Source organism: Paractinoplanes tereljensis (assembly GCF_016862435.1).
In the GTDB taxonomy this organism is placed as follows: domain Bacteria; phylum Actinomycetota; class Actinomycetes; order Mycobacteriales; family Micromonosporaceae; genus Actinoplanes; species Actinoplanes tereljensis.
The window spans coordinates 169,888-227,032 of record NZ_BOMY01000033.1 but is presented as its reverse complement, the minus strand read 5'-3'; the positions used below and the strand labels follow the sequence as shown (position 1 = coordinate 227,032).

The 57,145-nt window shown below is 70.4% G+C and carries 49 protein-coding genes (2 of these 49 running past the window's edge); 21 read left to right on the top strand and 28 right to left on the bottom strand.

The features are described from left to right. A protein-coding gene (locus Ate02nite_RS23790) for an SRPBCC family protein (protein WP_239147634.1) crosses the window boundary here: on the bottom strand, positions 1-550 show its 5' portion. 89 nt of this gene lie to the left of the window's left edge; 550 of the gene's 639 nt are visible here — the first part of the coding sequence; it begins with the start codon at positions 548-550; its stop codon lies beyond the left edge, outside the window. Between the two features lie 3 nt (positions 551-553). After that, positions 554-898, bottom strand: a complete 345-nt coding sequence (locus tag Ate02nite_RS23785) for an ArsR/SmtB family transcription factor (RefSeq protein ID WP_203809172.1) — start codon at positions 896-898, stop codon at positions 554-556. A gap of 106 nt (positions 899-1,004) precedes the next feature. Here Ate02nite_RS23785 and Ate02nite_RS23780 point away from each other — a divergent pair, with 106 nt between their 5' ends. Continuing rightward, positions 1,005-1,571: an NADPH-dependent FMN reductase gene (locus Ate02nite_RS23780; protein ID WP_203809170.1), complete on the top strand. Its 567-nt coding sequence runs from the start codon at positions 1,005-1,007 to the stop codon at positions 1,569-1,571. Positions 1,572-1,595: 24 nt separating this feature from the next. Here the strand turns inward: Ate02nite_RS23780 and Ate02nite_RS23775 are convergent, their stop codons facing one another. Continuing rightward, complete coding sequence (locus Ate02nite_RS23775; RefSeq protein ID WP_203809168.1) at positions 1,596-2,465, bottom strand: alpha/beta fold hydrolase; 870 nt, start codon at positions 2,463-2,465, stop codon at positions 1,596-1,598. 64 nt (positions 2,466-2,529) lie between these two features. Continuing rightward, a complete protein-coding gene (locus Ate02nite_RS23770) occupies positions 2,530-2,928 on the bottom strand; it encodes a winged helix-turn-helix transcriptional regulator (RefSeq protein WP_203809166.1) in 399 nt (132 codons plus the stop codon). A gap of 74 nt (positions 2,929-3,002) precedes the next feature. Between Ate02nite_RS23770 and Ate02nite_RS23765 the strand changes: the two genes are divergently transcribed. Continuing rightward, positions 3,003-3,599: a dihydrofolate reductase family protein gene (locus Ate02nite_RS23765; RefSeq protein WP_203809164.1), complete on the top strand. Its 597-nt coding sequence runs from the start codon at positions 3,003-3,005 to the stop codon at positions 3,597-3,599. Continuing rightward, a complete protein-coding gene (locus Ate02nite_RS23760; protein ID WP_203809162.1) occupies positions 3,593-4,390 on the top strand; it encodes an MBL fold metallo-hydrolase in 798 nt (265 codons plus the stop codon). Before Ate02nite_RS23765 ends, Ate02nite_RS23760 begins: the two co-directional genes overlap by 7 nt. On the opposite strand, the gene Ate02nite_RS23755 is transcribed toward Ate02nite_RS23760, so the two are convergent. Genes Ate02nite_RS23755 through Ate02nite_RS48910 form a run of 4 tightly spaced genes read right to left on the bottom strand, consistent with a single transcriptional unit; the run spans position 4,380 to position 11,916 of the window. Further along, a complete protein-coding gene (locus tag Ate02nite_RS23755) occupies positions 4,380-7,376 on the bottom strand; it encodes an FtsX-like permease family protein (protein WP_203809160.1) in 2,997 nt (998 codons plus the stop codon). The two genes, Ate02nite_RS23760 and Ate02nite_RS23755, sit on opposite strands and share 11 nt — an antisense overlap. Continuing rightward, complete coding sequence (locus Ate02nite_RS23750) at positions 7,373-10,330, bottom strand: ABC transporter permease (RefSeq protein WP_203809158.1); 2,958 nt, start codon at positions 10,328-10,330, stop codon at positions 7,373-7,375. Before Ate02nite_RS23750 ends, Ate02nite_RS23755 begins: the two co-directional genes overlap by 4 nt. Before the next feature lie 18 nt (positions 10,331-10,348). After that, the gene (locus tag Ate02nite_RS23745; RefSeq protein WP_239147633.1) at positions 10,349-11,506 is read right to left on the bottom strand and encodes an RNA polymerase sigma factor; all 1,158 of its coding nucleotides are present in this window, start codon (positions 11,504-11,506) and stop codon (positions 10,349-10,351) included. Beyond that, entirely contained in the window at positions 11,503-11,916 is a 414-nt protein-coding gene (locus Ate02nite_RS48910) for a YciI family protein (RefSeq protein WP_239147632.1), read from the bottom strand. Before Ate02nite_RS48910 ends, Ate02nite_RS23745 begins: the two co-directional genes overlap by 4 nt. 177 nt (positions 11,917-12,093) lie before the next feature. Between Ate02nite_RS48910 and Ate02nite_RS23740 the strand changes: the two genes are divergently transcribed. After that, positions 12,094-12,831, top strand: a complete 738-nt coding sequence (locus Ate02nite_RS23740; protein ID WP_239147631.1) for a hypothetical protein — start codon at positions 12,094-12,096, stop codon at positions 12,829-12,831. A gap of 149 nt (positions 12,832-12,980) precedes the next feature. After that, a complete protein-coding gene (locus Ate02nite_RS23735; RefSeq protein ID WP_203809154.1) occupies positions 12,981-13,868 on the top strand; it encodes a TIGR03560 family F420-dependent LLM class oxidoreductase in 888 nt (295 codons plus the stop codon). Here the strand turns inward: Ate02nite_RS23735 and Ate02nite_RS23730 are convergent. Further along, positions 13,843-16,764 (bottom strand): ATP-binding protein, encoded by a 2,922-nt coding sequence (locus tag Ate02nite_RS23730; RefSeq protein WP_203809152.1) that lies wholly within the window; start codon positions 16,762-16,764, stop codon positions 13,843-13,845. The two genes, Ate02nite_RS23735 and Ate02nite_RS23730, sit on opposite strands and share 26 nt — an antisense overlap. A 79-nt stretch (positions 16,765-16,843) precedes the next feature. Between Ate02nite_RS23730 and Ate02nite_RS23725 the strand changes: the two genes are divergently transcribed. After that, entirely contained in the window at positions 16,844-18,316 is a 1,473-nt protein-coding gene (locus tag Ate02nite_RS23725; RefSeq protein WP_438871244.1) for a gamma-aminobutyraldehyde dehydrogenase, read from the top strand. A 52-nt stretch (positions 18,317-18,368) separates the two neighbouring features. Here Ate02nite_RS23725 and Ate02nite_RS23720 read toward each other — a convergent pair whose 3' ends face one another. Both Ate02nite_RS23720 and Ate02nite_RS23715 read right to left on the bottom strand, forming a co-directional pair. Then, the gene (locus Ate02nite_RS23720; RefSeq protein ID WP_203809148.1) at positions 18,369-22,826 is read right to left on the bottom strand and encodes a WD40 repeat domain-containing protein; all 4,458 of its coding nucleotides are present in this window, start codon (positions 22,824-22,826) and stop codon (positions 18,369-18,371) included. Between the two features lie 40 nt (positions 22,827-22,866). After that, positions 22,867-23,295, bottom strand: coding sequence for an effector-associated constant component EACC1 (locus tag Ate02nite_RS23715; protein WP_203809146.1), 429 nt, complete (start codon positions 23,293-23,295; stop codon positions 22,867-22,869). Between the two features lie 67 nt (positions 23,296-23,362). On the opposite strand from Ate02nite_RS23715, the gene Ate02nite_RS23710 reads away from it, so the two are divergent. Beyond that, positions 23,363-24,196, top strand: a complete 834-nt coding sequence (locus tag Ate02nite_RS23710; protein WP_203809144.1) for a GNAT family N-acetyltransferase — start codon at positions 23,363-23,365, stop codon at positions 24,194-24,196. Here Ate02nite_RS23710 and Ate02nite_RS23705 read toward each other — a convergent pair. Further along, complete coding sequence (locus Ate02nite_RS23705) at positions 24,181-24,723, bottom strand: TetR family transcriptional regulator (protein ID WP_203809142.1); 543 nt, start codon at positions 24,721-24,723, stop codon at positions 24,181-24,183. The genes Ate02nite_RS23710 and Ate02nite_RS23705 overlap by 16 nt on opposite strands. A gap of 23 nt (positions 24,724-24,746) precedes the next feature. Between Ate02nite_RS23705 and Ate02nite_RS23700 the strand changes: the two genes are divergently transcribed. Further along, positions 24,747-25,160: an SRPBCC family protein gene (locus tag Ate02nite_RS23700; protein WP_203809140.1), complete on the top strand. Its 414-nt coding sequence runs from the start codon at positions 24,747-24,749 to the stop codon at positions 25,158-25,160. 3 nt (positions 25,161-25,163) lie between these two features. Here the strand turns inward: Ate02nite_RS23700 and Ate02nite_RS23695 are convergent, their stop codons facing one another. Then, complete coding sequence (locus tag Ate02nite_RS23695) at positions 25,164-26,369, bottom strand: saccharopine dehydrogenase family protein (protein ID WP_203809138.1); 1,206 nt, start codon at positions 26,367-26,369, stop codon at positions 25,164-25,166. Between the two features lie 231 nt (positions 26,370-26,600). Here Ate02nite_RS23695 and Ate02nite_RS23690 point away from each other — a divergent pair, with 231 nt between their 5' ends. From Ate02nite_RS23690 to Ate02nite_RS23660, 6 genes are all read left to right on the top strand, one after another. Next, complete coding sequence (locus Ate02nite_RS23690) at positions 26,601-27,059, top strand: Lrp/AsnC family transcriptional regulator (RefSeq protein WP_203809136.1); 459 nt, start codon at positions 26,601-26,603, stop codon at positions 27,057-27,059. Then, complete coding sequence (locus Ate02nite_RS23685; protein WP_203809134.1) at positions 27,056-28,327, top strand: NAD(P)/FAD-dependent oxidoreductase; 1,272 nt, start codon at positions 27,056-27,058, stop codon at positions 28,325-28,327. The genes Ate02nite_RS23690 and Ate02nite_RS23685 overlap by 4 nt, the downstream gene beginning before the upstream one ends. A gap of 19 nt (positions 28,328-28,346) precedes the next feature. Next, complete coding sequence (locus Ate02nite_RS23680; RefSeq protein WP_203809132.1) at positions 28,347-28,697, top strand: SAM-dependent methyltransferase; 351 nt, start codon at positions 28,347-28,349, stop codon at positions 28,695-28,697. Positions 28,698-28,870: 173 nt separating this feature from the next. After that, a complete protein-coding gene (locus Ate02nite_RS49500; RefSeq protein WP_275422957.1) occupies positions 28,871-30,331 on the top strand; it encodes a tRNA ligase subunit PheS family protein in 1,461 nt (486 codons plus the stop codon). Between the two features lie 54 nt (positions 30,332-30,385). Beyond that, a complete protein-coding gene (locus Ate02nite_RS23665; RefSeq protein WP_203809130.1) occupies positions 30,386-31,237 on the top strand; it encodes an alpha/beta fold hydrolase in 852 nt (283 codons plus the stop codon). Positions 31,238-31,573: 336 nt separating this feature from the next. Beyond that, a complete protein-coding gene (locus Ate02nite_RS23660; protein WP_203809128.1) occupies positions 31,574-32,137 on the top strand; it encodes a hypothetical protein in 564 nt (187 codons plus the stop codon). Positions 32,138-32,271: 134 nt separating this feature from the next. Here the strand turns inward: Ate02nite_RS23660 and Ate02nite_RS23655 are convergent, their stop codons facing one another. Beyond that, on the bottom strand, positions 32,272-32,475 hold the full coding sequence (locus Ate02nite_RS23655) for a cold-shock protein (RefSeq protein WP_203809126.1): 204 nt from the start codon (positions 32,473-32,475) through the stop codon (positions 32,272-32,274). Positions 32,476-32,723: 248 nt separating this feature from the next. Continuing rightward, positions 32,724-34,784, bottom strand: a complete 2,061-nt coding sequence (locus Ate02nite_RS23650) for a glycoside hydrolase family 3 protein (RefSeq protein ID WP_203809660.1) — start codon at positions 34,782-34,784, stop codon at positions 32,724-32,726. Positions 34,785-35,067: 283 nt separating this feature from the next. Between Ate02nite_RS23650 and Ate02nite_RS23645 the strand changes: the two genes are divergently transcribed. Beyond that, positions 35,068-35,595 (top strand): GNAT family N-acetyltransferase, encoded by a 528-nt coding sequence (locus Ate02nite_RS23645; RefSeq protein ID WP_203809124.1) that lies wholly within the window; start codon positions 35,068-35,070, stop codon positions 35,593-35,595. 206 nt (positions 35,596-35,801) lie between these two features. Here the strand turns inward: Ate02nite_RS23645 and Ate02nite_RS23640 are convergent, their stop codons facing one another. Beyond that, positions 35,802-37,184, bottom strand: coding sequence for an aspartate aminotransferase family protein (locus tag Ate02nite_RS23640; RefSeq protein WP_203809122.1), 1,383 nt, complete (start codon positions 37,182-37,184; stop codon positions 35,802-35,804). Between the two features lie 16 nt (positions 37,185-37,200). Next, positions 37,201-38,478 carry a 4-aminobutyrate--2-oxoglutarate transaminase gene (gabT, locus tag Ate02nite_RS23635; RefSeq protein WP_203809121.1) on the bottom strand — a complete coding sequence of 426 codons (1,278 nt, stop codon included), beginning with the start codon at positions 38,476-38,478 and terminating at the stop codon, positions 37,201-37,203. Positions 38,479-38,583: 105 nt separating this feature from the next. Between gabT and Ate02nite_RS23630 the strand changes: the two genes are divergently transcribed. After that, the gene (locus Ate02nite_RS23630; RefSeq protein ID WP_203809119.1) at positions 38,584-40,008 is read left to right on the top strand and encodes an aldehyde dehydrogenase family protein; all 1,425 of its coding nucleotides are present in this window, start codon (positions 38,584-38,586) and stop codon (positions 40,006-40,008) included. A gap of 52 nt (positions 40,009-40,060) precedes the next feature. Here Ate02nite_RS23630 and Ate02nite_RS23625 read toward each other — a convergent pair whose 3' ends face one another. The 8 genes from Ate02nite_RS23625 to Ate02nite_RS23590 form a co-directional block, all read right to left on the bottom strand. Next, on the bottom strand, positions 40,061-41,458 hold the full coding sequence (locus Ate02nite_RS23625; protein WP_203809117.1) for an NAD(P)/FAD-dependent oxidoreductase: 1,398 nt from the start codon (positions 41,456-41,458) through the stop codon (positions 40,061-40,063). A 6-nt stretch (positions 41,459-41,464) separates the two neighbouring features. Next, a complete protein-coding gene (locus Ate02nite_RS23620) occupies positions 41,465-42,310 on the bottom strand; it encodes an ABC transporter permease (protein WP_203809115.1) in 846 nt (281 codons plus the stop codon). Continuing rightward, positions 42,307-43,170, bottom strand: a complete 864-nt coding sequence (locus Ate02nite_RS23615) for an ABC transporter permease (RefSeq protein ID WP_203809113.1) — start codon at positions 43,168-43,170, stop codon at positions 42,307-42,309. The genes Ate02nite_RS23620 and Ate02nite_RS23615 overlap by 4 nt, the downstream gene beginning before the upstream one ends. A gap of 1 nt (position 43,171) precedes the next feature. Continuing rightward, the gene (locus Ate02nite_RS23610; RefSeq protein ID WP_203809111.1) at positions 43,172-44,419 is read right to left on the bottom strand and encodes a polyamine ABC transporter substrate-binding protein; all 1,248 of its coding nucleotides are present in this window, start codon (positions 44,417-44,419) and stop codon (positions 43,172-43,174) included. A 4-nt stretch (positions 44,420-44,423) separates the two neighbouring features. Then, positions 44,424-45,536 (bottom strand): ABC transporter ATP-binding protein, encoded by a 1,113-nt coding sequence (locus Ate02nite_RS23605; RefSeq protein WP_203809109.1) that lies wholly within the window; start codon positions 45,534-45,536, stop codon positions 44,424-44,426. A 46-nt stretch (positions 45,537-45,582) separates the two neighbouring features. Then, positions 45,583-47,019, bottom strand: a complete 1,437-nt coding sequence (locus tag Ate02nite_RS23600) for a gamma-aminobutyraldehyde dehydrogenase (protein ID WP_239147629.1) — start codon at positions 47,017-47,019, stop codon at positions 45,583-45,585. A 159-nt stretch (positions 47,020-47,178) separates the two neighbouring features. Next, the gene (locus Ate02nite_RS23595; protein WP_203809107.1) at positions 47,179-48,522 is read right to left on the bottom strand and encodes an aspartate aminotransferase family protein; all 1,344 of its coding nucleotides are present in this window, start codon (positions 48,520-48,522) and stop codon (positions 47,179-47,181) included. A 13-nt stretch (positions 48,523-48,535) separates the two neighbouring features. Next, positions 48,536-50,023 (bottom strand): CoA-acylating methylmalonate-semialdehyde dehydrogenase, encoded by a 1,488-nt coding sequence (locus Ate02nite_RS23590; protein ID WP_203809105.1) that lies wholly within the window; start codon positions 50,021-50,023, stop codon positions 48,536-48,538. 59 nt (positions 50,024-50,082) lie between these two features. Here Ate02nite_RS23590 and Ate02nite_RS23585 point away from each other — a divergent pair, with 59 nt between their 5' ends. The 4 genes from Ate02nite_RS23585 to Ate02nite_RS23570 all read left to right on the top strand — a co-directional run bounded on the left by Ate02nite_RS23585 (position 50,083) and on the right by Ate02nite_RS23570 (position 53,203). Next, on the top strand, positions 50,083-51,411 hold the full coding sequence (locus Ate02nite_RS23585) for a GntR family transcriptional regulator (protein WP_203809103.1): 1,329 nt from the start codon (positions 50,083-50,085) through the stop codon (positions 51,409-51,411). Positions 51,412-51,443: 32 nt separating this feature from the next. Beyond that, on the top strand, positions 51,444-52,016 hold the full coding sequence (locus Ate02nite_RS23580) for a Uma2 family endonuclease (RefSeq protein ID WP_203809101.1): 573 nt from the start codon (positions 51,444-51,446) through the stop codon (positions 52,014-52,016). A 69-nt stretch (positions 52,017-52,085) separates the two neighbouring features. Then, the gene (locus Ate02nite_RS23575) at positions 52,086-52,649 is read left to right on the top strand and encodes a Uma2 family endonuclease (RefSeq protein ID WP_203809099.1); all 564 of its coding nucleotides are present in this window, start codon (positions 52,086-52,088) and stop codon (positions 52,647-52,649) included. Between the two features lie 152 nt (positions 52,650-52,801). Continuing rightward, positions 52,802-53,203: a DUF6855 family protein gene (locus Ate02nite_RS23570; RefSeq protein ID WP_239147628.1), complete on the top strand. Its 402-nt coding sequence runs from the start codon at positions 52,802-52,804 to the stop codon at positions 53,201-53,203. A 1-nt stretch (position 53,204) separates the two neighbouring features. Here the strand turns inward: Ate02nite_RS23570 and Ate02nite_RS23565 are convergent, their stop codons facing one another. Then, the gene (locus Ate02nite_RS23565; protein WP_239147627.1) at positions 53,205-54,188 is read right to left on the bottom strand and encodes a protein kinase family protein; all 984 of its coding nucleotides are present in this window, start codon (positions 54,186-54,188) and stop codon (positions 53,205-53,207) included. A gap of 632 nt (positions 54,189-54,820) precedes the next feature. On the opposite strand from Ate02nite_RS23565, the gene Ate02nite_RS23560 reads away from it, so the two are divergent. After that, the gene (locus tag Ate02nite_RS23560) at positions 54,821-55,858 is read left to right on the top strand and encodes a LacI family DNA-binding transcriptional regulator (protein WP_203809097.1); all 1,038 of its coding nucleotides are present in this window, start codon (positions 54,821-54,823) and stop codon (positions 55,856-55,858) included. Here the strand turns inward: Ate02nite_RS23560 and Ate02nite_RS23555 are convergent. Together Ate02nite_RS23555 and Ate02nite_RS23550 are read right to left on the bottom strand one after the other, a co-directional pair. Then, on the bottom strand, positions 55,823-56,704 hold the full coding sequence (locus Ate02nite_RS23555; protein ID WP_203809095.1) for a carbohydrate ABC transporter permease: 882 nt from the start codon (positions 56,702-56,704) through the stop codon (positions 55,823-55,825). The genes Ate02nite_RS23560 and Ate02nite_RS23555 overlap by 36 nt on opposite strands. Before the next feature lies 1 nt (position 56,705). Continuing rightward, positions 56,706-57,145: the 3' portion of a carbohydrate ABC transporter permease gene (locus Ate02nite_RS23550; RefSeq protein WP_239147626.1), read on the bottom strand. 403 nt of this gene lie beyond the right edge of the window; the window shows 440 of its 843 coding nt (coding positions 404-843); its start codon lies beyond the right edge, outside the window; its stop codon occupies positions 56,706-56,708.

Sequence of the window (57,145 nt, the reverse complement as noted above, 5' to 3'; positions counted from 1 at the left end):
ACGCGTCGGCGCTGAGCCGCATGAACAGCTTGCCGTCGCCGCCGGCCACCCAGGCCATGATCTCGTCCATGGTCAGCCGGGTGAAGTCGCGGTCGGGGACGTAGCCGGCCAGGCCGAGCAGGCCCGAGTCCCAGCCGATGCCGGTGGCGCCGGGGCCGAACTGCTCCCACCACTCGTCCTTGACGTGGGCCACGTGCTCCAGCTCGAAACGAGTGCCGCCGTCGGTCTCGGCCAGGGTCACCGTGATCCAGCTGACCTCGTCGCCGTACTCCCAGGTGGCGGTGAAGCCGCGGGGTTTGTCGCAGGACGTGATGGTGCCGCCGGCGTTGCCCTCCAGCTGGTAGCTGCCGCCCTCCTTGAGCTCGCCGGCGATCGGCATGAACCAGCGCTCGATCCGCTCGGCGGAGGTCACCACCGTCCACAGATCGTCGATGTCGGTGTCGTAGACCTGGCTGATCGTGGAGACGCGGGCCTCCCCCGCCTCCAGGGTGCGGCGGCCGAGCGTGCGCCGCACGCTCGCGATCTGCTGTCGGACGTCGGGCAGGGCCATGGGTCAGTTCCCCTCGTCGGCGAGGCGTCGTTGGCGTTTGCCGCGGGCCACCTCGGTGGCCATCGCGGCGAGGTGCGGCGTCCAGAACCGGCGGAATCGGCCCAGCCAGGCGTCGGCCTCGCGCAGTGCGGTGTCGTCGACCGCGTAGAGGCGGCGGGCGCCGTCGGGGCGCACGGTGGCGAAGCCGTTCTCGCGCAGCACCTTGAGGTGTTGCGAGACGGCCGGCTGGGAGATGCCGAACTCGGCCCGGATGACCTCGGTGACCCCGCCGGAGGACTGCTCGCCGTCGGCGAGCAGTTCCAGGATGCGCCGGCGAACCGGGTCGCCGAGGACGTCGAACGCGTGCACGGGCCGTACGCTATCAGACATTGCTTATATAAGTCACTGCCTAGATGCGGGGGATGTAGAGTAGTTGCTTGCGTCAGCAACTTTCTTCGAGGAACGGAACCGCCCGGTGAGTGATCTGAATCTGCTGGTAGTCGTCGCGAGCACCCGGCCCGGCCGCAACGGCCTGCCGGTGTCGCAGTGGTTCGTCGATGCTGCCAAGGCGCACGGCGGTTTCCAGGTGTCGGTGGCCGACCTGGCCGAGGAGAACCTTCCGCTGATGGACGAGCCGCACCACCCGCGCCTGTCGAAGTACCAGCACGACCACACCAAGCGCTGGGCCGAGAAGGTCGCCGCCGCCGACGCGTTCGTGTTCGTGATCCCGGAGTACAACTACGGGCTGAGCGCGCCGCTGAAGAACGCGATCGACTACCTGCACAACGAGTGGCGCTACAAGGCCGCCAGCGTGGTCAGCTACGGCGGCGTCTCGGCCGGCACCCGCTCCGCGGTGGCCGTGCACGGCGTCACCTACGCGCTGAACGTCTTCATGATCGCCCAGGCGGTGAACATCCCGTTCGTGATGAACCAGATCGTGGACGGCAAGTTCGACCCGAGCGAGACCACCGAGCAGGCCGCCCAGATCATGCTCACCGAGTTGGCCAAGGTGGCCGAGGCCCTCAGGCCGCTGCGCGCCTGAGACGCCGCCGACCCCCGCCGCGTGTCAGGCGCGGCGGGCGTTGGCCACGATCGCGTCGACGATCTGCGCCCAGAGCTGCACCGGCAGGTCGTGGCCCATCCCGGGAATCACCAGAAGCTCGGCGCCGGGAAGCGCTGCCGCGGTCGCCTGCCCGCCGTCCGGCGGGATCAGCGGGTCGTCGGCGCCGTGGATCACCACGGCCGGCACGGTGACCTCGCGCAGTCCCGGCGTGCGGTCCGGCGAGGCGATGATCGCCGCGTACTGCCGGAGGGTGCCCTGCGGGCGGTAACCCCGGTCGTACTTGGCGGAGGCCCGGCGTTCCACTTCGGCCTGCGGCGCCGGATAGCCTGGCGACCCGACGACCCGGGCGCCGGCCACCGCGTTGGCGACCGCCTCGGCCCGGTCGGCGGCGGGCGGCCGGATCAGCACCGCGGCCGCCGCCTCGGTGGGCCGCCCGACGCCACGCGCCCCGGTGGTCGACATGATGGACGCGAGGCTGGCGACCAGCTCGGGGTGATCGAGGGCGAGCTGCTGGGCGACCATCCCGCCCATCGAGGCCCCGACGACGTGGGCTCGCTCGATGCCGAGTTCCTTGAGCAGACCGGCGGCGTCGGCGGCGAGATCGGACAGCAGGTAGGCCACGGTGGACCGGTCCCCGGACAGGATCGCCGGCACGTCCGGCAGGCCGACCTCGTCGAATCCGGAGGACAGGCCGGCGTCCCGGTTGTCGAAGAGCACGACGTGGAATCCGCGGCCGGCGAGCTGCTCGACGAAACCGGCGGGCCAGTCGATCAGCTGCGCGCCGAGCCCCATGACGAGGAGCAGGGCCGGATCTGCGGGATTGCCGACCGTCTCGTACCAGATGTCGACCCCGTTGGCGCGAACCTCAGCCACGGCCACTCCCCTCTCGTCACGTTACGCGAGCCCATCCTTCCGTACGGCGTTCACGTTTCCCAGGCTACGAGGTGGCGTTTAGATGGCGAGCGCGGAGATCGTCCATCAGTTCCGCCAGAAACGCCGGGCCTCCCTCGCGGATTTCCTGCTGCCGAAGTTCCTCGTCGCCGGGTCGCCAGTCCAGGCCCCAGTTGCCCAGGGCGACCAGGATCGGCAGGGTCTGGATGCCGGCCTCGGTGAGGCTGTAGCGGGCGCGCTGGCCGCGCGCCGCGGTGCCGCGGGTCAGTAGGCCGGCCTCGACCAGCCGCACCAGGCGGTCGGCCAGGATGTTCGACGCGATGCCCTCGGCCGAGCCGGTGAGCAGAGCCCGGAAGTAGCGGCGGTCGCCCAGGATGACGTCGCGCAGCACCAGCAGCGCCCAGCGGTCGCCGAGCACCTCGACGGCGGCGCCGATCGGTTCCACCGGTTCCTCCTTGACAGGTCGTTCGCCGTCACTGTAGTAGTTGCAAAACGCAACCACTAGGGGGTGGGGCGAGGATGGGCCGCTTCGTCTATTCGATGAACGTGTCCCTCGATCTGCGGATCGAACAGGTTCCCGGGGACAACGGCGCCGGCGAGTGGCTGCGCATCACCGAGGAACTGCACCGCGAGGCCAACGCGCAGACCCGGGAGCTCGCGCTGATCGTGCACGGCCGGGTCCTCTACGAGACCATGGAGGAGTACTGGCCGCGGGCGCCGGCCGACGCTTCGCTGCCGGACTACATGCGGGAGTACGGCGAGATCTGGCTGGCCACCCCCAAGGTGCTCGTCTCCCGCACCCGGCACAGCGCCGATCACCACACCCGGATCATCGGCGGCGACGACGCGATCGAGCAGCTGGCCGCGCTGCGGGCCGGCACCGACGGCACCATCGCGGTCGGCGGCGCGGCCCTCGCCACCCAGCTGCTGCGGGCCGGGCTGCTTGACGAGTTGCTGCTGTTCACCCACCCGACGGTCCTCGGCTTCGGCCGGCCGCTGTTCGACGACTACGACCGGCCGATCGACCTCGAACTGCTCGAACAGCGAACGTTCCCCCAGGGCGTGACGATGAGCCGTTACGCCTTCCGCGACGAAAGTGAGGCCGACCCGTGCTGACCCAGGTTGCCGAGGGCGTACAGGTTCACGAGAGCGAATTTCTGAAGAGCAACACCATCGTCGTACGGGGTACCGACGGCGTGCTGCTGGTCGACCCCGGGCTGCAGGAAAGCGAGTTGACCTGCCTCGCCGACGATCTGTCCACGTCGGTGGTGGCCGGATTCGCGACCCATCCACACTGGGATCACGTGCTCTGGCACGCCCGGCTCGGCGCGGCTCCCCGATATGGCACGGCCCGCTGCGCGGCAGCGGTCCGGGAGGAGGTGTCCGACCCGGGCTTCCAGGCCCGCCTGGTCGAGCACCTGGCCGAGACGGAGATCGCCGGGCAGGTCCCACTCGACCTGTACGGCCAGATCACCGCCCTGCCCACCGGGACGACGCGGCTGCCCTGGGACGGCCCCGGCGCCCGGATCATCGAGCATCAGGCGCACTCACCGGGCCACGCGGCACTGTTCATCGAGGACAGTGGGGTGCTGATCGCCGGGGACATGCTGTCCGACGTCCTGATCCCGATGCTCGACTTCGACGGCACGGCCGACCCGATCGGCGACTACCTCGCGGCGCTGCGCCTGCTGGAGGCCGTGGCCGCCCACGTCGTCATCCCCGGGCACGGCTCGGTCGGCGGCGACGTCGCCGAGCGGATCGAGCGCGACCGGGCCTACGTGCTGGCCCTGCGGGACGGTCAGGAGCCGGCCGACCCTAGACTCGGCCCGGCGGCCAAGCCCGGCTGGGAGTGGGTGAGCTTCATCCACGAGGGGCAGGCCCAGCGGCTCGCGTCGGTCAGCGAATAGCCCGCAGCGTCCGGCGCCCGGCCAGCAGCGCCACCCCGGCGAGGACGACGAACGCGACAGCGGCCGTACCGAGCAGCGTCGAGACCCGCGGCGCGGAGGGCAGCGGCAGCGCCGGCGGGTCGATCCCGGCCAGCGGTAGCGCCCACCCGGTCAGCCGCCACCCGAGCAGCGCGATCGCCATGCCCGCGACCACCGCTGCCCCGACCAGCACGGGATAGGTCAAGAGGGTGGCCCGGCGAACCGCGACCCGGGTCAGCCCCTGACCGCGCAGCGCCGACAGATCCTCGACCCGGCGGGCCCGGTCGACCGCCGCGGCCAGGATCAGCGCACCGGCGGCGAGGGCCACCGCCAGCCCGGCGACGATCACGTAGAACCAGAGGGCGAGGGCCGGCCCCTCCCGGTCCAGCCGGTCCCGGACCTGCCCGGCCCGGGTGTCGGAGACGACCACCAGGCCGTGGTCGCGCAGCCGGTCCAGGATGTCGCCCGGAGCGGACGCCGACAGCCACACCTGGGCGTTCGAGGTGGGCGCCGCGTCGGTGGCGGCCTGGTCGGCGAGGTCGAGGTCGGCCAGGACGGCCGGCGTGCCGAGCCCGGGAACGGCCGGGATCCGCACGGCCGAGGCGATCGGCAGCGGCCGCCCGTCGAGGCCGAGCACCGTGGGACGGGCCACGTCCCCGGCGACCGCCACCGGCAGCGGGGACGGAACCGAGGCGGGCTGGACGAACATCCCGTCGGGAAGCCGGTTGAGCGAGGTGACCGCTACCCGCAACCCGTTCGGGCCGGCGGTCAGTTCGCCCCCGTCGCTGACCCGCCAGCCGGCCGGGTCGGTGAGCCGGGCCGGGGACACGCCGGTCAGGGCGTTGACGGTGATCTGCCCGGTCAGGTCGAGCGATCCCTGCCGCCCGGCGATCTGCAGCGCTTTCAGGCGGCACCCGGACGCGCAGGCGGCCGCCGGGAAGTCGTAGGCGTGCCGTCCGGCCCGCAGCTCGCCGAGTTCGACGCTCAGGTCGGCGGGGCCGTCGATCGGGGCGAGGGTCACCGTGGCCAGCAGCGGCTTGCCGATGGTCAGGCCGGTGCTGGTCAGGTCGAGGCTCAGCCGGGCGCCGCGCAGCACGACCGGGTCGGCGGTGTCCGGTCGCAGGTCGTGCCGGTCGGGCGGGTCGCCGTCCCAGGTGGTGATGGTGGCCAGCCCGGCCGTGTCGACCGCCAGCACCGGCGGCTGGTCGGTGGAGGCGGGCAGCCGGACCGCCGCCATCGCGAAGGTGCCGGTCGGGTCGACGGCCCGGACCGCGGCGAGCAGCCCCTGCCGGCTCAGTGGCCCGACCGCGACGACCCGGGCGGCCCCGGTGCCGAGATCGGCCTGGACCTGCCGGCCGCGGGAGCCCACGTCGACCGCGCAGGCCGCGTACCCGACCACCGCCACCGAGGCGGTGATCAGCGCGAACAGTCGCGCCCCGCCGGGTCGCCGGGAGAGCTGGAAGGCGGCGATCGCGGCGGCGAGCCGGCCGTCGCGCAGTTGCCGGCGGGCGAAGACGGTCGCCCACGGCAGCACCAGCCGGGCCACGACCAGCGCGGCGGCGACAAGCACCAGGCCGGTGGCGAACGTGCCGACCCCGTCCAGGCCGCCGTCGCTGAGCACCAGCTGGACCACGGCCACCGCGGCGAGCAGGACCACCACCGCCTCGGCCGCGATGGCGGAGGCGGCGCGCTGAGCCGGCGGAACCCGGCGGAGCAGCTCGGCGACCGGCCGGCCGAGCTGGCGTCGCTCGGCGAGCAGGGCGGTGACCACGGCGGCAGCCGCGGCGAACGGCGCCCAGCGCAGTGCGGCGAGGCCGGGATCGGCGCCGAGCCCGGGGAACCGCCAGGCCGCGAACAGGTCGACGAGCACCTGCCCGGCGACGCACCCGAGCGCGGTGCCGATCAGGATGGCGACCAGGTTCTCGCCGGTGGCCAGCCACCAGCGCTGACCCCAGCGGGCGCCGCGCAGGGCGACCACCGCGAGCTCGGGCCGGCGTCCCTCGGTGCCGTAGCCGACGGCCAGGAAGATGGTGAGGCAGGCGAGCAGGACCAGGCAGACCGCGAGGACCGGCACGATGCGGTGGGCGGCGGCCCGGCCGGCGTCGATCCGGGCGAGCAGCGCCGGGATCCCGGTGTCGACCTCGAGGCCGGTCCCGAGGTCGGCGGCCCGCGCCTGCACCCGGGCCAGCCCGTCCCGCACGGCCGGCAGCCGGTCGACGGTGAGCGCGCCGGGCGCGGCACCGCCGTCGAGGCTCAGCTCGATCGCGCCGTGGTCCATGCGGCCGACCGAGGCGTAGGTGACGAAGACCGGCTCCCCGGTCCGCCCGCCGGTGTCCGGGCCGAAGTAGTTGTGCCGCCCCCAGTAGGCGTCGGCGGGGTCCCCGGGTTCGTAGACGCCGGTGATCAAGAAGCGCTTGGGGGTGCCGTCCGGGATGAAGGCGGCGACCCTCGGGTCGGCGTTGTAGAACGCGTAGGTCAGGCTCAGCGTGTCCCCCGGGGCGAGCTTGGCGCGCGCCGCGGTCTCTCGCCCGATCATCAGGTCGGACTCGCCGATGATGCAGCGCCCGGCGACCATCGTCAGGTGGGCGCAGACGTCCTGCCGGTAGACGAACCGGGTGCGGATCTTGTCGGTCGGTTCGATGCCGAGGGTGGCGTACTCGGCGGCGTACACGTAGTCGAAGCCGGGCAGGCCGGCCAGCGACGTCCCGGTCTCGGTGAGTTTGACGTCGGCCTTGACCGCGTCCGGGTTGGATTTACCCGGCCGCGGGTCGTGCTGCCGGGCGATCAGGGTGAGGCTGCGCGAGCCGGCGTCGGCGGCGGCGACCTGACCGGCGGCGACGGCCCGGTCGGCGGCGCGCAGGTAGGCGGGTGCGGCCACCGCGGCGGCGACGCCGCACATGGTGAGCAGGGCGAGGGTGACGGCCTGGCCGCGGCGGGTCCAGACCATGGCCAGGACGAGGGCGATCATCGGGCACCTCCGCGCAGGCCGCGCACCGACAGCCAGCCGGCGACGCCGAAGACGACCAGCCCGATGCCGGCGGCGGCCGCGAGGACCGGGCCGCCGAGGACGCCGGGTGGCGGTATCACCCGCCAGCCGTCCGGGAAGGGCGGCGCGGTGACCGCGGCGACCGGGCGGGCGATGACGGCGGCGAGCAGGCCGGCGGCCACCCCGGTGAGGACCAGGGCGGCGGTGCCCGCATAACCGGCGATCAGGGCCCGGCCGGCGTCGAGACCCTGCACGCGCAGGGCGCGCAGCATGGCCAGTTGCGGTTCGCGTTCGGCGGCGGCGACCACGCCGATCATCGCGGCCGCGACGACCAGGGCCAGGCCGGCCGCGAACAGCCCGAACGACGAGGTGATCACCCGGCCTTCGGCGGCGAGGGCGGTCGTGCGGCCTGCGGCGGTGCGATCGGAGAGTACGGCGATCCCGCGGTCGCCCAGCGCGCCGACCAGGATCTCCGGGGCATCTTCGGCCAGCCAGACCTGGAACGTTCCGCCCAGGTCGGCGTCACCGGCCACCCGCCGGGCGGCGTCCAGGTCGGTGAGCATCCCCTCGCGCCCGAGGACCGGCAGCACCGACGCCGAGGCGACGACCCGGACCGGGGTGGTGACTCCGCCGAAGCGGCCGGACAGGGCGTCGTCGAATCGCCACTCGTCGGGACGGCCGCCGGCCAGCACGACCGGCACCGGCAACGGCGCGTCGACCGCGTAGACCTCGGTGCCCTCGTTTCCGGCGGCGCGCAGCACGAGTCCGCGCACCGACGTCTCGAGCCGGGCGACAATTCCGGTAAATCCGGCACGCCATCGGCTCACGTCGGCCAGATCAGCGGAATTCAGGATGGTAGAGGCGGGCGACTGCTGTCCCACCGATCGGATGGTCAGACCGCCCGCGGCCGGGAACAGCTGCCACCCGACCAGGCGGCACCCGGGTGCGACCGCGCACGAGGGCACCGAGACCGAGGCGGTCTGAGCGCCGGCCCGCAAGCCCTGGAACTCGACCCGGAAGCCGTCCCCGGTTCCCTCGTGCTGCAGGATCGCGCCGAGCAGGGCCGGCCCACCGACATCTCGCACCAGGTCGACCGTGAGGGCCGAGCCGGTGATCAGCGGGGCCGGGGCCGGCAGCCGGACGGCCGTCACCGCCGAGCTCAACGCCCCGGCCGGGCCGTAAGCGGGCCGCCAGCGGGCCACCGCTTCGAGCCGCGAGCTGTCCACCGCGAGCAGCGGCGGCGAGGCGGTGGTGTCGACGACCACCGCCATCGCCTGTTTCCCGCTCGGGTCGGCCTGCCGGACGGCGTATTCGAGGGCGGTCCGCGACGCCGCCCGGACGGTAAGCACCCGGGCCGCCCCGAGCTCGACGTCGGCCCGGTCGGCCCGTTCCGCCCGACCGGCGGCCAGGCCGCCGGTGGTCAACGCGAGCAGAGCGACGGCCACGACCAGCAGGGCGAAGACCCGGTCGGTGCCGGGCTGCCGGGATACCTGTACGGCGGTCAGGCCCAGCCGCAGCCGCCCGGCCCGCACCGCCGCGCCGCCGATCCGGTCCGCGACCCACCGTAGGAACCGGGCCAGCAGCAGGCCGACCGCCAGCGCGACCAGTCCGGGCGCGGCGACGCCCAGCCCGCTCTCCGGCCCGCCGGTGCGCGCCTGATAGACCGCCCCGGCGGCCAGCAGCACGAAGAACACGTCGACGAAGCGGGACCGCCAGTCCCGCCGGGCCCCGGACACCCGCTGGAGCAGCGCGACCACCGGCGCCCGCTGGGCGATGCCGTCCACCCCGGTGAGCACGAGCAGCCCGATCAGCTCGACGACCAGGATCACCGCCACCGACACGAGCAGCGCGAGCCACCACTCGGACCGCACCGGAAGGTCCCCGGCGACCACCCAGGCGGCGGCGATGCCGACCGGCAGTCCGGCCACCGCCCCGACGGCCAGCGGCACCACGTGCTGCCCGGCGGCCAGCCGCAACAGCCCGCCGCCGGTGGCGCCGCGCAGCTTGAGCAGCCCCGCGTCGGCCCGCCGGTCCCGCCCGGTGAGCCGGCCGGCCAGCCCGAGCGCGAACCAGGCCAGGATCAGCACCTCGGCTAAAGCGACCAGAACCCCGACGATGACCGTACGACGGTCGGCCAGCACCGCGTCGAACAGCTCACCGGTCGGGTTGTCCAGGTCGAGCTGGGCCGAAGCGAACCGGGGCCCGGCCGCGTTGAGCACCCCGTTGAGGTCGTAGTTGTTGTCACCACGCAGCAGGGCGAGGGGCACCGGCACCGCGACGGCCAGGGTGGGCCGGCCGAGCTGCGGTTCCCGGAACGTGTCAAGGGTGGTGAAGACCGGGTCGAGGTCGCCCTGGGCCCGGAACAGCGGATCGGTCCAGTACCGGCCGTCGGCGTCGGTCACCAGGTAGATCCCGGCCACGGTCAGGCGCAGGGTGCCGAGCGACCCGTCCGGCCGCACCTCGAAGGTGTCCCCGGTCTTCAGGCTCACCCGCTGCGCAACGTCCGCGCTGATCACGACCGTGCCCGGGGTGGCCGGGCAGGCGCCGGTGATCCGGACGTGGGCGCAGAGGTCGTCGCGGTAGGCGACCGGCATGCCGGACCGGGCCGAGCCGTGCAGCCGGTCGGTGTAGAAGGTGTCCTGGACGACGCCGAGGATCGGGGTGACACCGGGCAGCGGCAGCAGGGCGCGGGTGGTGGCGGCGAGCCGGTCGAGGGCCAGCCGCGGGTCGCCGTTCGTCGGTGCCCGCTGGTGCACGGTGATGACCTGCTGGTCGGCCGGGCGGGCGGTGACCTCGGCACCGGCCGCGCGGGCGGCGACGGTGAGGCCGTACCAGGTGCCGGCGGTGGCGGCGGCCGCGGCCACCGCGGCCAGGAGGGTGAGCAGGGCCGCCTGCGTTGTCCGGCGCCGCACCGCGCCCCAGCTCACGAAGTACATCCGGCCCGCTCCCCCGTGCTACCTGATCCGGGCGGCTCGCATCGTCAGGTACCGCCGCTCGGGCAGGCTGCTGGTTCGGGCCGCCGCGGCAGCGTACAACCGCGCGGCCGACTGTGGATCTCCCGCCCGTTCGTGCAGGTGGGCGCGGACCGCGTCGAGCCGGTGGTTTCCGGCCAGCCGGTCACCGAGATCGTCCAGCAGGGCCAGGCCGGCCGCCGGGCCATCGACCATCGCCACGGCCACCGCGCGGTTGAGCTCGACCACCGGATTGCCGGTGACCCGGGCGAGCAGGCCGTACAACGCGGCGATCTGCGGCCAGTCGGTCGTCTCGAAGGTAGGCGCCCGGCAGTGCAGCGCCGCGATGGCCGCCTGCAACTGGTACTCGCCAACCGTCCCGGTGCCGGCCACGGCGTCCAGGATCGCGGTGCCCTCAAAGATCAAATTCCGGTTCCAGAGGGTACGGTCCTGCTCCTCGAGCGGGATCAGATCGCCGTCCACCGACGTGCGGGCCGGCCGGCGGGCGTCGGTGAGCAGCATCAACGCCAGCAGCGCCCCGCTCTCGGGGTCGGTGTGGCGTATCTTGCGAGCCAGTCGAATGGCCTCTGCGCTCAACTCAACCCGGTGCAGCGTTTGGCCACTGCTCACGGCGTACCCCTCATTGAAGATCAGGTAAAGCACCTGGCGGAGGGAGGCGGGGTTGGTGGCGGGGCCGAAGGGCCGGCCGCGCAGTTTCTGTTTGGCGCGGCTGATGCGCTGGGCCATGGTGGCCTCCGGCACCAGGAAGGCCGCCGCGATCTCGGCGGTGGTGAGCCCGCCGGCCGCCCGCAGGGTGAGCGCGACCTGCGACGACGGCGCGAGATCGGGGTGGCAGCACATCGCCAGCACGGTGAGCGTGTCGTCGGCCGGATAGGCGTCGGCCGGCTGATCCATTCGGGACACCAGCTCCTCGCGCCGGCGCCGGGACTGCTCTCCGCGGACGGCGTCGATCAGCTTGCGCGACGCGGTCTGCAGCAGCCAGCCGCGCGGGTTGTCCGGAACGCCGTCGGCGGGCCAGTGCAGATGCGCCGCGAGCAGGGCCTCCTGGACCGCGTCCTCGGCGTCGTCGAACGAGCCGCACCGCCGCGCGAGCACCCCCAGCACCACCGGGGCGTGCTCGCGCAACAGGTCGGTGATCACAGTCCGGTCATGGCCTCGAAGTCGGCGCCGTCCATCACCCGGCGGATGGTGACCGGCTGCCGCAGCGGCACCCCGCCCGGCCCCGGCACCGCCGAGACCAGGGCTGCGATCTCGATCGCCCGGTCCTCCGACTCGACCTCGACGATCTGGTAGCCGGCCAGGATCTCCTTGGACTCGGCGAACGGCCCGTCGGTCACCACCGGCGCGGTCCGGCCGTCGGAGATCACCTCGCGGCCGAACCGCGGCTCGGTCAGCGCCTCGCCGCCGACCAGTTCGCCGCTGTCGCGCAGCGCGGCGTTCAGCACGTCGTAGTAGTTCATGTGCGCCTTGATCTCCTCGGGGCGCCAGCGGTCCATGGGTGTGTCGTCGTCGCCCGGCCGGTAGTCGACGATGAGCAGGTAGCGCGGCATGAAAACCTCCTTGATCGGATCCTCTACCCCAGGGACGGAGCCGATCCACCCGCCTCGACATGATCGCGCGGAACTCTTCGCCGGTTCAGACGCTCGACTTTCGGCCGAGTGCCGGCTTGTTTCGGTGGGTCTGCGGACTGATGCGTGGGTCTCGTGCCGGTCCATAAAGTCGCCGCCATGGGTAAGGATCGTCTGAGTTCGAGGTTCGTGATCGGATTGCTGTCGGCCGCCGGCGCGGCGTTGGTGGCCGCGTTCGTGCTCGGGCCGGCCGCGCTGCTGGGGAGCGAGGCCGACCTCGCCGGTGCCGTTGGGCGCGCCCTGGTGGAGTTTCGGCAGAGCGGCGGATCGCAGCTTCCCGCCGGGCTGAAGGACCTGGTCGATTACTGGTTCGAGTGGCATGCGATCAAGGTGGTGATCACCTCGTTCATGCTGGTGACCTTCGGCCTTCTGGCTACCGCGTGGTGGCGGCGATATCGACGGGGCGGGGCCGGGTGCGCGGTGGCCGCGGTTGGCGCGAGCGTCCTCACCGGCATCGCGACGGCCGTGCTGATCCTCAACATTCAGGCGACGGTTGTGCCGCTTGTCGCGTTGCTGCCGCTGGCGTCCAGCGACGGGTCGGAGACGCTGCTCGGTCCGGCCGGCTCGCCCGCGCAGACGGTGCTGGTGGGCGAGGTCGAGCGTTACCACTGGGTCATGGTCGGGGTGGCCGGCCCGGCATTGGTGGTGGCCGGCCTGATCAGCGCGTTGCTGTGGCGGCGACGGGTTGCCGACGACGCCCGGGTCTTCGTGGCGCGGCGGGCGACCAGTGTCGTCGCGGGGCTCATGGCGAGCTTGCTGTTGCTGGTGGTGGCGTTCAGCGCGTACTCGGCGGTCGAGCCCGCCGACGCGCTGCGTGGGCTGCTCGGCCTGGGCTGAGGGGTCTCGTCGCGCGAGACGCGCGGCACGTGCCGGTGTTGCACCGTGGTCGCGCGGGCTGGGCGGCCGGGTGGTGGTGCGGTTGTGGACGGCGTCGCCCGTACCGTAAAAGGCCTTGATCTTCGTTCGGCTGGATTATGTTCGCCGGTATGAGTGTGCGCTTCGGGGTATTCGTGCCGCAGGGCTGGAAGATGGACCTGGTTGAGATCGCCGACCCGGTCGAACAGTACGAGGCGATGACGGCGGTGGCCAAGGCCGCCGATGCCGGGCCGTGGGATTCGATCTGGCTGTACGACCATTTCCACACCATTCCCGAGCCGACCCTCAACGCGGTCTTCGAGGTCTGGACGGCGACCGCGACCCTGGCCCGGGACACCTCGCGGGTCAATATCGGGCAGATGGTCGGCTGCAACGGTTACCGGCAGCCGTCCCTGTACGCCAAGATCGCCTCGACCGTGGACGTGGCCAGTCACGGGCGGCTCTACGCCGGGCTCGGCGCCGGCTGGTACGAGCACGAGTGGAAGGCGTACGGCTACGAGTGGGCCGACGTGCCGCAGCGGATGGCCGCGTTCCGGGAGGCGGTCGAGATCGTGCACAAGATGTGGACCGAGGAGCGTCCGGTCTTCACCGGTAAGCACTACCGCATCGACGGCCCGATCAATCAGCCGATGCGCCGCCCGCAGCTCTGGCTGGGCGGTGGCGGCGAGAAGGTGACGCTGAAGCTTGTCGCGCAGTACGCCGACGGCTCCAACGTCGGCAACGGAAACCCGGAGATCATCCGGCAGAAGCTGGGCGTGCTGCGGGAGCACTGCGACCGCCTGGGCCGGTCCTACGACGCGATCGCCAAGTCGACCACGGTCGAGGTGGACCTGTCCTGGTCGACCCAGCAGGCCGTCGAGAAGGTCGAGCAGGTCCTGGAGGCCGGCGCCGACTACGTGATCTTCTATATTCCGCGGGTGGCCTACGACCACGAGCCGTTGCAGCGCTTCGCCGAGGAGGTCGTGCCCCGGTTCACAACGCCGGCAGCGACACCGTGAACGTGCAGCCCGTCCCGGTGGCGGGCTGACCGGTCAGGACGCCGCCGTGGGCGTCCACGATGGCCTTGGTGATGGCCAGGCCCAGGCCGGTGCCCTTGATGCCCTGCTGCACCGCGTTGCTGGCCCGGAAGAACCGGTCGAACAGGTGCGGGTACTGGTCGGCCGGGATGCCGATGCCGGTGTCGGTCACCTCCATCACCACGTCGCCGTCCCCGGTGCCGGCCCGCTCCGGCGGCTGGTGCCGGGCCGTCACGGTCACCCGGCCACCGGCCGGGGTGTACTTGACCGCGTTCGAGACCAGGTTGTCGAGCACCTGCCGCAGCCGCATCGGGTCGGCCTGCACCAGCAGCTCGCGCGGCGCCGCCATGGCGATGGTCAGGCCCTTCGCCTCGGCCGCGGGTTGCAGGGTCTGCACCACGTCACGGATCAGCCGGGTGGCCGACAGCGGTTTCGGTTCCAGGTGCAGCTGACCGGCCTCGAGCCGGGCCATGTCGAGCAGGTCGTCGACCAGGGCCTGCATGTGGGCGCTGCGCCGGTCGATCACCTCGGTCAGGTGCCGCTGGTCGTCGTTCAGCGCCGGGTCGTCCAGCAGCGCCTCGGTGTAGCTGCGGATCGCCCCGAGCGGGTTGCGCAGCTCGTGGCTGACCAGCGCGACCAGTTCATCCTTGAGCCGGTCGACCCGGCGCAGCTTCTCGTTCTGCGACCGCTGGTCGGTCAGCAACTGCTCGCGCTGCTCGGCCAGCACGTGCCGGTCGGTGACGTTGGTGCTGATCCCGTCGATGAGCAGCCGGCCGTTCTCGCGCCGCGGCATCGACCGGGTCCAGACCCACCGGGTCACCCCGTCCGCGCCGAGCATCCGCACCTCGTTCTCGGCCGGCCGGCCGTCGCGCACCTTCCCGACGAACCTCTCGTAGACCGCCTCGTCGTCGGGATGGATCCGGCCCTCCATGGCCACCGCCATGTCCCACTGGATGGCCAGCCGCTCGCCGAACACGCCGCTGCCGTCCGGGCTCGCGTAGACCGAGCCGATGGTCCGGTCCGGCCGCACCTCGACCGTCCAGACGTAGTCGTTGACCTGCTCGATCACCCGGTCGAAGTCGCGCCGGGCGGCGGCCAGCGCGAGCGCCAGGTCCTCCGAGCCACGGCGTTCCAGGTAACGGCCGAGCTGGGCGCCGATCAACTCGAGCAGGTCCGTGATGTCGGCGTCGTACTCCTCGACCGCCGCGCTGAACAGCAGCAGCACGCCGAGCACCCGGTCGCCGGAGCGGACCGGCACGCCGAGCGCGCTGTGCAGGCCGGCCTCCCGGATCTGCTCGGCCCGGCTCATCAGCCGCGGGTCGTCGGCGACCTCGGCCGAGAACAGCTCGGCCGCGTCTTCCCAGATGTGCCCGGCCAGGCCGATGCCCCGCCCGACACTGAACGGCCGGCCGTCGGTGATCGCACTCAGGTCGTACGCCGGATCGGTCCACTGGCCCACCCGGTTGATCACCCCGGCGTCGTCGTCGGCCAGCCAGAACTCGCCGTACACCCAGCCCAGCGCCCGGGTCACCGCGGCGACCGTGTGGTCGGCCGCCTCCTCGGCGCTGGTGGCGTCGGCCAGCGCCCGGGCCACCGCGTACCGGACGTCCCGGGACCGCTCGGCGATCCGCTGGTCGGTGATGTCGTGCATGGCGACCACCGCGCCGAGCCGGCGGCCCTCGGTGGTCTCGATGGTGCGGGCGTTCGCGTGGAAGTGGTGCGGCACCCCGCCGCGCGGGGCAACCACGATGTGCTGCCGGTCGACGGTCTCCCCGTTGAACGCGCGGATCAGCGGCAACTCCTCGGCGGCCAGCGGGGTGATCTCGTCCGGCCCGAACAGGTCGTACTCCTCGGGCCAGTCGCCGGACGGCACCGGCCGGGCATCGGCGCCGTGGATCTCCCGCATCGCATGGTTGAACAGGGTCAGCCGGCCGTCCGAGTCGCAGGCGCCGACCCCCACGTCCAGGCTGTCCAGCAGCGCCTGCAGGAAGGTGCGCTCGTGTTCCAGCTGGCGGCGGTCGGCGACCCGGCCGCTGATGTCGTGCAGGAACGCGTGGTAGGCGTGCGCCTCGACCTGCAGGGTCATCTCGATCGGGAACTCGCTGCCGGCCCGGTTGCGAGCGGACAGCTCGATGCGGTGCCCGGCCAGCCGGGACTTGCCACCGGCGTGCAGCCGGGCCAGCCCGGCCGTGTGCGCGGCCCGGAACCGGGCCGGGATGATCAGGTTGGCGATCGGGGTGCCGAGCGCCTCCGCGGCCGGATAGCCGAACAGCTGCTCGGCGGCGGCGTTCCAGGCCAGCACGTTGCCGGCGGCGTCGACCGACACGTACGCGTCCTGGCAGGCGTCCAGGACACTCTGCAGCCGCCCGGCGGACGCGGCGTGCACCCGGGCCTCGGTGCGGATGGCGATCTCCGCCTCGGCGGCGGCCGCGAGGTCCTCAACCAGCAGCAGGTCGCGCGGTTCCCAGTCGCGCGGCTCGTCGTGCAGCACGCAGAACGAGCCGAGCGGATGGCCGTCGAGACTGCGCATCGGGAACCCGGCGTACGCGATCACGCCGTCCTCGATCGCCGGGTGCCCGGCCACCCGGTCGTCGGTGCGAGCGTCGGTGACCAGCAGCGGGGCGTCGGTGTCGACAACGATCCGGCAGAACGTGTGAGTGGCCTGCGACCCGGCCGAACCGACCACCACCCGCCGGTCGGGGGTGACCAGCGACACCTGGGCGCGGGTGGTCCGCAGCTGATGGGCGGCGGCCCGGGCGAGCCGGTCCAGCGACGTGCTGGGCGCACCGTCGAGCAGCCCGCTGTCGCGCATGCGGCGCAACCGCGCCACATCGCTCAGCCGGCCGTCGGCGCCTGTCGTGCCCGCGGTAGACCCCACTCCCTCCAAGTTCGGCCGGTCGCGCCGAACACTGAGCCCGTTGCTTCAACCTCTTGTCAGCTACGGAATCAGTGGAAAGATGGGCCGGAAAGTGTCCGATCCTGCTTCTGGAGATCTCGTGACCGCGAAGACCGTGCTGCACAACTTCATCGGTGGCGCCCCGGCCGCGCCCGCCGAGGGCCGCTACGAGGACCTCATCGATCCGGCCACGGGCGAGGTCTTCGCGTCCGCCCCCGTCTCCGGCAAGCCCGACGTCGACCGGGCCATGCACGCCGCGGCGGACGCGTTCGAGAAGTGGCGCAACACCACCCCGAGCGAGCGGCAGCAGGCGCTGCTGAAGTTCGCCGACGCCATCGAGGCCCGCACCGACGAGCTGGTCGAGGCCGAGTCGCGCAACACCGGCAAGCCGCTCGGCCTGACCAAGAGCGAGGAACTGCCGCCCGCGATCGACCAGCTGCGGTTCTTCGCCGGCGCCGCCCGGCTGCTCGAGGGCCGCTCCGCGGGCCAGTACATGAACGGCTTCGAATCGTACGTGCGACGCGAGCCGGTCGGCGTGTGTGCCCAGGTCACGCCGTGGAACTACCCGCTGATGATGGCCGTCTGGAAGCTGGCCCCGGCGATCGCGGCCGGCAACACCGTCGTGCTCAAGCCGTCCGACACCACCCCGGTCACCACCGTGCTGCTGGCCGAGATCGCCGCCGAGTTCCTGCCGCCGGGCGTGCTCAACGTGGTGGTCGGCGACCGGGACACCGGCCGTCAGCTCGTCAGCCACCCGATCCCGCAGATGGTGTCGATCACCGGCAGTGTCCGGGCCGGCATGGAGGTCGCCCAGGCCGCCTCCGCCGACCTCAAGCGCACCCACCTCGAGCTGGGCGGCAAAGCGCCGGTCGTGGTCTTCGACGACGCCGACATCGCCGCGGCGGCCGAGGCCATCGCGATCGGCGGCTACTTCAACGCCGGCCAGGACTGCACCGCCGCCACCCGGGTGCTGGTCTCCCCGGGCGCCTACTCCGACTTCGTGGCCGCCCTCACCGAGCAGGCCAAGGGGACCAAGACCGGCGCGGCCGACGACGAGGACGTGCTGTTCGGCCCGCTCAACAACGCCCGCCAGTTCGACCGGGTGCGCGGCTTCGTCGACCGGCTGCCCGACCACGCGCAGCTGGACGCCGGTGGCGCCCGGGTCGGCGACCGCGGCTACTTCTACTCCCCCACCGTCATCTCCGGCCTGCGGCAGACCGACGAGGTCGTCCAGGACGAGATCTTCGGCCCGATCATCACGGTCCAGCAGTTCACCGACGAGGACGAGGCGGTCCGCTGGGCCAACGGCGTCGAATACGGTCTGGCCTCCAGCGTCTGGACCAAGGACCACGGCCGGGCCATGCGGATGACGCAGCGCCTCGACTTCGGCTGCGTCTGGGTCAACTGCCACATCCCGCTGGTCGCGGAGATGCCGCACGGCGGATTCAAGCACTCCGGCCACGGCAAAGACCTTTCGGTGTACGGCCTGGAGGACTACACCCGCATCAAGCACGTCATGCACTCGCTCGGCTGATCTCACCGTTGGATGCGGAAGCCCGGACCCGAGGGGGGTCCGGGCTTTCGTTTCAGCAGGGCGGTTTGTAGGGCAACCCCGGAACGTACGTCTCCCACTCCCGTCGGGAGATCGGGTCACCGGCCGACGCGCAAACCCGGGGGATGACCTCCTCCGGGTCGGTCGACCAGAAGTCGACGCCGTCCCGTCCGCGCACCGCGAGCAGCTTGCCGTCCGGGCTGAACGCCAGCCCGTTCAGGGTGTTGTTCACCGCCATGGTCGCGTTCAGCCGGGCGGTCCGGGGATCGCTGATGTCGAAGAGATCGACCAATCCGTCGCTGCTGGCCTCGCCGCCCGGCAGCGCGAGCAGTTTGCCGTCCGGGCTGAGCGCGAGGTCGGTGTTCACGAAGCTCCGGCGTCCGCCGAGGAGCATCGGCTCGCCGAGCCGCCCGTCGTCGCCGACCGGGAAGATACGGACGTACCGGCTGTTGTCGCCGGCCACCAGGTAACGGCCGTCGCTGGTCAGCTGGCCGTCGACAAGGAGGCTGTCGGCGGTGGCCGGACGCGATCCGAGCGGCCGGGGGTTGGCCGGGTCACCGATGTCCCAGGCCAGGATCTCGTTGTCGCTGAAGCTGTAGAGGAACGGGCCTCTGGTGGAGAACGCGAACTCGTAGGCCACCGTCGGCAGGTTGACCAGCAGCTTCGGCGCGGCCGGGTCGCTGAGGTCGAACAGGCGCATCGACGACGGGCGCCCGTCGTCGCGGTGCGCGACGTCGGCCACCGCGAGCATCCGTCCGTTGCCGCCGCCGAACGTGAGGCCCATCGCGCCGGACGTGAAGTCGGACAGCGTCGCCAGCGGCTTGCCGGGCTTGACGTAGGTGGCCGCGGTCATCTCGCCGGTGGCGACGATGTCGACGAGGGCCTGGTTGCCGTCGGTCCGCGGGACCGCGAACAGGGTGCCGTCCGGGCTGAACGCGGTCGACTGGTCGATGCCCTCGCCGGCCTCGACGAACATGTTGGTGCCGTGCGAGGGGAAGTCCCGCACCGGCACCGGGCTGCGGGGGTCGGTGATGTCCCAGACCCGGGTGCCGATGTTGGAGCTGGTGTCGGCCACCAGCTTCGGGCCCTGCGGGTTGAAGGTCACCCCGTTGAGCAGGCTGGCCTTCAGGAGCGGCATCGATCCGGTCGCGCCCGGCCGGAACGCGTCGGCGACGTCCCAGAGCAGCACACCCGAGTCCGTCGGTGTCGCCACCAGCGGGTACTCCGGCGGCGCCGACTTGAGGATCACCGCCGCACCGAGGCTGTGGGCGGTGCCGGCCGATGTATTGCTGGCGAACCACAGCCCGTCGGAGAGCTTCCGCCAGACACAGAGGACACCGTCTCCGCCGCCGACGACGTAGCCGAACCGGTCATCCTCCCGGTCCCGGCTGTAGACCAGCGAGCTGACGTACGAGCAGGTGTTGCCGTAGGGACTGTCCCAGTTCTTGTCGTCGGTGACCGCCGAGACCTTCCGGGGGTTGCCGATGTCCCAGATACGCGGATATTCGTGGCCGCTCGTGCCGGCCACCGTCACCAGGTATCGGCCCGTCCTGTCGAACGCCACGCGGTGCATGAAGACGCGGGGCTTCAGGATCCAGTCGGCCGGCGACGTCCACTCGGCCCGCTTCGCTCGCTCCGGCACGGCCCACAGCCGGGACTTCTTGTCCAGGCCCGCGCTGGCCAGCAGCAGCCCGGACGGGGCGAAGGCCAGCGAGTCGACCATGCCCTGGTGCGCGTCGATGGTCCCGGTCTCGCGCGGCTGAGCGGGTTGAGTCACGTCCCAGAGCCGGATGTCGCCGTTGTGCCCGGCCGCCGCCAGGGTCTTGCCGTCGGCGGTGAGCGCCACGGCGGTGATGCTGGTGTCACCGGTCTCCAGCACGGCGAGGGACACCGGGTGCGCCGGGTCGGTCAGGTTGTAGAGCCGGACCTGCGGCCGGGGCAGATCGCGCATGTCCTCGGTGTTGGAGTCGGGCGAGTCGGGTCCGACCCCGACCGCCAGCAACCGCCCGTCGGTGCTGAGCGCGACCGGTCCGTTCAGCTCGCCGGCGCCGAACTCGCTGACCACGGTGACCGACCGTGGGTCGCGCAACACGAGCGTGTCGCCGGTCGAGACGGCCACGAACGCGCCGTCGCCGGACTGCGCCAGGTCGTAGGCGACCCGCCCCGCGTTGAGCGTGCCGGTGCTGGCCAGGCTGGCCAGCACCGGGCCGGTACCGGTGGCCGGGTCGAGCCGGTAGGAGAGCACGCTCAGCTGCTTGGCCAGGTTGGGTTGGCGATCACGTAGCTGGCCGGCCTCGGCGGCCAGCAGGCCGGCGATCGCGAGGTCCCGCTGATCGGCCGCCTGGCCCTGGAAGACGACCGCGGTGATCGCCGCACCCAGCGCCACCACCAGCAGCGCCGCCAGCACCGAGATCACCGACCGGCGGATCCGCTCGGAACGGCGCTGCGCCGACCGGGAGGAGGCGAGGAACGTGGTCGCCTCGGGTCCGAGTTCGGCCGCTGCCTCGGCGGCCACCCCGAGCCGCGCGCCACGGTAGAGAAGGGCCGGGTCGCGGCCCGCTTCCGCCCAGATCTGCGCGTCCGCGGTGAGGCGCTGGGCGGTTCGCAGCCGGTCGTGGTCCTCGTCGATCCAGTCGCGTAGCCGCGGCCACGAGCGCAGAAGCGCCTCGTGGCTGAGCCGCACCGACGTGCTGTCCCGGGTGATCAGGCGGTCGCCGGTGAATCGTTCGAGCGCGCGTTCGCCCGCCGCCGGATCGTCGAGGCCGCGCAGCAGGTCGTCGATGGGCACCGGCCGGATCGTCTCGGGTCCCTCGCCGCCGACCCGTACCAGCCGCGGCAGCATCCGGCGCAGCGCGGCCGCCTCGGCCTCGTCCTTGGCGATACTCGCCCACGCGGCCTCGGCACTGGTGCCGATCGCCGCCATCCCGCCGGCCCGGCCGTATCCGCCCAGCGTGATCCGGTTTCCCTCGCGCTGACCCCAGGTGGCCAGCAGCGCGTGCGACAGCAGCGGGAGCCGGTCCTGTTCCCCGAGGTCGCGGAGGATCAGGGCGGCCAGCCCGTCGTCGACGTGCCACCCGGACGCCACGGCCGGCTCCACGATGGCCGCCCGCATCTCGGCCGGGGTCATCGCGGTGATCAACGTCTGGTGGTGGCGCAGCGCGTCGGTGAGCTCGGGCCGCTCGGCCGCCACGCCGTAGAAGTCGGCGCGCAGCGCGAGCACCACCACGTGCCGCTCGGCCAGCGCCCGGACCGCGCCGAGGAAGGACGCGCGTTCGGCCGGCGACTCGCAGAGCGTGAAGACCTGCTCCAACTGGTCGACGATGAAAACCAGCCGGCTCACGCTCTGTTTCTTGCAGGCAGCCTCAGCCAGGCGTACGACCAACGCCGGCTCCGCCGGAGTCGCCCCCTCGCCGGTCGTCATGCTCAGTTCGGGTGGCCATCCGGCCTCTTTCGAGAGCCGGTGGACGAGCTGGTCCACCGGATGCTCGTCCGGGATCATCAGCAGCACCGGCCAGCCCGACGAGCCGGGCAGCCCGGGTGCTCCCGCTGCCAGGGCCGGCCGCAGACCCGCGTTGAGCAGCGACGTCTTTCCCGCGCCGGACGCCGCCACGAGCATCGACGGCAAGCTTGCCTCGGCCGCGCCCGCTACCACGGCGACGAGGCCGGCGATCGTTTCGTCGCGACCGAAGTAGCGTTTGGCGTCCTTCAGCCCGAACGCGTCCAGGCCGAGGTAGGGACACTGCCCGTCGGCCGGCGCAACCAGCTGGTGCGGCCCGGCCACCGGGTGAGCACGGTTGACCGCCAGCGGGAACGTCCCGGACCCGTCCCCGGACCGGCTCGTTGGCCTGGCCTGACCCTCGCCGGCCGCCGTGGCGAGACGCTCGTAGATCGCATCGAGCGTGAGCACCGACCCGGCCCGGGCGTCGCCCTTCTCGAGCAGCCGCACGAACCGCCCGCTGAACGTGGTCAGTTCCTCCCCCGGCGGCGCCTCGGCCAGCCGTTCCGCGGAGGCCAGCAGGTAGGTGCCGGACGCCGCCGCCGGGCTGAACCCCGGCATCGTCGGCAGGGCCGCATCGGGGAGTTCCGCCCGGCCCGAGAAGCAGCAGTCGAGGATCACGATGCGGGTCTTCACCTGGCTGCCGGACAGCGTGTCGGCGATCTCCCGGAACGGCAGCGCCTGGCGGTGCGGTCGCGGCCCGGTCACCACGTCCGTGGCGCACGCCGCAAGGTACAGCTGATTGCGCGGCCCGATCAGCCCGTGACCCACGTAGTAGATCAGCAGCACCGACTCGGCCGCTTCCTCGGCCTCCGCCACCAGCGCGGACATCGCGTCCACGTCCGGCGGGTCGACGACCACCCGCACGTTCTCCGGGGCGGCCCCGCCGACTGCGATCAGGGCGGCACCGACCGCCTCGGCGCTGCGTCCGGCCGCCGGCACGGAGGTGAGGGTGGGTCCCTGGTGGCTGGCCGTGCCGATCACCAGGATCCGCACGCCCGAACCCGACAGCCCCGTCCTGGGACTCGCGGCCACGTCAGTCATGGGCCGGCGGCTCCGGATCGTCCGGCGGCGGTTCTTCCTCGGTGCCGGCCCGGCGCTCCGCCTCGGCGAGCAGCGTCACGATCCGGTTCAACTCGGCCGACAACGCGGCGGTGTCCAGGTCTCGCACGCGCTTGGCATCCAGCGTGATCGTCGTGCCGTCGGGCCGCGTCACGATCACCGACACCTGCCCGCGGCGCCCGCGGATCCAGGTCACGAGGGACGCGCCGAGCGCCGCCGCGGTGCTGCCGGGCCCGATCGCGACAAGCAGCAACTCGATCAGCGGCCCGAGCGTGCCCGGCCGCGGCGGCGCATGCCGCGGCGTCACCCGGCCGCGCAGCTCCGGATCACCGGCCAGCCAGTCGTTGAGCTCCACCAATTCGTCAGGATCGGCCGCCCCCGCCAGAACGATCTGAACGTCCACTGATCTCCTCCCGTGGCCCCGGATTTTACCGGCTACCGTCCATTCTCGACCGTGCCAGTATCGGACAATGCACCCGGACCGCTGGCACCTCACCGACGACGTCGATCACTTCCTGGCCCGGGCCGGCGACTTCCTGCGCTCCCGGCCGGCCCTGCACACCATGCCGCTGACCGTGACCGAGAAACTGCGCACCCGCGACCCCTCCGGCGCCGTCCTCGGCCGGCTGGAGCAGGCGGGTACGGTGCGGGCCACCTTCTACCGCTTCCCGTCCCGCGGCCTGAGCGTCACCGCCCTCACCCCGTCGCAGGCCGACGCTCTCGCCGCCTACCTGAGCTCCCTCGGGCACTCGCTTCCCTCGGTCAGCGCCGACCACGCCACCGCCACCGCGTTCGCCGAGGCCTGGCATCGGCACACCGGCGCGACCCCGGCGCTGCGGGTCCGGCTCCGGCTGCTCCGCCTCGGCACCCTCACCCCACCTTCACCGCCCCCGGCCGGTCAGGCCCAGCTCGCCGGCGAGCCGGAGCACGAGCAGGTCATGAGCTGGTGCCGCGAGTTCGCCGCAGACGTCGGCGAGGCCGTCGCGGACTCCTGGGCCGGCACCCGCTTCGCCGAGAAGCGCTACACGTTCTGGACCATTCCGGACGGCACGTCGGTCGCCATGGCGGGGGTGAACCCGCTGGTCGGCGGCCAGGTCCGTGTGGATCCGGTCTACACCCCGGCCCACCTGCGCGGCCGTGGCTACGCGGGCGCCGTCACCGTCGCGGTGAGCCGGGCCGCGCTGGCCGCCGGCGCGACCGACGTCGTCCTGTTCACCAACGCCGCCAACCCCACCAGCAACGCCCTCTACGAACGACTCGGCTACGTCCCGATCGCCGACTGGGCCGGTTACGACTTCGGGTAACCGGCCAGCCGGACGAACAGGGCGTGCGCCGCGTCCACCTCGGCCGGGTCCTCGCCGGCCAGCAGGTCCATCAGCAGGCCCCGGCTGACCGCGACGCCGAGCCGCAGCGCCGCCCGGTCGGTCTCGACGCCGAGCCGCTCCCCGGCCCGCTCGGCGTCGTCCAGCCAACTCGCGGTGAGCCCGGCCGGCCCCGGTGTCCCGCCACGCGCGGCCAGCGCGAACACCTCGAAGAACAGCCGAACGAACGGCCGCACTTCCGGGCTGGACACCGCCCGCCAGACACCCTCCATCAGCTCGCCCGGGGTGGTCGCGGTCTCGGCCAGCGCGGTCATGGTGGCTCGCTGCCGCGCCTCCATCGCCCCGACCACGGCCGCGAGCAGGCCTTCCCGGGACCCGAAGTGGTAGAGCAGCATCCGGTGGCTGGTGCCGACCCCGGCCGCGATCTCCCGCAGGCTGCGGTCGGCCAGCCCGTCGCGGGTCGCGAAGTCCAGGATCCGGCCGAGCAGCTCATCGCGGGATTCAGACATGTACCAGATGGTACAGTGACCGCATGCGATACGAGGTGACGACGGACATCGACGCGCCGGTCGACCTGCTCTGGCGCCTGACCACCGAGATCGACAAGTGGCCGGCCTTCCTGCCGACCGTGCAGCGAGTGGACCGCCTCGACCCGGGCGAGCTGCGGGTAGGCAGCACGGCCCGGCTGAAACAGCCCGCCCAGGCGAGCGCGATCTGGACCGTGACGCACCTGGACCCGATGCGCGAGTTCACCTGGGAGACCAGCCGCCCGGGCCTGCGCCTGACCGGCCGCCACCTGCTGGAGACGACCGGCACCGGCACCCGGATGACCCTGGCGCTGGACGTCACCGGCCGCCTGGCCGGCGTGCTCTCGGCGCTGCTCGGCGGCCCGATGCAGTCGTCGCTCCGCCGGGAGAGCGAGGGCTTCGCCGCCGCCATCCGCTAGTCGTTACTGCTCGCGCATCTCCCAGGGGGAGCCGTATTCGACGAGTTTGTCGAGGAACGGCTGGGGGTCGAAGGCTTCGGGGCCGAGCACGCCGGTGCCGTGCCACTTGCCGGAGGCCAGCAACTCCAGGGCGATGACCGGGTTCACCGCGGTCTGCCAGACGACCGCCTGGGCGCCGTACTCACGCATCGACCACTCGTTGTCGACCAGGTGGTAGAGGTAGACCTCGCGCGGCTTGAAGTCCTTGCCCAGGCCCCGCACCACGGTGCCGGCGCAGGTCTTGCCGGTCATCTTGTCGCCCAGGGTGGCCGGGTCGGGCAGCACCGCGGCCACCACGTCGCGCGGGGACACCCGGGCGGTGCCGACCTGGACCGGCTCGGTGCGGTCCAGGCCCAGCTTGTGCAGGGTGCGCAGGACGTCGATGAACTCCTTGCCCAGGCCGTACTTGAAGGTGACCCGGCCGGCGTCCACCCAGCGCGGGATCAGCAGCACCTCCTCGTGCTCCACGTGGACGCACTCGACCGGGCCGATCCCACCGGGGAAGTCGAAGACCTCCGGCTCGCTCAGCGGCTCGGTGGTGAACCAGCCGCGGCCCTTCTCGTAGATGACCGGCGGGTTCAGGCACTCCTCGATCGTCGTCCAGACCGAGAACGAGGGGGCGAACTCGTAGCCGGCCACCTCGAGGTTGCCGCCGTCCCGGATGCCCACCTCGTCGATCCGGCTGAACAGGTGGTCCGCGGCGTACCGCGCGAAGATGTCGGACAGGCCGGGCTCGACGCCGATGCCCACCAGGGCCAGGCGACCGGCGGCCGCCCAGGCCGGCGCGGCCGCGAACTGCTCGTCGCCCAGCTTCACCCCGGTCTGATGGAACGGGTCGTCGGGGTGCGGGTGCGACAGCGACATGGCCATGTCGAGGTAATCGGCGCCGGCGGCGCGGGCACCTTCGAAGACCGGCATGACGAAGCGCGGGTCCACGGCGTTGAGCACGTGGGTGATGTCGTGGGCGCGGCAGAGCGCGGCCACCGCCTCGGCGTCGGAAGCGTCGATCCGGGCGGCCACGAACCGGTCGTCGCCGACGGTGTCGACGACGCGGGTGGCCCGGGAGAGGTCGAAGTCGGCGACCACGAGGCGGGTGAAGAAATCGCGGCGGCAGGCTATGCCGGCTGCAGCGGATCCGACACCGCCCGCACCGACAACCAGGACGCGCATGGGAAACACACCTTTCGTGTTATAACGGTCTTCTGATCACTGAAACCGTGTCCCAAGAGCCTCTACACCACTGAAACCCTTGTCAAGAGCGATCAACTCTGCGATAAACGCAGATGCCACTGCCGCTCGGAAGGAATGACCCGTGATCGTTCGGTACGGATTCCATTGATCACCGCAAACCGGACGAGCGATTCCATTGCCGTACACCCGCACCCGGGGAAGAATCGCGGCGTGACGGCGGACCTGGCTTTGGATCAGATCAACAAGCAGATCATCGAGCACCTGCAGCGCGACGGCCGCATGTCGTACGCGACGCTGGCCAAGGAGATCGGCCTCTCCGAGGCCGCCGTGCGCCAGCGGGTGCAACGGCTGCTCGACGGCGGGCTCATGCAGATCGTGGCGGTGACCGACCCGCTCACCCTCGGCTTCGCCCGGCAGGCGATGGTCGGCCTCAAGGTGAACGGCGACCTGCGCGCCATCGCCGACGAGATCGCCGACATCCCCGAGGTCGACTACGTGGTGATCTGCGCGGGCGGCTTCGACCTGCTCGTCGAGCTGGTCTGCACCGACGACGAGCACCTGCTCGACCTGCTCAACGAGAAGGTCCGCCCGATCAAGGGCGTCACCTCGTGCGAGACGTTCATGTATTTGAAGCTGGCCAAACAAACCTACGCATGGGGTACGCGATGACCGCTCCGTCCTTCTGGCTGCACTCCCTCGGCCCGGTCACCCCGCGCTCGCCGCTCGACGGCGACCGCGACGTGGACGTGGCCATCGCCGGGGGTGGCTACACCGGATTGTGGACGGCGTACTACCTTTCGCAGCTCGCCCCGCACCTGTCGATCGCCATCGTCGAGGCGGAGTACTGCGGTTTCGGGGCGTCCGGGCGCAACGGCGGCTGGGCGTCCGGGCTGTTCCCGGTGCCGGAGGCCAAGCTGGCGCGCCGCTACGGCGCTTCGCGCGCGGCCGCGATGCATGCGGCATTGGCCGGCGCGGTCGACGAGGTCGGGCGGGCCGCCGCGGCCGAGGGCATCGACTGCGACTACGCCAAGGGCGGCACCATCACGCTGGCCCGCACCCCCGCCCAGCTGCGCCGGCAGCAGGGTTCGGCCGGTTTCGTGGACGCCGCCGAGGCGGCCGCCATGTGCGGCGCGACCGGCGTGCTCGGCGGCGTCTACAGTCCCGACTGCGCGGCGCTGCACCCGGCCAAGCTGGTCCGCGGCCTGGCCTCGGTGGTGGAAGCGCGCGGCGTCACGATCTACGAGGGCACCCGGGTCCAGCGGATCACCCGCGGGCAGATCGTCACCGACCACGGCACGCTGCGGGCCGGCACGGTGGTGCGGGCGCTCGAGGGTTACACCGCCCGGCTCGCCGGGCACCGTCGTGCGCTCGCGCCGGTCTACTCGCTGATGATCGCCACCGAGCCGTTGCCCGAGTCGGACTGGGAGCGGATCGGGCTGGGCCGGCGCGAGACGTTCGCCGACGAGCGCCACATGGTCATCTACGGCCAGCGGACCGCCGACGACCGGCTCGCGTTCGGCGGGCGGGGCGCGCCCTACCACTTCGGGTCGCGCATCGAAGCGTCGTACGACCGGGTGCCGGCCGTCTTCGACAGCCTCCGCGACACCCTCACCGAGATGTTCGGCATCAAACCGGAGATCGCCTACCGCTGGGGCGGTCCGCTCGGCATCCCCCGCGACTGGATGCCGTCGGTCGGCCTCGCCGACGGCTTCGGCTGGGCCGGCGGCTACGTCGGCGACGGCGTCGCGGCCGCCAACCTCGCCGGGCGTACGCTCGCCGACCTGATCGCCGGCCAGGAGAGCGACCGGACCACCCTGCCCTGGGTCGGCCACCGTTCCCGGCGCTGGGAGCCGGAACCGATCCGCTGGGTCGGCATCAACGCCGCCCTGCACGCGACCAGCCTGCGCGACGTGCTGGAGCGCCCGCGAGCGTCCTGAATGGACTACGGTCGCCCGCATGGGTGACCGGGAGTACGACTTCGACACGAGCGTGGCCCACCCCGCCCGGGTGTACGACTACTGGCTCGGCGGCAAGGACAACTTCGTCCCGCCCGGCAGCTTCCTGGCGATCACCCAGCCGGCCAGCGACGTCAACGCCGCCCAGGCGGCAGCCGGGCAGCAGAAATACAACAGCCAGGTCAATACCAAGCAGACCAGGCGTACGCGTGAGCAGACCGCCCAATTCTTCGACGGCCTGGAGCTGGTGCCGCCGGGCGTGGTGCAGTGCCACCGCTGGAAGCCGGCCCCCGACGCCGACCTGTCCCGCGAGGTAAGCGACTGGGCCGCGGTCGCCCAGAAAATCGGATGACGGCCGGCTCCGGCCGGCGCATGCTGGTGCCATGACGACCCGAGAGTTCGTGCGGCCCCCGACGGTGGCCCCCTGACGTTCGCGTCTGTCTTTTTGGCCGCCCACCGGGCGGCCTTTTTCGTCTCCGGCTGCCCGCGTGGGTCCCTCTCTCTCCCACTGCCCGGAGGTTCCCCATGCCCTACCTGACCGACGCCGCTCTCGCCGCCGACCTGGCCGTCCGCGACCTGACCGACCCGGCCGCCGGCCCGCACGCCATCCAGCTGATCCTGGACGCCGTGCTGAACGCGGCAACCGCCCGCTGGCCGTCAATCCCGCTGACCATCCATCGCGGATCGCGGATCGTCGACGTGGCCGACAACTACGACCGGCTCGGCTACTCCCCCGACGCCGCCGCCCGAGATGCGCGCTACACCCGCTATGTCTCCCATGACCGGATGCTGCGCTCGCAGACCTCCGCCCTGATTCCCGGCGCGCTGCGCGCGCTGACCTCCTCGAAATCGCTGATCGCATGCCCCGGCATCGTCTATCGCCGCGACGCGATAGACCGCCTGCACACCGGCACCCCACACCAGCTGGACCTCTGGCGAATCACCACCGATCCCCCAGCACCTGCCACCCCAGACCCAGCCGGCGCTCCCGGCTCGGCCACCGCCCCAGGCCCAGCCGGCGCCCAATGCGCGGCCGGCGCGGCCGGCGCGGCCGGCGCTGCTGACGCCCCTGGCGCGACCGGCGCTGCTGGCGCCCCTGGCGCTGCTGGCGTGGCCGGCGCGACCGGCGTCCACCCTCCGGCCGAGGTTCGCGGGGAGGACATCGGGCACCGATGCTCGGCCGCGGACGAGCTGATCGAGCTGGTGGCCGTCGTGGTGAGCGCGGCGCTGCCCGGCACGCCATGGCGGACCCGCCCGGCCACCCATCCCTACACCACCGGCGGCCGGGAGATTCAGGCCTGGTCCGGGCACGACTGGGTGGAGATCGGCGAATGCGGCGTTGCCGCCGCGCACGTGCTGCAGCAACCCGACCCGAGTGGGCCAGCGCCGGAGCTACAGCGGCCCGCCATGAGCGGGCCTGTGCCAAAGCAACAGCCGCCCGCCACCAACGGAACTGCGCCAGAGCAACGGCGGGTCGGCCTCGGCGGACCGCCGCCGGGGCCGGGACTGCGGCCGCCCTGTCTGCGCGGGCTGGCGTTGGGGCTCGGGCTCGACCGGATTTTGATGCTGCGTAAGGGAATCGCCGACATCCGGCTGCTGCGGTCGGCTGATCCGCGGGTGGCCGGGCAGATGACGTCGCTCGCGCCCTACCGGCCGGTGCCGTCGGGGCCTGCCGCCCGCCGCGACCTCTCGGTCGCGATGCCCGCCGGAATCACCGCCGAGGAGCTGGGCGACCGCGTGCGCGACCTGCTCGGCCCCGACGCCGGGCTGGTCGAGGAGGTCGCGATCCGTTCGGTGACCTCCGCCGCCGACCTTCCGGCGGCGTCCCGAGCGCGGCTGGCCATCCGCGACGACGAGGTGAACGTGCTGCTCCGGGTCATCCTCCGCGACCCGCACGGGACGCTTCCCGGCGCCCGGGCCAACGAACTGCGCGACCGCATCTGGCAAGGGCTCACCACCCGCCCACCGATCGCCGCCGGAGGTTAGCGGTCGGTCGGTAAATGTCGGCGCGAGATCGTAGGTGGTCGTTACCGTGCCTCCATGGTGGATGCGGACGAACGATGGGTGGTCGCCGGGAAGCTGCGGATCTGGACAGAGCGGCTCGGCGATCCCCGGCTTCCCGCGGTTCTGATGATCATGGGGTCCGGCGCGCAGGGCGTCTTCTGTCCGGACGCGCTGGTCGGCCGGCTGCTCGAGCGCGGGGTGCAGGTGATCCGGTTCGATCATCGGGACACCGGGCGGTCCAGCGTCGTCGACTTCGACGCGGAGCCGTACACGCTCGCGGACATGGCCGGCGACTGCCTGGCCGTGCTGGACGGCTATGGCCTGGATTCCGCGCACGTGGCCGGGGCCTCGCTGGGCGGCATGATCGCCCAGTGGCTGGCGGTGCACTCGCCGGACCGGGTGCGGTCGTTGACGGTGATGTCCAGCTCGCCGATGGGTCATGACGCGAGACCGGCGTGGGCCCGGGCGCAGGCCGGAGAGCCGGCCGACCCGGATGATCTGCCACCGCCGGCGCCGGAATTCTTCGCGTCACCGAAGTCCGACCTGGCCCTGTTCCGGTTCTACAACGGGACGGTCCGGACGTTCGACGAGCCTGCCGCCCGGGCGACTCTCGAGCTGGCGCGGTCGCGGGCCACCGACCCGGCCGCCGCGGCCAACCATGACCGGGCCGCCTGGACCGACATCCCCGGCCTGCACGTCCCGCTGTCGTCGATCACCGCGCCGACCTCGATCGTGCACGGTGACCGGGACCCGGTCTTCCCGCTCGCGCACGGCGAGGCACTCGCGGCCGCGATCCCGGGCGCGGTCCTGCACGTCGTGCCGGACATGGGTCACGCCATGACCTCGCTCGGCCTCCCGGAGGAGCTCGCCGACCTGATCCGGCTGTGACCCGAGAGGCGCCAAGCCCGAGCGGCAGCAACGCCCGGAAGGACGATGAAGCCCGCCGCGGGGCTTCCGGCCGCGTCCCGCGCGCGGCTGGCCATCCGCGACGACGAGGTGCACGTGCTGTGCTGCTCCGGGTCATCCTGCGCGACCCGCACGGGGCGTAACCCGGGCCAACGAACTGCGCGCCCCGTGCGGGCCGCTGCCCGGGCCGGCAACTGCGCGACCGCATCGGGAACGGCCTGGCCGGCGGCCGCCAGGAGACCGGCCGGGCTGTCGCCGGACCGGCGGCTAATGCGAAGCGGCGGCGAAGCCAGGGTGTGCGGCGGTAGAAAGGGGGCCATGACGCTCACGCTCTCCGACGATTCGGCGGCGGCCGACTGGATCAGCCTCAGCGAGCTTCCGTGGCAACAGCTCGTGACGTTCGGGCCGGCCGGCTACGAGAGCTACGCGCGGTTGCGGTTGCTGGCCGATCCGGCGCATCCCGGACAGAGCGAGAACGACGCGCCGGACGAGGACTGGCGCGACGATCAGCTGTCGCGTCTGTTCGGGCTGCTCGCCGCGCACACCGCCACCCCGGACGACTGCTACTTCTGTGCCTGGGAAGGGCTCGCCCAGGGCAACCCGCCGGCCCCGGCCCCGCAGGTGATCGTGCCGAACCGGCGCTACTGGCTGTTCCGTGGGCCGCTGACCGACGCGGGACAGTGGCCGGCGTCCTACCGGCTGCACGACGCCGAGCCGGCCTTCGCCTGGCCGGCCGACCGGGCCTGGTGCGTCACCCGCGACGTCGACCCGCACTGGGCCGGCATCGCCGGCCCAGCCTCGCTTATCGGTTACCTGACCGCCGACCCGGACCTCGACGTCGTGGCGGCTGACCCGGCCACGCCACAGCCGGCCTATCGCTGAGACAGGCAGCGACGGCTGAAGACGGAGACGGCCGGTCTCCCCGGGAGATCACGCGGATGTGGCGGATCTCGACCATGGGTGACCGGCCGTCACCACACCCGGCGGCCCCGAATCGGGGTCACCGGGCAGTTTTGTCAGAGCGGGCGGATGTTCTCCGCCTGCAGGCCCTTGGCACCCTGGGCAACATCGAACTCGACCCGCTGGTTTTCCTCGAGGGTGCGGAAGCCCGAGGTCGCGATGGCCGAGAAGTGCGCGAAGACGTCACCGTCGCCGCTGTCCTGGGTGATGAAGCCGAAGCCTTTGTCCGCGTTGAACCACTTGACGGTTCCGGTGGCCATTCTCTACTCCTTGTTGACCGTGAGGAACCGCACCGTGCGGGACCTCTCGCGCCGCAGTGTTGATGACCCGCTGTATCGACGAAACACAAAACGCCCGGCGGGCCGAGTTGCCCATCAGGCGTTCAGAACGTCTTAGGAAATCAAATCTGCAACGCGGCCAAGCTAGCACAGAAAGCACTCCATCGGTGTGCCACACCACAGGCCGGAAACCGCCGCGGTGCCGGTCGGCACCGCGGCGGCTCATCGATTCAGCCGGCGATCACTTTTCGCAGCAGGCGGTACGCCCGGAGGTTGTCGCCCGACGTCTGGGCACGGTCGGCCTCGGCGAGGTCGGATCGCCAGGTCAGGCCGCCGTGACCGGAGATCACCCGGGCCTGGGCGGCGTCCCGCAGACCGTCCAGCCCGCTGCCCCGGCCACCGGTGCGCAGTCCCCACCCGTACGGGAAAAGGGGTTGGTAGTTGGGGTCTCCGACGTTAATCGGAACCTGGTCCACAGTGGCCGGCCAGGACACCGGCAGGCGGCCGGTGAACGGGCGCTTGCCGAACAGCACGTCGGCGACGCCGCTGCCCTCGCTGCCGGGCAACCAGGAAGCGACCAGCGCGTCGATCTCGCCGAGCTGATCGGTGATCACCTGGGGTCGGCCGGAGACCAGCAGCACCACGCAGGTCGGCACGGCCGCGCAGACCCGGTCGACGACCGCCCGGTCGCCCGGTTGCAGGGTCAGCGACTTCGGTTCGGCCTGCGGCGGGGTGCACCAGCCGCAGCTCGGACCGCCGACGTCACCGAAGCCTTCGGCGTACGGCGTCTCGCCCACCACGACCACCCCGACGTCGGCGCCGCCGGTCGGCGCGGTGCCGTCCACGCTGAAGGTGGCCTGCGGAGCGACCTGGCGGATAGCCTGCAGGATGGTGGTGCCGGGAATGGCCGCGCCGGACCGGCCCTGCCAGTCGATGGTCCAGCCGCCGGCCTGGTTGCCGATGTCGTCGGCGTTGCGGCCGGCCACGTAGATCTTCGCGGACTTCCGCAGCGGCAGCGCCCGGCCGGCGTTCTTCAGCAGCACCTGCGACTCGGCCACCGCTTCGCGGGCCACCGCCCGGTGCGCGGCGCTGCCGACCTGCCCGGCGTTCGCGGCCGACGCGTACGGGTGCTCGAACAGGCCGAGCTCGAACTTGGTGCGCAGGATCCGCCGGACCGCGTCGTCGATCCGGGACAGCGGCACGCCACCGGACGCCACCTCACCGCGCAGCACCTCCTCGAACCGGGCCGCGGTATTGGGTTCCATGAACATGTCGATGCCGGCGTTCACCCCCACCCGCACCTGAGTGGCGGTCGGCAGCGGCGTTCCGGGCGGCGCGGACGGGTCGGGGATCTGGTGGATCCCCTCCCAGTCGCTGATCACCAGGCCGTCGAAGCCGAGGTCACGCTTGAGGGTGCCGGCGATCAACTCCCGCGAGGCGTGCATCTTGGTGGGGTTGCCGACGCCGTCCTCGGTCCAGTCCACACTGGAGAACGACGGCATCACGCTGCCGGCATCGTGCTTGCGGATCGCGGCGGAGTACGGAGCCAGGTCGATCCGGGCGAAATCGGCCCGGCTGGTCACCGTGATGCCCTGGTCGATGGTGTAATCGCCGGCGGCCGAGCCGTACTCGGTGTCGCCGTCCCCCGCGTAATGCTTGACGGTGGCCAGCACCCCGCCGTCCTGCAGCCCGTCGATCGCCGTCTCGAGCCGGATCACCAGCGACGGGTCCTCGGCGAAGCTCTCGTAGGCGCGGCCCCAGCGTTCGTCGCGGGACACGCACACGCACGGCGCGAAGTCCCACGGGATGCCGGTGGCCCGCACCTCGGCCGCGGTGGCCCGGTAGACCCGTTCCACCAGGTCGGGGTCGCGGCTGGCACCGAGCCCGACGTTGTGCGGGAAGACGGTCGCGCCGTACACGTTGCCGTGACCGTGCACGGCATCGATCCCGTAGATCATCGGAATCTTCAGGGGCGTGCTGAGGGCGTACGCCTGGAATTGATTGACCATCGCCACCCAGGCGGCCGGGGTGTTGGGGGTGGGCACCGACCCGCCGCCGGAGAGGACCGAGCCGAGGCGAAGCGAGGCGACCTGCGATGGGTCGGGCGCCATGGCGCCCCGCTCGGCCTGGGTCATCTGGCCGATCTTGTCGTCGAGCGTCATGCGCCGCAGCAGGTCCTCGACCCGCTTGCCGATCGGCTGTCGCTGGTCGAGGTACGGCGCGGTGGTGACCGCACCGGTCGGGACCAAGGTGGTCTGGGTGTCGAGTGCCGCAGGGAGTGGCAGCAGCATCGCGGCAAAAGCGCCGGCCGCCGTTCTTCTGAGGATGGTTGGTCGCACGCCGTTCCTCCAACAGTCGGGGAAGGGGACCTCACTCGCTCGATCCTCACCCGAGCGTGACGACCTGGTAACCGTCATGTTCCGCCCAGCCCGCACCAACCGGCATATCGACAGCAATCTTTGCGATTGGCTCCGTCCCGGACGCCCCGAGGCCGGCCGGCCCGAAATCCCGGTGCCGGGTCGACCGCGGATCGATACTCTGGGCCGCCATCGATCACGGCCTCGGGGAGAATGTGTGAACGCGCTGGGTGAGCTGGTGGAGTTGCGGGCGATGGGCCCGGAGGACGCCGACGCGCTGTGGCGGTGGAACCACGATCCGGAAGTCATGCGGTTCATGGTGGAGGGCTATCCGCAGACGCCGGAGACCGTTGCGCAGCGGCTCACCGAGCGTCCGCGCAACTCCTACGGCGACACCCTGTTCGGGGTGCAGAGCCGGGCGGACGGCAGGCTGATCGGGCTGATCGCGCTGCACGGCGCGGAGCCGGAGACCGGGACCGCGGAGCTCGACATCTACCTCGGCGAGAAGGATTACTGGGGCAAGGGTTACGCCACCGACGCGATGCGGACCGCCTGCCGGTACGGCTTCGACCGGATGCGGCTGCACCGGATCTGGCTGACCGTGGTGGTCGGCAACGACGCCGCGCACCACGTCTACCAGAAGATCGGCTTCGTCGACGAGGGCCGGCTGCGCCAGGCGTTCCGCCGGGACGGCCAGTGGCTGGACGCGCACCTGATGGGCCTGCTGTCCGGCGAACTGCGCTGAGCCGGCCGGGTCAGAACAGCGTCGGCTGGGCCGGTGGAGCGGCCGGGGTGCGGCGTTTGCCGAACAGGGCGAACCGGTCCGAGGTGGAAAGGCGTCGACCTGCTGCCCCGCCCAGCGGTGCTCGTTCATGCCGGCCACCCTGCCACGGGGGTACGACAGAAAACGGCCCCGGCTTCTTGAGAAACCGGGGCCGCTTCGTACCAGCGTCAGAGGCGGTTGGAGGCCTCGGTCAGGACCGAGCGGAGGATCTGCTCGATCTCGATGAACTGGGCCTCGCCCGCGATCAGCGGCGGCGCCAGCTGGATCACCGGGTCGCCCCGGTCGTCGGCGCGGCAGTACAGGCCGGCCTCGAACAGGGCGCTGGAGAGGAAGCCGCGCAGCAGCCGCTCCGACTCCTCGTCGTTGAAGGTCTCCTTGGTGGCCTTGTCCTTCACCAGCTCGATGCCGAAGAAGTAACCGTCACCGCGGACGTCGCCGACGATCGGCAGGTCGTACAGCCGCTCGAGGTACGACCGGAACAGGTCGCTGTTCTCCCGGACGTGTCCGTTCAGGTTTTCCCGCTCCATGATGTCCAGGTTGGCCAGCGCCACCGCCGAGCCGACCGGGTGGCCGCCGTAGGTGATGCCGTGCGCGAACCAGTTGGTGCCCTGCAGGAACGGCTCGGCCAGGCGCTCCGACGCGATCATCGCGCCGAGCGGCACGTAACCGCTGGTCAGGCCCTTGGCCACGGTGATGATGTCGGGCGTGTAGCCGTACTTCTGGCCGCCGAAGTATTCACCGAGCCGGCCGAAGCCGCTGATCACGTCGTCCGAGACCATCAGTACGTCGTACCGGTCGCAGATCTCGCGGACCCGCTGGAAGTACCCGGGCGGCGGCGGGAAGCAGCCGCCGGCGTTCTGCACCGGCTCCAGGAAGACCGCGGCGACCGTGTCGGGACCCTCGAACTCGATGGCCTCGGCGATCCGGTCGGCCGCCCAGACACCGAACTCCTCGAGCGACATGTTCTCGTCGGGGCGCCGGTAGTAGTTGGTGTTCGGCACCCGGAAGGTGGACGGCACGAGCGGCTCGAAGTCCTGCTTGAGCGCGGGGATGCCGGTGATCGACAAGGCGCCCATCGAGGTGCCGTGGTAGGCGATCGACCGGGACAGCACCTTGGTCTTCAGTGGCTTGCCGGTGTGCTTGAAGTAGGAGCGGGCCAGCTTCCAGGCCGACTCGACCGCCTCGGAACCGCCGGTGGTGAAGAAGACCCGGTTGAGGTCGCCCGGAGTGAGGTCGGCCAAGCGGTCGGCGAGCTCGACGGCCTTCGGGTGCGCGTACGACCAGATCGGGAAGTAGGCCAGCTCGCTGGCCTGCTTGGCGGCCGCCTCGGCCAGCTCGGTCCGGCCGTGGCCGGTCTGCACGACGAACAGCGCGGACAGGCCGTCGAGGAACTTGCGGCCGGTGCTGTCCCACACGTAACAGCCGTCGCCGCGCACGATCATCGGGATGTCGTTCTTCTGGTACGACGACAGCCGGGTGAAGTGCATCCACAGGTGGTCACGGGCGTCGCCGGCCAGCTTCGCGTAGTCGGGTGACTGAAGGTCGGTCAAGGTGAAACTCCTGCGCTCAGAGGGTGGCGAAAGCTTGTTCGAGAAGGGTGAGCCCGCGGTCGAGCTCGTCGTCGCTGATGATCAGCGGGGGCAGCAGCCGGATCACGTTGCCGTAGGTGCCGCAGGTGAGCAGCAGCAGCCCGGACTCGTGGGCGGCCTTGGCGATCGCCGCGGTGGCGGCGGCGTCCGGCTCGATCGAGCCGGGCACGACCAGTTCGACGGCGAGCATGGCGCCCCGGCCGCGGATCTCGCCGATGATCGGGTGCTTGGCGGCGAGGGCCTCGAGGCGGGGCCGGGCCACCGACTCGATGTGCCGGGCCGCGCCGGCGAGGTCGAGTTCCCGCATGGTCTCGATGCTGGCCAGGGCGGCCGCGCAGGCGATCGGGTTTCCGCCGTAGGTGCCGCCGAGACCCCCCGGGTGCACCGCGTCCATCAGTTCGGCGCGGCCGGTGACCGCGGCCAGCGGCAGGCCGCCGGCGATGCCCTTGGCCGTGGTGATCAGGTCGGGCTCGATACCCTCGTCCTCACTGGCGAACCAGGACCCGGTGCGGCAGAAGCCGGTCTGGATCTCGTCGGCGATGAACACCGCCCCGGCCTGCTTGCTCCAGGCGGCCAGCGCCGGCAGGAAGCCGGCGGCGGGCACCACAAAACCACCCTCGCCCTGAACGGGCTCGATCAAAACCGCGGCGACGTTGCTCGCGCCGACGTGCTTCTCGATCTGCCCGATGGCGTACGCGGCCGCGTCTGCTCCGGAACGCCCGCCGTCCCGGAACGGGTAGGACATCGGCACCCGGTAGATCTCCGGAGCGAACGGCCCGAACCCCTGCTTGTACGGCATCACCTTCGCGGTCAGTGCCATCGTCAGGTTGGTGCGGCCGTGGTAGGCGTGGTCGAACACCACGATCGCCTGCCGCCCGGTCGCGTGCCGTGCGATCTTCACGGCGTTTTCCACCGCCTCGGCACCGGAGTTGAACAGCGCCGACCGCTTCTCGAAGTCACCCGGGGTGAGCGCGGCCAGTTCCTCGCAGACCGCGACGTACTGCTCGTAGGGCGCGATCATGAAGCAGGTGTGGGTGAACCGCTCCACCTGTTCCTTGATCGCGGCGACCACCTTGGGCGCGCTGTTGCCGACGTTGGTGACCGCGATGCCGGCCGCGAAGTCGATCCACTCGCGTCCGTCCACATCGGTCATCGTGCCGCCGCCCGCGCTGCTCACGTAGGCCGGGATCATGCTGCTGACCCCGCGCGCCACGACCGCGCTCCGGCGCCGGTGCAGGTCGTCGGAGGACGCCATGTCTCAACTCCTTCAAGCTTTGAACCCCGATCATTTCACCGATTCCGTCGTTTGCAAGAGCCACAACAACTATTTCCGCGCCAAGACGTCGGTTACGCTGCCGCCGTGATCCCCTTCTACGTCGCCGGCCGCCCGACGGTCGGTCTTGAAACCCTCACGGTCCGTCACCCATTCGACACGTCGGTCGTCGGTGAGACCTCCCTCGCCACGGAGGAACAGGTCGAAGAGGCGGTTGCCGCCGCATTTGCCGCGACCGCGCCGACGGCCGCGCTGAGTGCGGCCGCCCGGGCCACCGCCCTCGACGAGATCAGTACGCGCATCAAGCGCCGTGGCGAGGAATTCGCCCAGCTGATCACCGCCGAGAACGGCAAACCGCTCAAGTGGGCCCGCGCCGAGGTGGCCCGCGCGGTCAGCACCTTCCGCTGGGCGGCCGAGGAGGCCCGCCGCTTCTCCGGCGACCTGCAGCGCCTGGACACCGACCCGTCGGCGGCCGGCCGGATCGCCCTGATCCGCCGGGTCCCGCGCGGCCCGGTGCTGGGCATCGCGCCGTTCAACTTCCCGCTGAACCTGGTCGCCCACAAGGTGGCCCCCGCGCTGGCGGTGGGCGCCCCGATCATCGTGAAGCCGGCCCCCGCCACTCCGCTGACCGCGCTGCTGCTCGGCGAGATCATGGCCGGCCTGGACCTGCCGTACGGCATGTTCTCGGTCCTGCCGATCCCGAACGACCGGGCCGCCGCCCTGGTCGCCGACCCCCGCCTGCCGGTCGTGTCGTTCACCGGTTCCGGCCCGGTGGGCGCCCAGATCCGCGCGGCCGTACCGCAGAAGCACGTGACCCTGGAGCTCGGCGGCAACGCGGCCGCCCTGATCTGCCAGGACTGGGACGACCTGGACTTCGCCGCCCAGCGGGTGGCCACGTTCGCCAACTACCAGGCCGGCCAGAGCTGCATCGCGGTCCAGCGGGTCTTCGTGCACCGCGACCACGTGCTGTCGTTCACGCCGAAGCTGATCGCCGCGGTCGAGGCCCTGCGCACCGGCGACCCACGCAACGAGGCCACCGACGTCGGCCCGGTCATCAACGAGGACGCGGCCCGCCGCATCGAGGACTGGATCGCCGAGGCGGTGACGAAGGGCGGCCGCATCCTGACCGGCGGCACCCGCACCGGAACCTCGATCACCCCGACCGTCCTGACGGGCGTCCCGGCCGACGCCAAGGTCTGCGCCGACGAGGTCTTCGGCCCGGTCCTGGTGCTGACCGTGGTCGAAGACGACAAGGCCGGCCTGACCGCCATCGACGACTCGGCCTTCGGCCTCCAGGCGGGCGTCTTCACCCGCCGCCTGGACCTGGCCTTCCAGGCCCACCGCCGCCTGAACGTAGGCGGCGTGATCATCGGCGACGTCCCCAGCTTCAGAGCTGACCAGATGCCCTACGGCGGCGTAAAGGGCAGCGGCTCCGGCCGCGAGGGCGTAGCGAGTGCCATGGACGACTACACCGAGCCCCGAGTCATGGTCCTGACCGGTATCGCACTCTGAACGAAAGCCGCCCGCCCCCGAAAACATCGAGGGCGGGCGGTCCTCCGGGTCTTCAGGAGTCGAAGCCCAACCCCATCGCGTCCAGGGTGCGGAGCCACAGGTTGCGTTTGCCCTGGTTGGCGTCGGCCTGGGCGGTGGACCAGCGGGTCAGCTGGATCACGCCGCTGCGGATCGGCTCGGGCGGGAACGGGATCGGCTTCGAGCGGACCATCTTCAGCCCGGTCAGCTCGGTCGGTTTCCCGGAGAGCTGGTCGAGCATGACCTTCGCGCCGAAGCGGGTCGCGCCGACGCCCAAGCCGGTGTAGCCGGCCGCGTAGGCCAGGCGGCCGCCGTGGGCGGTGCCGAAGAAGGCGCTGAACCGGCTGCAGCAGTCGATCACGCCGCCCCACTTGTGGGTGAAGCGCAGGCCCTCCAGCTGCGGGAACGTCGTCGCGAAGTGCGACGCCAGCACCTCGAACGTCGACTCGCGCTGGTCCTGGGACGGGTCGATCCGGCCGCCGTTGAAGTAGACGGCGTCGTAACCGCCCCACAGGATGCGGTTGTCGGCGGTGAGCCGGTAGTAGTGGAACTGGTTGCCGGAGTCGCCGATGCCCTGCCGGTTGCGCCAGCCGATCGCGGCCAGCTGCGATTCCGACAGCGGCTCGGTCATCAGCGCGTAGTCGTAGACCGGGATGACGAACTGCTGCAGCCGCTTGAGCAGCCGGCCGTGCGCGCCGGTGGCCAGCACCACCTTGCGGGCCCGCACCGAGCCGCGCCAGGTGTGCAGGGTCAGCGCGGCGGCCGAGGCGGCAATCCGCTGGACCGGCGAGTTCTCGTAGATCCGGACGCCCAGCGACAGGCACGCCTGCCGCAGACCCCAGGCCAGCCGGGCCGGGTCGACGAGCGCGCAGCCCGTACGGTCGAAAACCGCGCCCTTGTAGGTGGGCGAGTCGACCTCCGCGCGGACCGCATCGCGGTCGAGCAGGGTGACGTCGAGACCGTGCGCCAACTCGGCGGCGTGGCCGGCCTGCAGGTCGCGCCACTGCCAGTCCTCGGTGGCGACGTGCAGCTCGCCGGAGCGGCGGAAATCGCAGTCGATCCCGTAGCGCTCGACGGCCGACTCGATCTCGTCGAGATTCTCCTGGCCGAGGCGCAGCAGAGTGTCCATCTCGCCGGGGAAGCGCGACATGCCGTTGTCGAAGCCGTGAGTGATGCTGGCGGCGCAGAAGCCGCCGTTCCGGCCGGAGGCCGCCCATCCGGCCGTGCCCGCCTCGACGATCACCACGTCGAGCGAGGGGTCCCGCTCCTTGGCGATCAGGGCGGTCCACAGGCCGCTGTACCCGGCCCCCACCACCGCGAGGTCCGCGGTGGTGAGGCCGTCGAGCGGGTCGGCGGGGGCCGGAGCCCCCGCCTGGGTGAGCCAGAACGGCTCAGGAATCGCGTCTTTCAGATGGAACAGGGGCGAACCCACGAGTTATCAATCCCGCTTACCTTGCCTGGAGCGAATGTTGGTCACGACGGCGATCAGGACGCCGGCCGCGAAGATCAGGGTGCCCATCACGTTGACCTGCGGAGGCAGGCCGACGCGGGTGGATCCCCAGATCCAGAGCGGGAACGTGGTCGTACTTCCCGCGGTGAAGTTGGTGACGACGAAGTCGTCGATGGAGAGCGCGAACGCGAGCAGCACGCCGGAGAAGACCGCCGGCAGGATGATCGGGAACGTGACCTTCCAGAACGTGGTCCAGCCGGTGGCGCCCAGGTCGGCGGCCGCCTCCTCGATGGACCGGTCGAGCGTGACCACCCGGGCCCGGACGATGGTCGCGACGAACGAGATCGAGAACATGACGTGCGCGATCGTGATCGTCACCGCCCCGAGGCCGAGCGCGAGCGAGACGAACAGGCTGAGCAGGGACGCACCCATGATCAGCTCGGGCGACGAGATGGTGGCGAACATGATGATGTTCAGCGTCCCGGAGCCGCGGAACCGGTAGCGGCCGAGGGCGTAGCCGATGCCGGTGCCGAGCGCGCCGGAGATGATGCTGGAGATCACCGCGATGGCCAGCGAGGTCCACAGGGCCTTGGTCAGGTCCTCGATCTCGAAGATCTTCCCGTACCACTTGAAGGTGAAGCCCGACCACTCCTGGTTGTAGCGGCCCTTGGTGTCGTTGAAGCTGAACGCGATCATCACGAAGATGGGCACGACCAGCCAGATGATCACCAGCCAGGTGTAGGTGAACAGCAGCGACTTGCCGGTGAAGCGCCGCTTCGGCTTCGCCGCGTGCGTCTTGGTGTCAGGTGAACGGTCGAGCACAGCCTGGCTCATCGGGCCGCCACCTTCATCACGTCTTCGGTGCCCAGCGCCCGGGCGTAGGCGAAGATCCCGACGAGCAGCACCGCCATCAGGATGAACGAGAGCGCCGACGCCGTCGGATAGTCCGAGTTGACCAGGTATTGCGCCTGGATCACCTGGCCGATCATCGTGGTCGACGAACTGCCGAGCACCTCGGAGTTGACGTAGTCCGAGCTGACCGGCACGAACGACATCAGCACGCCGGCGAAAACGCCGGGCAGCGCGAGCGGGAAGATCACCTTGCGGAACGAGGTGAGCGGGCTCGCGTACAGGTCACGCGCCGCCTCCACGACCCGGGGGTCGATCCGCTCCAGGGCCACGTAGATCGGCAGCACCATGAACGGCAGGAAGTTGTAGACCAGGCCGCCGATGACCGCCGGCGCCGTACCCAGAATATGGTACGAATCAGACAGCAGGCCGAGGTCCTTGAGCGGTCCCAGCACCGGCCCCTCGTCGGTCAGGATCTGCCGCCACGAGATCGTCCGCAGGACGAACGACACGAAGAACGGCAGAAGCAGAAGGAAGAGGTACGTCGGTTTGCGCTTGCCGCCGTAGAACGCGATGTAGTACGCCACCGGGAAGGCCAGGATGATCAGGATGATCGTGGCGATCGCGCCGTAGATCAGGGACCGGATCAGCTGGGTGTTGTAGGCCTCGATCGCCTCGGTGTAGTTCTGCCAGTGGAACGTGAAGCGGTAACCGTTGACGACGTCACCCTGCTGCAGCGACAGCGAGAGCATCGCGATCATCGGGATGGCGAAGAACAGCAACAGCCAAAGCCCACCCGGCAGAACCAGAAGGTACGGCGTGAGCTGACGTTTTAGTCGATCCATATCAACCCAGCACGATCGGTTCGAAGGTCTTCTGGTAGTTCTGCTGCTCTTCGGCGGTCTCGAAGGACACGTAGTAGTGCAGCTTGGCGTACTCGGCGTCGGCAGGGAACACCAGCTTGCTGTTCGCGATCGCGAGCATCGCGGTCTTGTCGTCGCCGGACAGCTTCTCGGCGTCCTTGAGGATCTGTTCCTTGGCCGTCGGCACCGGCGCGACGTAGTTGATGTACTCGGCCAGCGAGGCGGCGATGTCGACCTTGTAGAAGTAGTCGATCAGCGTGATCGCGTCGAGCGGCGCCTTGGCGGTGATCGGGATCGTGAAGTTGTCGGTCCAGATCGTGCCGCCCTCTTCCGGGACGAAGAACTCGAACTCGGTACCGTCCGAGAGGTTCTTCTGGAAGATGTCGCCGGACCAGGCCTGGGTGATCCAGACCTCGCCCTTACCCAGCGCGTCGACGTAGCTCTGGTCGTAGTAGTTGCGGACGATGCCCGCCTTCTTCTGCTCCTTGAGCTTGTCGGCCGCCTTCTGCCAGTCGTCGATGGTCGACTTGGCCGGGTCGATGCCGAGCACCATCAGGCCGAAGTTGCCCAGTTCCTGGGTGTCGGAGAACATGCCGACCTTGCCCTTGAACGCCGGGTCCCACAGGTCGGCCAGCTTGGTGAGCTTGCGGCCGGTCTTCTTCGGGTCGTACGCGATGCCGGTCATGCCGGACGCCCACGGAACGCTGTAGACGTTGCCCGGGTCGAAGGCTTCCTTGGCGTACGCCGGGGATGCGTTCTTGGTGTAGTTCGGCAGCTTCGAGTGGTCGAGCGGGGCCAGGAAGCCGGAGTCGCGGAACTGGCTGAACTGGAAGCTGTTGGTGATGACCATCAGGTCGTAGCCGATGGACTGGCCCGCGGCGAGCTGCGGCTGCACCTTGGCGAACCAGGGGCCCATCTCCTGGATGACCTCTTGGTAGTTGACCGAGATGCCAGTTTCCGCGGTGAACTTCTTGAGCTCGGGCTTCTTCGGGTCCATGTACAGCGGCCAGTTGGCGAAGTCGACGTGCTTGGTCAGCGCCTTGCCGGCCCAGAACTTCTCGACCGCGTCGGGGGCGGCACTGGCACCCGGGGTGCCCTTGCCCTGCACGCCACAGGCGGCCAGGAATGCGCCCATGCCTGCTAGACCGGAGAGGCGAAGGGCGTCCCGGCGGCCCATGCGGCTCTGGGTGAGGCCGCGCAGGAAGGACGGGTCGGAAATATTCGCAGACATAGCGTCAGACTCCGATCATGTATGAGTGCTGGGGGGCCCAGGTCAGGAAGACTCGATCGCCGCGATCAGCAAGATCGTCGGCATTCGAAGCATTTTGATCGAAGACAGTAAAGTCCGCACCCGCTGCCGTCGCTACGGTGTAGTTCGTTGAAGTTCCGTGATAAACAACCTCGTTGACAACCCCGGAAAGAACACTTCCCCCGGTCGAGGACACCGGTGGCACCCCCCGGTGCAGGTCGATCTTCTCCGGGCGCACCGAGATCTCGATCTTGTCGCCGGGCCGCGCCGCGCTGCCGACCGGCACCACGACCCGGTCCTGCGGCGAGTACGCCACCACGGCCAGGCCGTTCTCGCAGCGGTCGATGTGGCCGTCGACGAGGTTCGAGGTGCCGATGAAGCCGGCCACGAACCGGCTGGCCGGCCGCTCGTAGATCTCCCGCGGTGAGCCGAGCTGCTCGATCACGCCGGTGTTCATGACCGCGATCCGGTCCGACATCGTCAGCGCCTCACCCTGGTCGTGGGTGACATAGACGAAGGTGATGCCGACCTCGCGCTGGATGCGCTTGAGCTCGATCTGCATCTGCTGGCGCAGCTTGAGGTCGAGGGCGCCGAGCGGCTCGTCGAGCAGCAGCGCGCGCGGGTGGTTGACCAGCGCGCGGGCCAGGGCGACGCGCTGCTGCTGGCCGCCGGACATCTCCTTGGGCGCGCGCTTCTCCATGCCGGTCAGCGAGACGATCTCGAGCATCTCGCCGACGCGCTTCTTGATCTCGGCCTTGCCGACCTTCTTGCGCTCGAGCCCGAACGCCACGTTCTGGTACGTGTTCAGGTGGGGGAACAGAGCGTACGACTGGAACACCATGTTGACGTCACGCTTGTTCGGCGCGACCCCGGTGACGTCCTTGCCGTCGAGGTAGACCTTGCCGCCGGACGGCTCCTCGAACCCGGCGATCATCCGCATGGTGGTGGTCTTGCCGCAGCCGGACGGGCCGAGCAGCGAGAAGAACTCGCCTTGCGCGATCGCCAGGTCCATGCGCTTGACCGCGGGCACCGACTCGCCGTGCGACAGGTAGTTCTTGTGGACGCCCGCGAACCGGATGGCGGGTTGAGGGGTGGTCATGTCGTGTCGTACCTCTTTGCGCGGGGGGACGTACGTACAACGGGCCTCAGCCCAGGTAACTCATCACGTGCTTGATCCGGGTGTACTCCTCGAACCCGTACATCGAAAGGTCCTTGCCGTAACCCGAGTGACCGTAGCCGCCGTGCGGCATTTCCGACACGAACGGCAGGTGCGTGTTGATCCAGACGGCGCCGAAATCGAGCCGCCTGGACACCCGCATGGCGACGCCGTGGTTCTGCGTCCAGACGCTGGCGGAGAGGCCGAAGCGGACGTCGTTGGCCCAGCGCACCGCCTTTGCCTCGTCATCGAACTCCTGCACCGTGATGACCGGGCCGAAGACCTCGTCCTGGATCATCTCGTCGTTCTGTTTCAGGCCCGCGACAACCGTCGGCTCGAGGAAATAACCTCGGTCACCGATTCGCTTACCGCCGGCGACAATTTCGGCATAATCGGGCGTACGTTCCAAAAAGCCCTGAACTCGGGAAAGCTGATTGGCATTGTTGACCGGCCCGAAGAATGCGTCTTTGTCTTGTGGCGGACCGACGCGGGTGGCGCGAGCCGCCTCCGCCAGCGCCGCGGTGAGGTCGGCGGCGATCCGCGAGTGCACCAGCACCCGGGTCGCGGCGGTGCAGTCCTGCCCGGCGTTGAAGTAGCCGGCGCCGGCGATCGCCTCGGCGGTCGCCTGAATATCGACGTCGTCGAAGACGATCACCGGCGCCTTCCCACCCAGTTCGAGGTGGGCCTTCTTCAGGTCGGCCGCCGCCGCCACGGCGACCTCCATCCCGGCTCGCGTGGAGCCGGTGATCGAGACGAGCTGCGGCGCCGGATGGGCGACAACGGCCCGGCCGGTGTCCCGGTCGCCGCAGACCACGTTGAGCACGCCGGCCGGCAGGAACTCGGCGGCGATCTCGGCGAGCAGGAGCGTGCTCACCGGGGTGGTGTCGGAGGGCTTGAGCACCACCGAGTTGCCGGCCGCGATGGCCGGCGCGAACTTCCAGACGGCCATCACCATCGGGTAGTTCCACGGGGTGATCTGCGCGCACACGCCGATCGGCTCGCGCCGCACGTACGACGTGTGGTCGCGCAGATATTCGCCCGCGCTCTTGCCTTCCAGGATGCGCGCCGCGCCCGCGAAGAAGCGCAGCTCGTCGAGCATCGGCCCGATCTCTTCCTGCCGGGTGGCCTCGACCGGCTTGCCGGTGTTGCGGCACTCGGCATCGATGAGCTCGTCGGCCCGGGCCTCGACCGCGTCAGCGATCCGCAGCAGCGCCCGCTGCCGCTCGGCCGGGGTGGCGTCGCGCCATAGCTCGAAGCCCGCCTCGGCCGCGGTCATCGCCGCGTCCACGTCGTGAGCGGAGGAGATCGGCGCCCGGGCGTAGGCCTCCCCCGTGCTCGGGTCGACGACTTCCGACGTCGCGCCGTCCACGGTGCCGGTGTAGTCGCCACCGACGAAGTTCCGCAGCTCGGGCTGAGCGGTGCTCACGAAGTAGACCTCCTGGTTGGGCGCTTGTGACAGCCCCCACAGATCGACGTGGAGGACCCTGTCACAAGCGCGAGCCCTTATACAAGGGAATCCGAAGTAATTTCCAAAACTGAAACGGAATCAGGCGTGAACCGCACCTTGCAGCTACGCAATCCGGCGTCAGGCTGTGTAATACCTATCCGCCACGTCGAGCGCCTCGTCGAGGATCGACAGGCCCTGACGGACCTCGTCGGCGGTGGCCGTGCAGGGCGGCACCACGTGCACCCGGTTGAAGTGCGTGAACGGCCAGAGACCCCGCTCCTTGGCGGCCGCCGCGACCTCGTTCATCGGCCCCGCGGCCGCCCCGGAGGCGTTGAACGGCACCAGCGGTTCCTTCGTCTCCCGGTTGCGCACCAGCTCAAGAGCCCAGAAGACGCCGAGGCCGCGTACCTCGCCGATGCTGGGGTGCTTCTCCTGCAACGCGGCCAGGCCGGGAGCGATCACGTCGTCGCCCAGCGCGCGGGCGTGCTCGATGATCCCCTCCTCCTTGAAGATCTCGATGGAGGCGACCGCGGAGGCGCACGCGAGCGGGTGCCCGGAGTAGGTGAGGCCACCGGGGAAGGGCCGCTCGGCAAAGGTCGCCGCGATCTCGTCGGAGACAAGCACGCCACCTAAAGGCAAATAGCCGGAGTTGACGCCCTTGGCGAAGGTGATCAGGTCGGGAGTGACGCCCCAGCGGTCGACCGCGAACCACTCGCCGCAGCGCCCGAAGCCGGCCATCACCTCGTCGGCGATGAACACGATGCCGAACTCGTCGCAGATCGCCCGCACGCCGTCCAGGTAGCCGGGCGGCGGCACCAGGATGCCGTTGGTGCCGACCACGGTCTCGATCAGGACGGCCGCGATGGTGCCGGCCCCCTCGAAGACGATGGTGTCGCGCAGGTGCTGCAGGGCACGCTGCGTCTCCTGCTCCGGGCTCGCCGAATAAAAAGGCGACCGATACGGGTACGGGCCCCAGAAGTGCACGACCCCGACGGCGGTCGGCTCATTGGCCCAGCGGCGCGGATCGCCGGTCGCCGTGATCGCGGCGGCGGTCGACCCGTGGTAGCTGCGATAGGTCGACAGCACCTTGTGCCGGCCGGTGTGCCCGCGAGCCATCCGGATCGCGTTCTCGTTGGCCTCGGCGCCGCCGTTGGTGAAGAACACCTTGTTCAGACTGCCCGGCGCCAGCTCGGCGATCAGCCGGGCCGCCTCGCCGCGCTTGTCGTTGGCGAAGGCCGGCTGGATCGTGCACAGCTTGGCGGCCTGCTCCTGGATGGCCGCGACCAGCCGCGGGTGCTGGTGCCCGATGTTGATGTTGACAAGCTGGGACGAGAAGTCGAGGTAGCGCTTGCCCTCGTAGTCCCAGAAGTACGACCCTTCCGCTCCCGCGATGGGCAGCGGGTTGATCAGGCTCTGGGCGGACCAGGAGTGGAAGACGTGGGCACGGTCGTCCGCGCGCACGCTCTCATCCGTAGAAGTCATGAAATTTGGCCTTTTATCGAGTCTGCGGGAAACCAAGGTCAACAGAGGACGTGCCCGGGTCGGGCCAGCGCGACGTAACGACCTTCGTACGGGTGAAGAAGTGCACGCCGTCCGGGCCGTACATGTGGGTGTCGCCGAACAGCGACGCCTTCCAGCCACCGAACGAGTAGTAGGCGACCGGCACCGGGATCGGCACGTTCACGCCGACCATGCCCACGTTGACGTCGAACTGGAACTGCCGGGCCGCGCCGCCGTCCCGGGTGAAGATGGCGGTGCCGTTGCCGTACTCGTTGTCGTTGATCAGCGCGAGCGCCTCGGCGTAGGTCTCCACCCGCACGACGCCGAGCACCGGCCCGAAGATCTCGTCGGTGTAGACGGCCATCTCCGGCGTGACGTTGTCGAGCAGCGTGACGCCCAGGAAGTACCCGTCGGCCGGTAGGTCACCCTCGCGGCCGTCGGCGACCACGGTGGCCCCGTCGGACGCGCCGGCCGCGATGTAGCCGGCCACCTTCTCCTTGTGTGCCGCGCTGATCAGCGGGCCCATCTCGGAGTTCGGGTCGGTGCCCGCGCCGATCTTCAGCTTCGGCAGCCGGGCCGCGATCGCCTCGACGAGTGGGTCGGCGATCTCGCCGACCGCGACGACGATCGAGACGGCCATGCAGCGCTCGCCGGCCGAGCCGTAGGCGGCGCTGACGGCGGCGTCGGCGGCCGCGTCCAGCTCGGCGTCCGGCAGCACCACCATGTGGTTCTTGGCGCCACCGAGGGCCTGCACCCGCTTGCCGTGCGCGGTGCCGGTCTCGTAGATGTACTTGGCCACCGGGGTCGACCCGACGAAGCTCACCGCCGCGATGTCCGGGTGGGTGAGCAGCGCGTTGACCGACTCCACGTCACCGTTGATGACCGTGAACACGCCGTCCGGCAGGCCGGCGTCCTTCCACAGCTGGGCCAGGAACAGCGCCGCCGAGGGGTCCTTCTCGCTGGGCTTGAGCACGAACGCGTTGCCCGAGGCGATCGCGGTCGTACACATCCACAGCGGCACCATGGCCGGGAAGTTGAACGGGGTGATGCCGGCGACGACGCCGAGCGGCTGGCGGATCGAGTACACGTCCACGCCGGTCGAGGCCTGCTCCGAGTAGGAGCCCTTCATCAGGTGCGGGATGCCGGTGGCGAACTCGGCGTTCTCCAGGCCCCGGGCCACCTCGCCGCCCGCGTCGCTCAGCACCTTGCCGTGCTCGCTGGTGATGACGGCGGCCAGCTCACCGGACTTCTCGGCCAGCAGCTCCCGGAACTTGAACAGCACCGCCGACCGCTTGGACAGCGAGGCGGAGCGCCAGGCGACGCCGGCCTCTTTGGCTACCGCGACCGCGTCGGCGACCTCGGCGGCCGACGCCAGGTCGACCTCGGCGGTCTGCTCGCCGGTGGCGGGGTTGAAGACGGGGCCGACCCGGCCCGACGTGCCGGCGTGCGATTTGCCGCCGATCCAGTGCGCGATACGAATCATGAGGCCGAGATTACGTAACACCTCTAGACCGAACAATGCTTAAAACGTACTGTCACAAAATGCTCGACGCCGTCCGATCCAACCTCACCGATTTGTCCGCGCGCGGCCTGGCCGAGGCGGTAGGGCGGGCCGTCGGCGAGGGCACGCTGCTGCCCGGGGCCAAGCTTCCCCCGGTGCGCGCGGTCGCGGCCGAACTGCACCTCTCCCCCACCACGGTCAGCGCGGCCTGGCAGCTGCTGCGCCGGGCCGGCACCATCCAGACCGACGGACGCCGCGGCACGGTGATCGCCGAATCCCGCACCAGCGGACCGGGCCGCTACCGCGCGGCGCTACGCGGCCGTACCGGCTTCACGCTGGACCTTTCCACCGGCGTACCGGATCCGGCTCTGCTGCCTTTGCTGCCGGCTTTGGCCGGCCTTTCCCCCGCGCCCACCAGTTACCTGGACGAGCCCGTCCTCCCCGCGTTGGCCTCTCTGTTGCGATCGACGTGGCCGTTCCCGCCGGAACGCCTGGCCGTCTTCGACGGCGCGATGGACGCGATAGACCAGATTGCCTCGGCTTTGTTACGCCTGGGTGACCGCGCGATCGTGGAAAATCCGTGCTTCCCCCCGCTGCTGGACCTCCTGGAGGCCCTGGGCGCGGAGCCGATCGGCGTGGACACCGACGACGAGGGCATGCTGCCTTCTCGTTTGTCGGCCGCCTTGGCCTCGCGCCCCACCGCGATCTTCCTGCAGCCCCGGGCTTTGAACCCCACCGGTGCGTCGTGGTCGGCCGCCCGGGCCGCCTCCCTCGCGTCGGTCCTGACGCAGACCCCCCAGGTGTACGCCGTGGAAGACGACTCGAACGCGGATGTCTCCTCCCGCCCGCTGTTCTCGCTCGGCACCCACCTGCCGAGGCAGACCGTCCACGTCCGCAGCTTCTCCAAGTCGCACGGCCCCGACCTGCGCCTGGCCGCGGTCGGCGGCCCTTCTGCGGTACTCGACCCGATCCTGGAACGCCGCCTGCTGGGCCAGGGCTGGACCAGCCGCCTGCTGCAACACCTGCTGCTGACCCTGCTCACCGACGAGCCGTCGGTGGCCGCCGTGGGCCAGGCCCGCGACGAGTACGCCCGGCGACGGGCCCTGGTGGTGGAGGGCCTCCGCTCAGAAGGCATCGAGCTCCCCACCGGCGACGGCCTGAACCTGTGGCTCCCGGTAGCCGACGAGCAGTCCGCCCTGATCACCCTGGCCAGCGCGGGCATCGCGGCGGCCGCCGGCTCCGCCTTCCTCCCGTCGGGCGGCCCACCTCACCTGCGAATAACAGCAGGCTTGATAGCCACCGACCACGCCGCTGTCGCCGCCCAGCTGGCCGCGGCAGCGCGTTCCCCCGCTCTCTCCGTGCCACGTTGACTAACGCCTAGTGTGCGCGCGACAATTAGCGCGTGACTTTCAACCACGTCGTCTTCGACCACGTTCCACCGTGGACCGAGGACGAATACCTCGCCCTCGACGAGACCACGAGCCTGGTGGAGCTGGTCCGCGGCGCCCTCTGGGTAAGCCCCTCCCCCAACGACGGCTTCCATCAGGAGGTGCTCGGCCAGCTTGTCGGCGTTCTCCGAACAGCGGCCGCCAACACCGAGTTCGAGGCCGTAGGCCGAGTCAACGCACGCCTGGCGCCCGACACGATCACCAATCCCGACTTCGTGGTGGCCACGAAGGCCGGCCGGGGCACCCTCGTCGTGGACGCCGCCAACATCCGCCTGATCGGCGAGATCACCACACCCGACTCCGCCCTGATCGACCGCTCGTTCAAGCCACACCTCTACGCCGCCGCCGGCATCGAGTGGTTCCTGCTGGTCGAGCTCGACTACGCGACCTACTCCGCCGCACTCCGCCTCCACCGCCTCGCGACCGATCACTACGTCAAACACGCCGCCGCCAAACCCGGCCAGTCCCTGAAGCTGGACGACCCGTTCTCCTGCGAGATCGACGCCGCCGCCCTGGTTCGGACTTGACGCGACACACGCTGACGCAAGGCAACTAGTCAAAGGACGGTGACCGTGACCGTATGGAACACTTCGCTCATGAGCGAGCAGGGGCTTGACCTGTCCAAGTATTGGACGGAGGCCGAGTTCCTCGCCCTGGGCGAGACCGACAGCCGGATCGAACTGATCAACGGGAAGCTCAGGGTGAGCCCTTCACCGAAAAAGCCGCACCAGGGCATCTGCTACTACTTGATGACATTCCTTGAACCCGCCGCTCGGCGTGCAGGCTTGAGGGCATTTGAGGCCTCGGACGTCCGCCTCGGCACCGACTGCATCGTTGTCCCGGACATCTCCGTCGGGAAGCTGGGATGGGATGGCGAAATAACTGAGGCTGGCGAAGTCGCGCTCGTCGTCGAGGTCACCTCGCCGAGCAATGCCAGAAACGATCGTGTGCGGAAAATGCACCTCTACGCGGCGGCTCGAATCCCCTGGTATTTGCTCGTCGAGCCGAACATGGCTGACTACCACTCCGTAATGCTTCAGCTGTACCGCCTGGACGGCACTCACTACGTCGAACACGCCTTCGCGAACTACGGCCAGACACTGGTCACGGACGGCCCCTTCCCACTCAGGATCAGCACCACTGATCTGATACGACCCTGAGCGCGGATGGATCATGCGGGTCAGGCGGGCGCCGTCCATCGGGAACGGCGCCAGTCTGCCTCGCCAGGCGTACACGGTATCGATTCGCCCTGTTGCTCGATCCGCGCCGCCTACAGTCGACTCTTGGTGACGGACGACCACAGGGAGCGATCATGCCAGCCGGGACAAAAGACGACCCCTGGATGTTGCGAACGCCGCCGGGCTCGTCGCAGTACACGATGTACCGGGACCCCGACGCCGAGCCGCCGACCCTGATCTGCCAGGTCGGAACGACGAAGCTGAGCTATCAGCTCCGCGCGGTCGAAGACCTGCACGCCTGGCTGCAGCAGCAGGCGGACTGGGTGCCGCTGGGCGCCGCCGACGAGAACAAGCCGGCCGCCGACGGCACGGTCGAGGCGTGGGGCCGCTCATCCGACAACCCGGTCGGCGGCTGGTACGGACTCCGCAAGGGCTACCGCGGCCGCTTCGGCATGTACCTTCCCCCGCTGCTGGAGGAGCTCGGCCTGGCCGAACTGACCCACGACGCCCGCAACAACCGGATGCGCGCCCGCTGAGCTACGAGGCTTGATACTCGGCCTGGATGTCTCCGTCGAACTGCCGCCAGCACAGGTCGTTCAACCTCGCCGCCGCGCGGGCGTGCCGGCCAAGGATTCCCGCCACCGCCGGCGGCACGTCCGCCGGAACATAGCCGGTCGCGCACCGCCGCACGTAAGCGTTACGAGCAGCAAGATCCTCGCCGACGCCGCAAGTCGCGGTGACCAGCCAGTTCACCAGTCGCATCGCCGCATAGTCGGCGTCATAGCCGACGTGGCGAGCGACAAAGTCCTGCTCGTCGTGCGACAGCTCGAACCGAGCCGAGGTGGCCAACCCGAAATCGCCCAGGTAGATCTGATCGCCATCGCTCCGGAAATTGCCCAAGTGCCCGTCCATATGCAACAGGCCGACGCCACCCAGAAACGCCACAATCTCGAACAGCTGACGCTCGAATGTCTCCGCCTCGCTCACCGCGGGCTTCAACGGAGAGGGAATGTACTCAAGAAACAGGACAAGGCTGAAGGTCGCTCCGGCCAATTCCTCGAGGCGGACCCGCACCCCCGAGGCTCCGCCGAACTGAGCGACGACAGCGCCGATGTCACAGTGCTCGGCCGAGACAGCCGGACGGCCGGGAAGCACCCGCCAGTGGTAGAGCAGCGGAAAAGCCTCCGCCTTGCCGGCCAGCACGCCCTCGGTGACGACCTGGTTGGCGGCCAGTTCGCGCCAGCCGCCGAAGCCCGGGCCGGCCAGCCGGAACATCCCGTACTGGCAGGACAGCGGCACGTCGTACAGGTTCGCCGTGCTGCCCGGGTTAGCCAGCTCCCGGTCGGTCAAAGGGATCCGCTTGGCGAAGACGGGCACGCCGCCGACGTCGATCACCGAGGATCCACCGCCTGCGCCCACGACCTCGTCCCCGGTCGAGACCAAAGCCGCCAGCTGATCGTCGGTGCCGGCGGCGAGCGAGGCCGACGCCCGAGCGTGGCGTGAATGCCTGGAGGCGAGCATCGCCGCCTCCTGCCAGGTTGACAGCGTCCGCCAACGGTCAAGACCGGTTGAGTCGGCCTACGGGCACAACTGTTCCATCAAGCGGGCGCCGACAGACGGTCCCAGCACTTCGCCACAGCAGTAACCCGCAAGATCTTTAAAGCTCTGCCAAGCCCCCCACCGTAACCACCACGGGGTTGGGTCTTGACGTGAGCGTAAGCGGCACGGTTTCGCTCGCGGACCCCACCACAAAGGCCGGCCCGCTCAACCGGCGCGCCCGGCGTGCCCACAGCGCGGCAGCCAGACCACGATGCGGAAGGGGACCGCCCAGCCCCGATCATGCAGCCAGCGACGAGCGACCAAGCTCCTGGCCGTCACGGCCTACCGTGCAAGGTTTTGGGCCGGGGATGACCATGCAGGGCATAGATGCTTTACCGCCCAGCATGGTCATCCCCGGCCCAAAACCGTCCCAGCGTAGGCGGCATTCAAGGCGGCCACGACGAGGGCCCGAAGGTCGATTGTCATCGCTGAACCCTCCCCGCCGGGACATTCTCCCCTTGCCTCATCGCTGCCAAGTCGTCTATGTGCAATACTTCCGGCACCGCGGTCGAAAGTTTCGAAAAATGGCCCCCGCGGCAGGCGAGGAGAGTCGGATGGCCGCGGTCGGACGACGGGTGACAATCGCGACCATCGCGGAAGCCGCCGGAGTCTCAGTTCCCACGGTGTCACGGGTGCTCAACGGGCGTACCGACGTATCCCCGGAAACCCGGGACCGGATCGAGCACCTTCTGCGGGAGCACGACTACCGCCCTCGTAACTCTCGGCAGCCGCTCCGGGCCGGATTGATCGACCTCGTTTTCCAGGACCTCGACAGCCCCTGGGCGGTAGAGCTGATCCGCGGCGTCGAGGAGGTCAACCACGCGGCCGGCGTAGGCACCGTCATTTCCGCCATTCACCGGCGTACCGCTTCGACCCGGCAGTGGCTGCAGAACCTGCGGGCCCGCCAGTCCGACGGCGTGATCCTGGTGATCTCCGACGGGGCCGGCCCGATAAGCGCCGAGCTGCACCGGCTCAACGTGCCGATGGTGATAATCGATCCGGCCGGCGGCGTGGCCGCGGACGTCCCGACGATCGGGGCTACGAACTGGTCCGGCGGGCGCAGCGCCACCGAGCACCTGATCTCCCTGGGCCACACCAAGATCGGTCTGGTCGAGGGCCCGAAGCAGCTCCTGTGTTCACGTGCACGGCTGGACGGTTACCGTGCCGCTCTCGAGGAGGCCGGTCTTCGTCTCGACCGGCGGCTGATCGAGCCGGGCGACTTCCAGCACGAGTCGGGCTTCCAGGCGGGACAGCGGCTGCTCGACCGGGACGACCCGCCGACCGCGATCTTCGCGTCCAGTGACCAGATGGCGCTGGGGCTGTACGAGGCGGCCCGGCTGCGCGGCATCCGCATCCCGGACGATCTGAGTGTGGTCGGCTTCGACGACCTGCCGGAGGCCCGCTGGTCGGCTCCCCCGCTGACCACCGTGCGCCAGCCGCTCGCCGACATGGGTGGGCTCGCCGCGCGTACCGTTTTGCGGTTGTCGCGTGGCGAGCCCATCGAGACTCCCCGGGTCGAGCTCGCTACCGAGCTGGTGATCCGGGAGAGCACCGCCCTATTTGCCGAAACCGGCGGTAAGACCGCTAAGTAGCTGCCGGCGCCCGATCGCGTACAGCAGGACGATCGGGATGGTGGTGAGCGTGACCGAGGCCGCGATGGCCGGCGTGTTCACGCCGAACTGACCCTGGAAGAAGACCAGCGCCAAGGGGATGGTGCGCTGGTCGGGGCTCTGGGTCAGCACCAGTGGCAGCAGGAACCCGTTCCAGATGCCCAGCGCGTTGTAGATGGTCACGGTGACCAGCGCGGGGCGGGTGAGCGGGAACGCCAGCCGCCACAGGGTGCCCCACTCGGTGGCACCGTCCATCCGCATCGATTCGAACAGTTCCTTCGGCACGTCCCGGATGAAGTTGCTCAGCACCAGGACGGACAGCGGAATGGCGAACGCGATCGACGGCAGCACGATGGCGAGCAGGGTGTCGTACAGCTTCAGCCGGATGATGATCAGATAGACCGGGATGATGACCGCTTGCAGCGGGATCGCCAGGCCCATCAGGAACAACGAGTTCGTGTAACGCAGGAACCGGTTGCCGATCCCCCGGATGATCGCGTACGCGGCCATGAACGAGATGAGCACGGCCGGCACGATCGCGCCGACGGTGACCATGACGCTGTTGAGGAAGTATCGAACGATCTCGTTCTCGATGACTTCCTTGTAGTTCGCGAGCGTCGGGTCCGACGGCGGGGCGAACGTGTTGGTGATGAAGTAGTTCGCCTGGGTCTTGAAGCTGGTGATGATGATCCAGTAGATCGGGATCATCACGATGAACAGCCACACCCAGCCGAGCGCACCGCCGAACCAGTTCAGTCGCAGCAGCCTGCCGAGCGGGCTGCGCCGCCTGGACGGCGCGGGCTTGCCGGAAACAGTTACCGTCGCCATCTCAGACTCCTTCCTGCATGCTCTCGTCGCCACGGCCGCCGAGGCGGCGCAGCAACTGAGCGAGGACCACACCGGACAACACGAGGATCACCGCGATACAGCTCGCGGGGCCCATCAGGTTGGCCATGAAGCCCTTCTGGTACATCTCCAGCGCCAATGCCCGTGTCGAGTCGCCGGGACCACCGCCGGTGAGCACGTAGATCAGGTCGAAGAAGGTCAGCGAACCCACCACCATCAGCGTCGACGACGTGATGATCGTGTACTTGATCTGCGGCAGCGTGATGCTGAAGAACTGCCTGATCCGGCCGGCTCCGTCGATCATCGACGCCTCGTACATCGACGTCGGGATCTGCCGGACCGCACCTTGATAGATCAAGGAGTGGAACGGGATGTACTGCCAGGACACCACGAAGATCAGGACGCCCATGGCGAGGGTCGAGT

What these genes read in the sequence shown, in the direction of transcription:
- Ate02nite_RS23765 (WP_203809164.1), top strand. Translation starts at nt 3,003, where the DNA reads ATGGGCCGCTTCGTCTATTCGATGAACGTGTCCCTCGATCTGCGGATC.
- Ate02nite_RS23755 (WP_203809160.1), bottom strand. Translation starts at nt 7,376, where the DNA reads ATGATCGCCCTCGTCCTGGCCATGGTCTGGACCCGCCGCGGCCAGGCC.
- Ate02nite_RS23750 (WP_203809158.1), bottom strand. Translation starts at nt 10,330, where the DNA reads ATGTACTTCGTGAGCTGGGGCGCGGTGCGGCGCCGGACAACGCAGGCG.
- Ate02nite_RS48910 (WP_239147632.1), bottom strand. Translation starts at nt 11,916, where the DNA reads ATGCCGCGCTACCTGCTCATCGTCGACTACCGGCCGGGCGACGACGAC.
- Ate02nite_RS23740 (WP_239147631.1), top strand. Translation starts at nt 12,094, where the DNA reads ATGGGTAAGGATCGTCTGAGTTCGAGGTTCGTGATCGGATTGCTGTCG.
- Ate02nite_RS23735 (WP_203809154.1), top strand. Translation starts at nt 12,981, where the DNA reads ATGAGTGTGCGCTTCGGGGTATTCGTGCCGCAGGGCTGGAAGATGGAC.
- Ate02nite_RS23725 (WP_438871244.1), top strand. Translation starts at nt 16,844, where the DNA reads ATGGGCCGGAAAGTGTCCGATCCTGCTTCTGGAGATCTCGTGACCGCG.
- Ate02nite_RS23710 (WP_203809144.1), top strand. Translation starts at nt 23,363, where the DNA reads ATGCACCCGGACCGCTGGCACCTCACCGACGACGTCGATCACTTCCTG.
- Ate02nite_RS23705 (WP_203809142.1), bottom strand. Translation starts at nt 24,723, where the DNA reads ATGTCTGAATCCCGCGATGAGCTGCTCGGCCGGATCCTGGACTTCGCG.
- Ate02nite_RS23700 (WP_203809140.1), top strand. Translation starts at nt 24,747, where the DNA reads ATGCGATACGAGGTGACGACGGACATCGACGCGCCGGTCGACCTGCTC.
- Ate02nite_RS23695 (WP_203809138.1), bottom strand. Translation starts at nt 26,369, where the DNA reads ATGCGCGTCCTGGTTGTCGGTGCGGGCGGTGTCGGATCCGCTGCAGCC.
- Ate02nite_RS23685 (WP_203809134.1), top strand. Translation starts at nt 27,056, where the DNA reads ATGACCGCTCCGTCCTTCTGGCTGCACTCCCTCGGCCCGGTCACCCCG.
- Ate02nite_RS23680 (WP_203809132.1), top strand. Translation starts at nt 28,347, where the DNA reads ATGGGTGACCGGGAGTACGACTTCGACACGAGCGTGGCCCACCCCGCC.
- Ate02nite_RS49500 (WP_275422957.1), top strand. Translation starts at nt 28,871, where the DNA reads ATGCCCTACCTGACCGACGCCGCTCTCGCCGCCGACCTGGCCGTCCGC.
- Ate02nite_RS23665 (WP_203809130.1), top strand. Translation starts at nt 30,386, where the DNA reads ATGGTGGATGCGGACGAACGATGGGTGGTCGCCGGGAAGCTGCGGATC.
- Ate02nite_RS23660 (WP_203809128.1), top strand. Translation starts at nt 31,574, where the DNA reads ATGACGCTCACGCTCTCCGACGATTCGGCGGCGGCCGACTGGATCAGC.
- Ate02nite_RS23655 (WP_203809126.1), bottom strand. Translation starts at nt 32,475, where the DNA reads ATGGCCACCGGAACCGTCAAGTGGTTCAACGCGGACAAAGGCTTCGGC.
- Ate02nite_RS23650 (WP_203809660.1), bottom strand. Translation starts at nt 34,784, where the DNA reads ATGCTGCTGCCACTCCCTGCGGCACTCGACACCCAGACCACCTTGGTC.
- gabT (WP_203809121.1), bottom strand. Translation starts at nt 38,478, where the DNA reads ATGGCGTCCTCCGACGACCTGCACCGGCGCCGGAGCGCGGTCGTGGCG.
- Ate02nite_RS23620 (WP_203809115.1), bottom strand. Translation starts at nt 42,310, where the DNA reads ATGAGCCAGGCTGTGCTCGACCGTTCACCTGACACCAAGACGCACGCG.
- Ate02nite_RS23615 (WP_203809113.1), bottom strand. Translation starts at nt 43,170, where the DNA reads ATGGATCGACTAAAACGTCAGCTCACGCCGTACCTTCTGGTTCTGCCG.
- Ate02nite_RS23610 (WP_203809111.1), bottom strand. Translation starts at nt 44,419, where the DNA reads ATGTCTGCGAATATTTCCGACCCGTCCTTCCTGCGCGGCCTCACCCAG.
- Ate02nite_RS23605 (WP_203809109.1), bottom strand. Translation starts at nt 45,536, where the DNA reads ATGACCACCCCTCAACCCGCCATCCGGTTCGCGGGCGTCCACAAGAAC.
- Ate02nite_RS23595 (WP_203809107.1), bottom strand. Translation starts at nt 48,522, where the DNA reads ATGACTTCTACGGATGAGAGCGTGCGCGCGGACGACCGTGCCCACGTC.
- Ate02nite_RS23590 (WP_203809105.1), bottom strand. Translation starts at nt 50,023, where the DNA reads ATGATTCGTATCGCGCACTGGATCGGCGGCAAATCGCACGCCGGCACG.
- Ate02nite_RS23585 (WP_203809103.1), top strand. Translation starts at nt 50,083, where the DNA reads ATGCTCGACGCCGTCCGATCCAACCTCACCGATTTGTCCGCGCGCGGC.
- Ate02nite_RS23575 (WP_203809099.1), top strand. Translation starts at nt 52,086, where the DNA reads ATGAGCGAGCAGGGGCTTGACCTGTCCAAGTATTGGACGGAGGCCGAG.
- Ate02nite_RS23570 (WP_239147628.1), top strand. Translation starts at nt 52,802, where the DNA reads ATGCCAGCCGGGACAAAAGACGACCCCTGGATGTTGCGAACGCCGCCG.
- Ate02nite_RS23565 (WP_239147627.1), bottom strand. Translation starts at nt 54,188, where the DNA reads ATGCTCGCCTCCAGGCATTCACGCCACGCTCGGGCGTCGGCCTCGCTC.
- Ate02nite_RS23560 (WP_203809097.1), top strand. Translation starts at nt 54,821, where the DNA reads ATGGCCGCGGTCGGACGACGGGTGACAATCGCGACCATCGCGGAAGCC.
- Ate02nite_RS23555 (WP_203809095.1), bottom strand. Translation starts at nt 56,704, where the DNA reads ATGGCGACGGTAACTGTTTCCGGCAAGCCCGCGCCGTCCAGGCGGCGC.